We start from the raw sequence: 45216 nt of genomic DNA, 5'->3' as shown, positions 1-45216 counted from the left end.
CATCTGAATGGTGACAAGACCGTTCGCCTGCCGATTCTTACTTCATGCTGCCCGGGTTGGGTTAACTTCTTTGAATCGCAGTTTATTGATATGCTTGAAATCCCTTCAACTGCCCGTTCACCGCAGCAGATGTTCGGATCGATTGCAAAAACATACTTTGCTGATAAGATTGGCGTGAAACGCGAGGATATGGTTGTGGTTTCCATTATGCCCTGCCTTGCCAAGAAATACGAATGTACACGTGATGAATTCAAGGTGAACGGAAATCCTGATGTGGATTATTCTGTTTCCACCAGAGAGCTGGCACACCTTATCAAACTCGCCAATATTGATTTTCACAGTCTGCCTGATGAGGATTTTGACAACCCGCTGGGTGAATCAACCGGTGCCGGTGTCATTTTCGGTGCAACAGGAGGTGTTATTGAAGCTGCCGTAAGAACAGCCTATGAAGTATTCACCAAGAAAACTCTTCAGAAAGTTGACTTCCAGGAACTCAGAGGTATGGACGGAATTCGTGAGGCAACAATCGATTTCGACGGACTTCCCATTAAGATCGGCATTGCTCATGGACTTGGCAACGCCCGTAAACTGCTCGAAGACATCCGCAGTGGTAAGAGTTCTTACCATGCCATTGAAATCATGGCCTGCCCGGGTGGTTGCATAGGCGGTGGCGGACAGCCCTTACACCATGGCAACTTTGATATACTCAAGAAAAGGATGGCTGCCCTCTATCGCGAGGATGCAGGCAAGGCAATCCGGAAGTCACATGAAAACCCGTATATCATTAAGCTGTACGAGGAGTTCCTGGGTAAGCCCATGAGTGAAAAATCACATAAGCTGCTTCATACACATTATGTAGATAAAAGCAAGAAAATCATTTACATTTAATGTTTTTAATTTTAAGTGAAGAAATAACATGTCCAGAATAAAAGTTGAACTGAAAAAGAAAGATGTGGATACCATTAAGGAAATCTGCAAATCTTTCAATAATGAGCCCGGAGAACTGATCAACGTGCTTCATAAAACTCAGCATACATTCGGTTACCTGCCTGCAGAAGTTCAGGAAGTGGTGGCCAAGGAGCTCAGCGTTCCTGTAGCCAAGGTTTATGGCGTGGTTACCTTTTACAGTTTCTTCTCGATGATCCCGAAAGGAAAGCACCCGATTTCAATTTGCACGGGTACTGCCTGTTATGTAAGAGGTGCCGAGAATGTGCTGGCTGAATTCAAAAAGAATCTCAAGATCGAGGTTGGAGAAACCACGGCTGATGGAAAGTTTTCAATAAGCTGCCTTCGTTGCGTAGGTGCCTGCGGACTGGCACCGGTTGTAATGGTGGGCGATAAGACCTACGGCCGTGTTTCACCTGAAATGGTAAAGGATATTCTGAAGGAATACGAGGAATAAGGTGGTAATTGTAATGAAACTAAGGGCTGTCTTAATAGGCAGCCTTTTTTATTATATGTGATGTTTGGTATTTTAGTCTGTAGTCTGTAAGTCTGTTAGAAAAACTTCTTAAATCAAAAATCGGTGTTCATTGTTCGGTGTTCGTTTACTGAGACCAATATGACTAATGGGACGAATGGGACCGCAGGCATCCAGTATCCAGTATCCGCTTCGGCAAGCTCAGCGACCGGGTTTTATATTATCGAACGGCATGACTTCGATACTTCGGCAAGCTCAGTAACCACAAACTCAGTCATGCTATTTTTATCCAGTATCCAGCATCCAGTATCAAGTATCCAGTATTCAGTATCCAGTATCAAATAATCAAATCACCTGCACAATAATTATAACTTCTCTTTAGTTAATTGCTAATGGACAATTTTTTCTGTAACTCTGCCTGTAATTTTCCGTACTAGAAGTTGTTATTAAAACTGACAGTCAAAAATTTTTGTTTTGTAAAACGTGACACCATGACAATCAAGAAAATCCTCATTTCGCTCGTTCTCGTTGCAATCCTTGCAATCACAGCTATATCCTGCAACGGTACAAAAAACATTTGCCCGGCTTATTCTGATGCAACAACCGAAATGCAGCAGGATAAATCCAACAGTTAAAAAGATATTTTTAACCTGGCATCAATATTGTTATAATTTCCTTGCGCTTTTCATCGTATATTTGCATCTGATTTAACCACATAGTGAATTGAAAAGTTATATTCTAATTTTTCTTTTGATTTCGCTATGCCAGATTGTTGTTGGACAAGGAGATCTCGATAACCAGGAAAAACTGATCTTTCAAAACGAAAGAAGCGTTTCACTCTCACTCAATTCCAACGGATTTGGCGCAGGATATCGTTTTGGGAAACGCAAAACATATCTTACCAAAAAATTGTATGATATAGAAATCGCCTATATCAAACATCCCAAAGAAGCCAAAGTAGCTCCCGATGTGATTGGTTATTCCACCAGCAGGAGGTATGTTCCGGGCAAGCTGAATCTTTTTGTGAATCTGCGACCTTCGATCGGTTTCCAGCGTGAAATTTTCTCCAAGGAAGATCGCGGTAGCATAGCCATAAAATATTATTATGGCATCGGGCCCAGCCTCGGAATCACAAAACCCATTTATCTCACCTATATTATCGGTGACGCGACAAGTTATTATACTATCGAACAAAAATACTCACCAAACCAACAGCAGCAATATGGTTATGGTATAGCCGGAAGGGCATCATTCTGGAAAGGATTCAATGAACTTGCAATCTATCCCGGTGCACACGCCAACCTGGGCTTCAGCTTTGAATACAGCCCTTTAAACCGCCTGCTAAATGCCATTGATGTAAGCGCCACATTTGATGCTTTCTATAAAAAAATTCCCATCATGGCATCGAAATACAACAGCCAGTTTTTTCTCACTCTTTCAGTGGCATACCGATTCGGATGGGTGGTAGACGCCAAATATAAACCTGCCAAAATAACAAAAGAAGGCAAACGCCAAAAGAAGGAATAACCCCCCTTAATTTTTGTCAAAAAGCAAGATTTTTAATACCTTCGCCAAGTAAGAAGTTTCTTTTCATAACCAATAAATTAACGTACAAAATGGCTAAAATAAAAGTAGGTATTAACGGTTTCGGAAGAATCGGAAGGCTCGCTTTCAGGGCTACTTTCCTCCGTGACGACATTGAAGTTGTTGGTATAAATGATCTTATAGATGTTGAATACATGGCTTATATGCTGCGGTATGATACCATTCATGGTGGTTTTAAAGGTTCCGTGGCTGTTAAGGACGGTAAGCTCGTTGTAAATGGAAATGCCATTCGTGTCACTGCAGAAAAGGATCCGGCTAATTTGAAGTGGAATGAGATTGGTGCTGAATATGTAATTGAATCAACCGGTTTATTCCTTTCCCGCGACAAGGCCGAGGCTCACCTTAAAGCCGGAGCAAAACGGGTAATTTTATCCGCTCCTTCCAAAGACGATACGCCTATGTTCGTTTTTGGTGTAAACCACAATACCTATAAGAAAGAAATGGATATCATTTCTAACGCTTCATGTACTACAAACTGTCTGGCTCCCGTAACAAAGGTGCTGCATGACAATTTCGGTATTGTTGAAGGTCTTATGACAACAGTTCACTCAACCACAGCTACCCAGAAAACCGTTGACGGTCCGTCAGCAAAGGACTGGAGAGGCGGCCGTGCAGCTGCAGGTAACATCATACCTTCATCAACAGGTGCTGCAAAGGCTGTTACCAAAGTTATTCCCGAACTGAAAGGAAAACTTACCGGTATGTCTTTCCGCGTTCCTACGCTCAATGTTTCTGTTGTTGATCTAACCTGCCGTCTTGAAAAAGCTACCGATTATGAAGCTATCAAGGCAGCTATGAAGAAAGCCGCTGAAAACGAACTTAAAGGTGTTCTTGGCTATACCGAAGACGAAGTGGTTAGCAGCGATTTCATCGGTGATTCCCGCACATCCGTGTTCGATGCAAAAGCCGGCATCATGCTGAATTCTAATTTTGTTAAGATCGTTGCATGGTATGACAATGAGTGGGGTTATTCATGCAAACTGCTGGATATGATCGTTCATATGAACTCAGTTAAATAATTGTAACCGATTTGTTACCATCCAAATCCGGCAGAAACCTGCCGGATTTTTTATTTTTGCATGAAATATATAAATTTGAACAACGTTCATTTTGTATTGTTTGTTTAATTGACTAAGGGTTTATACTTACAAAACGTTTCACATGAAAATCAAATTTGTTGATTTATACCCCTTTACCATCCCCGTTTTCCTGCCGATCCTTTTGTTTTCCTGTACGCATGATCCTGTTACTGTAGCCGATCTGGATACAGTTTGTTTTCAGACACAGGTTTTGCCAATCATCCAAACATCATGCGGAATGTCGGGATGCCATGACGGAAGCCAGGAAGGTTTTTTGGCAACAGACTATTCCTCCATTATGGAAGCTGTTAAACCCGGTGATCCAAGAGGAAGTAAGCTTTACAAGGTAATAACAAACGTGAACGGTGAGAACTTTATGCCTCCTGACCAACCATTGACTCGCCTGCAAAGAAGTCTTATAGAGGTTTGGATTCAGCAGGGTGCTAAAAATACAACATGTAAATCACCGACAGATACAACCACACCTCCCCCGGTTGCCGACGAGGTATGTTTTGTACAGGACATTCTGCCAATGATGCTTTCAAGCTGCGGTGTTACAGGGTGTCATGATGCTGCAACCCACGAAGAAGGTAAAATATATATCGATTATACTTCAATCAGAAAAGGTGTAGTGGCCAATAACCCTCAAAGCAGCCAGATTTACCAGGTGATGAATGCTTCGGGTGAAGACAGGATGCCTCCTTCGCCCAGGCCTGCCATGACAGCTGCCCAAAAAGACGCTCTCCGGAAATGGATACTGGCCGGTGCTGAGAACACGGATTGCCCGCCAGCAGTATGCGATACAGCAGGAACCATGAGCTTCACGGCTGATGTAACCCCTGTTTTGAAAGCCAATTGCACCGGTTGCCACAATTCTTCTCTTGCAAGCGGAAATGTAAACCTCTCTACGTATGCCGGTGTGGATGCCGTAGTGAAAAGCCAGAGGAACGGCACATCGGTACTTCAGGGATCCATTAAAAGACTTAATGGTTTTACCGCCATGCCACCCACTTTTTCACTTGATGACTGCAGTGTGGCCACTATTGATAAATGGATCGCACAGGGCGGTTTAAACAATTAGCATCAACAACGCTCAATGGAATACTATGAAACCAGTTGCCATTTTCCTTTTCCTTATCTCAGTCGTTCTGCTTTCAAGATGTTATTATGACAGCGAGGAGTTCCTTTACCCCGACACAGGGAATGCCTGTGATACTGCCAATGTTACTTATGCACAATCGGTTGTACCTATTCTTCAATCGTACTGCCTTTCATGCCACAGCAATTCAGCAGCTCCGGCGCTTGGCGGAAATGTGAAACTGCAGGATTATGCCGACGTGAAAGCACGCGCTGATGACGGAAAACTGGTTGGAACCATGGCCCATTCACAGGGCTATGTTCCGATGCCCCAGGGCGCTGCCAAGCTCGATGATTGCACCATTTCAACCATAAAGATTTGGGTGAGGAACGGAGCGGCGAATAACTGATACTGGATGCTGGATGCTGGATACTGGATGCTGGATGCTGGATACTGGATGCTGGATACTGGATAAAAACAGCATGACTGAGCTTGTCGAAGTCATGCCATTCGATAATATAAGACCCCGGTCGCTGAGCTTGCCGAAGCGGATACTGGATACTGGATGCCTGCGGTCGCATAGGTCTCATAGGTCACATTGGTCCCAATAAACAACACCGAACACCGAATACCGATTTACCATGAAAATACTCACACTTTTCCTAGCTCTTCTTCCCCTGTCCCTCTTCGCCCAGGATATCGACCAACTGCTTAATGAGGCCACCGGCGGAGGTACAGAGTATGCTACTGCTACATTTAAATCAACACGAATTATCAACGGCCATTCGATCGAGCGCATGCCCGCCGGGCAACTTGATTTCAGGATCAATCACCGGTTCGGACAACTGAACACCGGTGCCTATAACCTGTGGGGCCTTGACCAGGCAAACATTCATTTCAGCCTTGAATATGGTATTACCAACTGGATCATGGTTGGCATAGGAAGAGGTACCTATGAGAAGACCTATGACGGATTCCTGAAATTCTCCCTTCTCCGCCAGTCGAAAGGAGACAGGAATATGCCCGTATCCGTTTCGTGGTTCAGCAGCATAGCCATGAATACATTAAAATGGACAGGCGAAGGAAAACTTAACGACTGGGACAGGGTGAGTTATGTCCACCAGTTGCTTGTAGCCCGGAAATTCGGCGAGCGGTTTTCATTGGAACTAAATCCTACCCTGGTTCACCGGAATATGGTAGGCACCGAACTCGACCCGAATGACACCTATGCTATGGGTGCAGGGGCACGATTTAAACTTACCAAGCGGTTTTCATTGAATGCTGAGTATTATTACATTCTACCGCCATTTCATGATTACAGGACTGAAAAAACTTATAATCCGCTTTCTATCGGTGTTGACATCGAGACCGGAGGTCATGTTTTCACCATCATGTTTACCAATTCTCTGGCCATGATTGAAAAAGGATTTATCGGCGAAACTACCGGTGACTGGCGAAATGCCGGAGTCCATCTTGGATTCAATATATCACGCGTTTTTGCTTTAAAATAATCTGTAAAACTTTAGTGTATGAAAAAATCATTCATTCTATTGATGTTGCTGGCGTCATTCCAGATGGGGTTCAGCCAGAAACTTATATCGAAAAACAGCCATATCTGGTTCAGCGCCACTACTCCCCTGGAGAATATTGAAGCTCATAATAAACAGGCTGTCAGTATTCTGGATCCAACAGCAGGAACTTTGGCATTCAATGTGCTGATTAAAGGCTTTGAATTCAAAGTAGCCCTTATGCAGGAACACTTTAATGAAAACTACCTTGAGTCGGATAAATACCCGAAATCGAGCTTCAACGGAAAAATCAACAATAACAGCGAGATCAATTATAAGAAAGACGGTACCTATACGGCAGATGTTTCAGGAGATCTTACCATTCACAACGTGACAAAGCCCGTTTCAACCAAAGGTACCATAGAAGTAAAAAACGGCACTGTTACAGCAAAAGCTCAGTTTACTGTAAAACCTGCTGATTATAATATCATCATTCCTGCCCTTGTTGAAAATAAAATAGCAAAGGAAGTCACTGTCAATGTTGAAGCACCTTATCAATCCAATTAAATACTTACTCCCATGAAACCGAAAATCCGTCTTCTTGTTATTGGAGTTGTTTTAGCTTTTATTGCAGCCGCCCTTGTTTGGAATTATACATTTAAAAAAGCTGACACCAATGTATCGGCAAGGAAGGCGGATTTTGAACTTAAGGCATCTGAACTAATCGCCGCATTCGACAGCAATGAAGCCGCTGCCAATACACAGTATCTGAATAAAGTTATCAGCGTAAACGGGATGGTGGAGTCCATATCAGAGGACAGCCTGGGTATTTCGGTTTACCTGAAAGAGCCGGATGCCATCGGGGGCGTCATATGCGGCTTTGATTTGAAATCGAATGATGTTTCCCTTATACGAAAAGGAAGCAGTATTACAATTAAAGGTATCTGCACGGGATACCTTCTGGATGTGGTGATGAATAAGTGTTCGGTTGAAAAGTAAGACCCGGCTGTTAAATATACTCGATCAGCTTGAAAGGTACTTTTACAGTGTTGCGGTAATGTTCGCCAAGGCTGAAAATGGCTTCATCATCCTCTTCATAATACCAGTTGATTGAAACAAGCTTACCTTCGTCATGCTTCTTTTTTAATATCCTGAAAATGCCCAGCAGGTATTTTGATGACCCGCTGTTTACATATTCAAGGCTCATTTCAAAATTTGTCGTTTCAACCGGATTCTTAAAATATTCTTCGAGCCATTCAATAATAGGATCATAGAAATCTCCCGGATTTTCGGGAATCGACCGGCCCTCCAGCTTCATAACACCGGTTTCGGGATTGAAGGTTACGCTGGGAGTATTGGGCGTTTTCTTAATGATCAGCTCTTTCATATATAACATTTTAAATTTTATTTATACCGTAAACAAAATTCCAACGGTATTAAAAGTCATATTTGACGACTAAAGATACAATATTTCCAATGAGAATTCCTAGTGCAGTTTTTAAATTAAGGGGAGAGTTATAAACAGCGAACTACAGCCGTCATTGCGAGGAGCTTGGAATATAACTGATTATAGTTAATAATTAATGCGACGAAGTAATCTGCCTGAACAGGAAGACCATTGCCAAGAAAGAGAGGCACCGGTGTAGCACTCTTTGTTGCGCTCTGCCTGTGCGGGCAGATTGCTTCGTCGACTTTAAAATATCGGTATAATCAGAGTTTTGTCACGCTCCTCGCAATGACGGCCTTGATCACTGATTCATAAACCCCTGTTTCCTTATCACCTCCAGGTACTTGTTGGAAAACGTCACATTGTCCTTTTTTGTATACCGCCTGTGGGCGAATATCTGTGCAAGGGTTTCCATGTTGTTTTCCTGCAGAAGCTTTGCGGTTAAGGGCAGGGCCTCCTTTTCAGTGTAAAGCCTGTCAATATCATCATTTGAATAATCACTGTACTTCTCAAAGTGTACTACTGCTTCCACCGGCAATCGGTCGGTGAGTCCCGGTAACTCATCGGGGTAGCCCATAACTACGGTTGTAACTGGAACTACGGCCTCAGGAAGATCAAGTATTTCAATAATTTTATCTGCATTGTAAGTCGTGGTACCCAGGTAACATATACCCAGTCCGTTTTCCTCAGCGGCCAGGCAACAATTTTGCGCAGCCAGAAGGGCGTCAATTACAGCCGTCATAAAAGACAGAAAATTGTCATACCCTGGCTCTGCTTTCCTGTGGCGGCACCATTTATTGAACCGGTTGAAATCGGCACAAAAAGTTAGAACAACAGGTGCCTGCTTTACCATGTTCTGTTTAAAATGCACCTCCCACAGCTTTTCCTTCAGCTCCTGGCCTGTTGTAACAATAATACTGTAAACCTGCATGTTCCCGGTTGTGGACGCGCGTGTTCCTGCTGTCAGCACTGTATTCAGCAGCTCATCACTTATTGGGTCCGCTTTGTATTTGCGAATGCTGCGGTGTGATTCTATGGCTTTAATCATATATGTGGTATCTGTTTGAAGGATTTCGCCCCCGTTCGGTCGAGGTTCTACCTCGGTCGTATATATCTTTTCAGGCTGTGCCTGAAAGTAATTAATTCAATCAGGCGGAGCCTGATTAGATAAGTCGACTAAGGCAGAGCCTTAGCCGAACGAACCACCAGTTACCAGTCACCAGTTACCAGTCACTAATCACTGATTTCAAACGGTACCCCGAGCTCAATTGCAATTTCCTTCATCTCACACGCAATGGCATTGAGAACGGATATGCCTTCGGCTTTGATTTTCTGCTCTTTTTCACGCTCCGGGTCACCGGGAATAATCACTTTATCGTGACCTTTTGCCGGCTTTGCATTTCTGAATGTGGTTATCCACTCATCCATAGAGGACTTGAACGATTCGGCATCCTGGAATGCATCAATGCGCATGGCTCCGAAAAAGTGACCGGTTCCCTCCCCTACTTTTTTCTCGAGTACAGGGAGATAGGCAACTGAAGGAGGTACAAAGGGACCAAAATTGGCACCCGAGAAGACCGCTGAGAAAATATCCACGATGGCACTCAGGCAAAATCCCTTATGACTGCCATGAACATAATCACCACCGAGGGTAAGCATGGAACCGCCCGATTTTAATATGGCGGGATCATCAGTGGGCGACCCTTCCTTATCCTGTACAAAACCCAGCGGAACTTTTTCCCCTTTCTTTTCAGCAACAGCCAGTTTCCCCCGTGCGATGGGCGTAGTGGCAAAATCAGCCACAAAAGGAGGCTGTTTTCCCGCCGGAATAGCTACTGCAATGGGATTGGTTCCAAGCATCGGACTTACTGAGAAAGTGGGTGCTACAAGTGGGTTTGCATTGGTCATCGACATTCCTGTCATATCGTGTTTCAACGCCATCATGGCATAATAGCCGGCTATTCCGTAATGATTTGAATTCCGGGTTGAAACCCAGCCGCTGCCTGATTTCTGTGCCTTTTCTATGGCAATTTCCATTGACCTTGTGGCAGCAACCATCCCGACAGCCCCGTCTCCGTCGACAACTGCGGTGGACGGCGTTTCATGAACAATCCGTACGTTTGGCTTTACATTGATCCGGTTGGCTTTCCAGAGCTGGAAATAATCCTTGATCCGGATCATACCGTGAGACGGAAGCCCCCTCAATTCTGCTGCAAGAAACACATCGGCAATCTTTACCGAATCTTCCCTGCTGCATCCCATTTTCATGAATACATGGGCTGTGAAATCATGTAGATACTGAACACTGTACATTGCTGTAATTTTTAGGGCAGCTAAAATACTAAATAAGGTTGTAAAGGTTTTCTCATTTAATAGACTATTTTTGTTGCTTACCCGTTTATAACCTGAACACTATATAAAGAACATTTGAAACGGACATTCTTTTTCATTGCCTTTTCTGTTATTCTTCTTCAGGCTCAAGCGCAAAAAGAGGTTGTGCTGCGCAGTCCAAATCATGATGACGACTGGCTCCATTTCGGGTTTTCACTCGGAGTAAACACGATGGATTTCAATATAAAGCATAGTCAGATGGCCGTTGATTCGGGAATTTACACCGAAGTCAGCACACTCCGTCCCGGTTTTCACGTGCATGCCATTTCAAACCTCAGACTTGCAAAAAACTTCGACCTGCGGTTTACACCCGGAATTGCTTTCGGCGGTGTAAGAGAAATCAATTTTGTAACTAAAAACACTTCCATCGATCCGCGGGATATCCCTTTAAAAATCGAATCGAATTTCCTTGAGTTTCCCCTTCTTGTGAAATATAAATCAAAACGCTTCAGCAATTTCAGGCCATACCTCATTTCAGGAGCTAACATGCGGGTTGACCTTGCTGCAACTAAGAAAACATGGGGAAGATCGAGGAAAGAAAACAACCTGGTTCTACTGAAACCTTTCGATTTGTATTATGAATTAGGGACTGGATTTGACTTTTACCTAGACTTCACCTTAAAAATCTCCATTGAATTGAAATATTCGGTAGGAGTGACAAATGTTTTGAAAACGAATGTACCTGAAGGACCGGATGCGATTTATACACACGTTATCGACAAGCTTAATTCAAGGATGTTTATGGTAAGTCTGCATTTTGAGTAATTTTGCAGCTTATTTTAAACCTCATTCATTGAAAAAAGAACTGTCCCTTATATTATCGCCTTACGAATCTTCCTCGGAAGAATTATACAAACCTGCAGTTGCCCGGGCTCTGGAAATAAGCGAAGACGAGATCAGCTTCATCCGTATTATCCGTAAATCAATTGATGCCCGCGGCAGAAATATTAAGATGGATTTGACCTTCCAGGTATTTATAGGTGAAGAACCTTCTTCACCGGTTGAAAATACTTTTAACTATCAGAACGTATCCTCAAAACCCGAAGTGGTTGTAGTTGGAACCGGTCCTGCCGGGTTGTTTGCTTCCTTAAGGCTTATTGAACTGGGGTTTAAACCTGTGATTCTCGAAAGGGGAAAACAGGCGCACGAGCGGAAACAGGATATCGACATGCTCGAAAGCAACCATATCCTCGACGAGAACTCCAATTATTGTTTTGGCGAAGGCGGAGCCGGGACTTTTTCCGACGGCAAGCTTTACACCCGTTCAAAGAAAAGAGGTGATATCAACCGTATACTAGAAATTTTTTATCTGCACGGTGCTGATGAAAGTGTGCTTTATGAAGCCCATCCTCATATAGGCTCGGATGTGCTCCCTACTGTTATCGCCAATATGCGGAAAACAATACTAAATGCAGGTGGCATTCTGAATTTCAATACACGGGTAACGGACATAGGTGTTTCGGGCGACAAAATTACTCATGTGCTTACCGATAAGAACGAAAAGGTAACTGGTAAGGCTTATATTTTAGCAACAGGGCATTCTGCCAGGGATGTGTATTATCTTTTTCAGTCGAGAGGAATTCAGATCGAATCCAAAGCCTTTGCCATGGGCGTAAGGGTTGAACACCCGCAGGAACTGATTGATAATATACAGTATCACTGCCGCAAGGATAAATACCTGCCGCCGGCGAGTTACAGCCAGGTTGAACAGGTGAATGGCCGCGGTGTGTATTCATTCTGCATGTGTCCCGGTGGGCAAATTGTTCCCTCAGCTACAGCTAATTATGAGATTGTTGTAAACGGCATGTCGCTTTCAAAGCGGAACTCCCCTTTTGCCAACTCTGGTATCGTTGTGCAGGTAAATCCTGAAGATTTCCGGTCGTACCAGAATATGCAGGGATTGGCAGGTGTCCATCTCCAGGAATTGCTTGAACAGAAGGCATATAAACAGACGCATAAAGGGCAATCCGCCCCGGCCCAGCGACTTACTGATTTTGTATCAGGCCGGCCCTCGCAAAATTTGCCGGTTTGTTCCTATCTGCCAGGAACCATAGCTTCGCCAATGCACGAATGGCTTCCTGATTTCATGAAAAGAAACCTGCAGGAAGGGTTCAGGATGTTCGACAGGAAAATGAAAGGATTTCTCACCCGCGATGCGGTTATTGTAGGGGTGGAATCAAGGACTTCATCACCAGTACGAATTCCGCGTGATCCGGACAACGGGAATCATGTTAAAATCAAAAACCTTTTCACAGCGGGTGAAGGAGCAGGATATGCAGGAGGAATTGTTTCGTCGGCGGTGGATGGGGAGAATATGGCTGTGATGTGTGGCAGGAGCCTTGTTTGATAGGGTTTGATAGGGTTTGAGGATGAAGTTTAAAAAAAGTTTGAAGAAATTATTCAAAGGGCTAAGCCTTGCAAGAATGCTAGGCGAAGTCTCCGACTTCGTCTGAACGGTACAATTCTTTTAAATATTTGTCGGAGACTTCGCCTAGCATTGAGTTCAAACAGCGAAGCGTTCAAACTGATTTTTTCAAACCTGCTTTTTGGTAAACCACCCTCACCGGTTCAATGGTCACCAGCACACCTTTCTTCGTTTCTTCAAGCAGGGGCGTAAGAAAAGTACAAAAATCTTCCAATACTTTGGTTACATCAATCATCTCAATTACAACCGGAAGCTTTTCAGTGAGTTCCCAGTACCGCGAGGTGCTTATATGACTGCTGCTGGCCCCGTACCCCATGATACCCCGGTAAACCGTAACACCAGTGATACCTTTGTTTTTCGCTTGATGTACAATGTATTCATACAAAAGCTTTGAACCCATTTTATCGGTTGAACTGATATGGATTTTCAACGCACTACGGTCTGTGGTTTCCATAGTTATAAAGAATTAGTGGTTGCATATCCCAGGTATACGGCGGCAAATCCCAGGATAACGCTCAGGCATGTATAAAGCAAAACTGCAGCGTATTGTCCGTTGTGCATCAGCATCAGGTTCTCGTTGCTGAAACTCGAAAATGTTGTAAATCCCCCGCAGATACCGACCATCAGGAAAAGTCGCCATTCTGTAGAAAGCAGGTTGCTTTTTACTGAAATGCCTGTCAGAAACCCGATGATAAAGCTTCCTACCACATTAACAGTAAGGGTGCCAACCGGTATAGATAATATATCATAACGCAGGTTAAGCCTTGATACGAAGAACCTTGCGACACTGCCGATAAAGCCGCCAAAACCAACAAGAAATACCTGTTTAAGCATAGGCATAAATATAGTGAATTTGCTTTTATGTCTATAAAATACATGAGTTTGTATAATATTTTTGTACCGGTTGGTTTGCAAATCTACCTTTAACCCGAACTTCAACTAATACTATTTGTATGGCTAAAGATCGATTATCTTTTTTTACCCTTTTATTTAAAAAAACATTCTTTTTTCTCTCTTTTGGTCTTATCGGAATCGGCACAGTTTCAGCCCAATCCTATAAAGTAAGCGGCAAAATCATTGACAAAACCGACAATCAACCGGTTATCGGCGCTTTTGTATTCCTCACCGATGTTAAGGATACAACCAATCGTGTAGCAGGGACTACCGATGTGGACGGGAAATTTCTGCTTACAGGCCTTAAAAAGAAAGCCTATCATCTGACTATTCAGAGCATCAATTATGAAAAAATCAGGCAGGAAATAACCCTGACAAAACAGGTGACCGACCTCGGAACCTTTACACTTGAAATGGCCAGCAAAATGCTGAAGGAAGTCGTTGTTGTAGGCCAGGGAACAGCAGTTCAGAAAGGTGACACAACGGTTATGACTGCCGAATCATTCAAAGTAACGCAGGATGCCAACGCTGAAGATCTTGTGAAAAAGATGCCGGGGATTACCGTTGAAAACGGAACAGTGAGTGCCCGTGGTGAAAAAGTGGAAAAAGTACTTGTTGACGGGAAACCTTTCTTCGGCGATGATCCTTCAGTTGCACTTCGAAACCTGCCTGCAGAGGTTATTGACAGGGTGCAGGTATTCAATAAGCTGAGCGACCAGGCCGAACTGACAGGGTTTGATGATGGACAATCATCACGGACAATCAATATTATAACCAAAAAAAGCAGCAAATTCAGTTCATTCGGTAAGTTTACCGGAGGTACCAATTTCGATGATAAATACCTGGCTGGAGGAAGTTTTAACCTTTTCAGGGGACAACAACGGTTTACTTTCAGCGGTATGACCAATAACATAAATCAGTCGAATTTTGCCATGCAGGACCTTATTGGTGCCACTTCAGGAGGATCCATGCGGACCGGCTGGGGCGGAAGAAGCTTCGGTGACTGGGGTGGTATCAGTAAAAACAGTTCATTAGGTTTCAATTATATAGATAATTGGGGTAAAAAAATATCGGTTTCAGGAAGCTATTTTTACAACACATCTTCTACAACCCGGATCACCAATAAGGATATTGAATACCTGTTAATTGACCAGGGAAACTTCGAACAGGATTCGGCTTATACCACTTCGAAAAACCAGAACCACCGACTGAATATGAGAATCGAGTACAATATCGACTCCATGAATTCAATGGTGATTGTTCCAAGGTTCAGTCTGCAGGATAATTCGAACAATTCATTTTCACAAAGCCTGATCTCAGGAGGTGATATTAATTCTCAAAGTATTGAACAGACTTTTTCAGATAACCTGGGATATAACCTTGGTAATGACCTTACCTGGAGGCATAAGTTTGTGAAGAAAGGAAGGACCCTCTCGATACGGTCATCGGTTTCTTACGATAAGAGAAATAATGACATCACTGACCTCGCAACAGTTGACACTATTCCGGATAACCAGTTAATTGACGGGCTTACCAATAATCTAAACTTAAATACCAATTTCAACTACACTGAACCCCTTGGAAAATTCAGCCAGTTACAGTTTAACTACAACAATAATTTCAGGGGCAGCGATAACAGTCGAAAAGTTTTTGCCCTTGATCCCGAGAATCATAAATCAAATTCCATGGATTCCCTTTCCAATGTTTACAACAATAACCTGTATGCTAACCGCGTGGGATTATCCTGGCTGTATAATAAAAAGGACCTGAATCTTATGGTGGGATTGAACTATGAGCGTTCAGACCTGAAAGGCCAGCAGGATTTTCCGAAACAGGCCAAAGTGAACGAAACTTTTCAGAGCTTTCTTCCTAACCTTATGCTGAATTATAAGTTTTCGGCAATCAGTAACCTCAGGGTGTTCTATCGTACAGAAACCGACGTGCCTTCAATAACTGAGTTACAAAATGCAATTGATAATTCCGACAGGAGAAAGATCAGAACAGGTAATCCTTTCCTGAAGCAGGAATACTCACACAATTTGATGTCAAATTTCTCCTATGCCAATCCGACTTCAGGTTTTAATGCTTTCGTATTTGTGAGAGGACAGTATGCAAAGAACATTATTTCAAATAAGACCATTTATGCCCAGAACGATACGCTCCTGAGGCCTGATGGCATTGACGTAACTCTTTACCCCGGAAGCCAGCTTTCATATCCTGTAAACCTGGATCATTCGTACCAGCTGAATTCAATGATTAACCTGAGTTACTTTGTGAAGCCGATTAAAAGTAACGTCAGCCTTGTAAATGGTTTTAATTATAACCAGACACCAGAGTTTGCACAGACTCTGATCAATCGCTCCAACAATTATTCATTGATGAACAGCCTCATCATCACAAGCAACATCAGCTCAAATGTTGATTTTACTGTATCATATACCTCCAATTACAGCATCACCAAATATTCTCTTGATTTCATGGATAGGAAAATATACTGGTATCAGTCAGCCAGTGCCAAACTTAACCTGATCCTGTGGAAAGGTATAGTGTTTAATACGGATGTCGTTGGACAGTATAACAAGGGATCACAAATGAACGATGATTACACCGAACAGTACTTTGTATGGAATGCCAGTATAGGGAAGAAGTTTCTGAAAAGTAAGGCGGCTGAAGTGCGGTTAGGTGCCTATGACATTCTTAACCAGAATCAGAGTATTTCGAGATCTGTAACGGCTACCAGCATGACCGATACCAGGATCAACGCCTATAAACGTTATTTCCTTGTATTGTTTACTTATAATTTACGGTCAAGTCGTGGTGCTCCCCAGGAAAAACAGGAACCGGGCAGGACATTCCCCGGCGGACCTCCTCCGGGCATGCCTCCGGGAGGTTTCAGGCCGGGTGGTGGACCTCCGGCCGGCGGACCTCAGGGTGGTTATCATGATCACGGACCGGGTGGATTCTGATAAAACAAAAAACCGTCTTGAGAGACGGTTTTTTATTTTAGGGACGATAGGGACGATAGAGACTATAGGGAGCTAAATCGCAGCCTACTGGATCTTGGTTAGCGCCTCCTCTGCTGCATCAAGCATTGGCTGTGCGGAGAGTTTGGAACCTACGGCACCCTGCATCCATTGCTGCGGAATCAGTTTGCCCTGGCGATAAATGCGTTCAATTTCATTCGCATAGTTCTTACCTTTCAGGTAACCGGCCAGCTGGAATTCAATGATATGTCCATACGCATAATTCGGCAAATACAGCGGGGCATTGATCATATGTGAATAAATGCCCAGGATCGGCTGATCCTTAATGCCGAATACCGGTGCATAGTACTTGTTCCAGACATCTTTTGCTATTGTATTTACAGCATCCTTCAACTGAACTGCGGTTGCATCCGGGTTTTCATACAACCACTTCCAGGTGCCGATATCCACCATCGATACACCCATGATCTCGTACAGGGCCCAGAAGTTATCCAGATCATTGTAATACTCCTGAAGCGGATTGCTATCCTTCATGTCAAGCAACATCAGGTCATTTTTCTGAAATGAAAAAGCAAGAGCTTCTGTAAAAGCTGTGTTCGGAACGCCTTTCAGAAAATAATAATCGATATCCTGCAGGTCAATCGTCTGTTCCACATTGTGCCCGAATTCATGCACCGCAATGTTATAGCCCTTATAATCCATACCGTTGCTGAAAATCCTTGTCCTTAGCAGCGATTTCTGATCCTTTGATTCAGCACCCCAGGCATGTCCCGAACCTCTTGCCGGCTCTACTTTTACCTTTGATGTAATTTGTTCTGCACGTGATTTTGTATATCCAAGCTTCACAAGAATATTCGGCAGGTCGTTCTGAACAGCCTCCGTATTCGGATATTTTGCCCTTGTTATCTTATCCAGGGTTTCTGCCGGAATTGAAGTTCTTGTTTTAAACCCGTCGTACCAGATATCAAATGGTTCCAGGTTCCTGCCCAGACGTTTCTTTATCACATCAGCCACTTTCTGAACCTGCGGTGATGTCATGTAACCGGTGAACAAAGCCTCAACGTCAGCAAGCGGAATCTCCATATCGCCTTCAAAATTCCTGAGAATATAGGTATTCTGATGAGGATAGTATTTATCAACCTGTTGCTGTGCATGAAAGAATTCAAGAAGCACATCATACCGTGTTGACGGTTCAGCTTCCGCTTTAACTTCGCTGGTTCCTTCCATTACCTTATTAGTGTAAGGATTCCATGTATACTTATCGGAATTGATAACAACCTTGGGAATTTCCTGTGAAACAATCCTCTTCATTACCTCATACAACATCTGCTGTTTGGCAAGTCCTGCGGGATCTCCGTAGTTTGTTTTAATTTCATCCCTGATATTCCAGTGACTCAGGAGTTTCATATCGGCAGGAAGAAGAGTTTTACCCTCGTTATTCACCAGTTTTCCGGCGTAAATATTGTAATCGGCGATATACACTTCCGAACGAGTATTGGCATTCACAACCAATTGATTGACTTCTGCAGGCACCCGTGAATCAAATACATCTCCCAACCGTGAATAGGCCCACTGCTTCCTTGACCACTGCGGACCAAGAGTTGTCTTTTCCTCAAGCGAGTAATAGGGGAAATTCAAGGCAATCGTAAAAGCGATTTTGTTTCCGAAAAAATCATCAGTAAAATGAGTTGAAGGATTATAGGTGCCGAATGCTTCATCCACAGGCAATACTTCACCGATATCCAGGTGAAGGGGACGCATCAGTCCAAGTGTAATTGTATTGAAACTGCCGGAGATTGTCTCGAAATTGGCAGAAATCCTGTCAAATAATTTAGCCAGTTCCACCGTATCACCCACAAAATTCTTTTTGCAGTAATCGGAAAATGCCTGGTTGTCACCATCACTTTCTTTCCAGAAAGAAGCCGCATTTCTGACGCCTTTTTCAATACGCATCTTACTGGCATCGCCAAAAACCTGAACCAACGAATCGATGGTTTGCGAGATTGTACTTTCCATTACATAAGGTTTGTTATTTGTTGTTGTGCTGGTTTGTTGCCGGTTTTGGCATGCAGTAAGCAAAACCAACAGTGGGAGAACAATTTTTTTAATCATATATAAAATGGTTAATGTGGATATTTTATATAAAAGTAAGCAGAAAATCAATCGTATAAACAGGATATAAATCAGAGAAACAGCATTTCATGCAACAGATTTTAACATTTACTCGTATATGAACCTGTATTTTTTCTTTCACCAATAACTAAAATAAACATGAAAAAAAGTTTGTTGTTAATCTCACTGGTTTCTGTTACTTTCTTTTTCGCCTGTAAAAAAGATGAAGTAAAAAGTCCCTATGACGCAAAGTACACAACCGAAACACCTGAAGAAAGCAAAGCAAAAGTTGAAGACAATGCTGTCGCTTTTGTTGATCAGTTGGATGCTATGACATCCTCAACCGGTATGCAAGTTTTACAGAATTTCAGTAATCTTCAGTCCGGTGGCAGTTATGCTATGAATCCTGTACTGACTCCCCTGTCAGCCGTAAGTAAACTTAAAGATAAATCAGCTGCACCGGCAGTATTCCAGAGTCTGAAAGCAACTGAAGAATTGTTTTACGAAGACCCTGTAAATTTCAGTGATTTATTCGATTCCATTGCCGGAAGGTACACCTATAATTTTGAAACAGAGGAATTCGACAGGACTGACCTGGCCGACCAGGTTGTATTCGAATTTCCGGGTAAGGAAACCGATATCACAAATACAGCTACTTTAACCATTAACAATTTCAAAGTTGTTGATATCACTGATCCGGTTTCTGACTGGCCTGAAGGTCTTGATCCCCAGCTTCCTGCAAGCATAAAAGTTGACCTCAAATACAATGATGCATCAGTTGCCGGAATGAGTTTTGCTGCTTCCTACCAGAGCAATGGTATGCCTACCAAAGTAACTGTAAGTGTTTTTGTTGATGATTTCAGCTTTACAACAACAGCCGTTCACAGTCCCTATACAAGCGCATCATGGACCAACACGCTGAAACTTAAATCCGATATCCTTTTTGAAACGTACATTGCTGCTAAAGGTAACTGGAGCGAAGAAAACATTGATAACAATACCACCGAAGAGACCTACTCCAATGATTACGACACATGGACTGAAACAACAGTACATTTTGAAGAAATCGTTAAAAACGCTAATGCCCACCTGATTTTGATGAATCTGAACGTTACCGGCCAGGTTGATATAAAAGGACTGGGCGATGCCATCTGGGCTCTCGATGAAAACGAAACACTGGGCGATGAAGAACGTGCACAGGCCGAAGTAGATGCTATCAACCAATTCGCCAAGCTGGTTGTCATTTACCGGGATTCCAACACCAAAATAGCAGAAGCCGAAGCATATGTAGAATCAGAATATGATGAATATTATGAAACTACAGAATATTACCCTGCACTCAGATTCGTTTATTCCGATGGTTCAACAGTAGATATGGAAACCTATGTTAACTCGGAACTCGATAATTTCTATGTTTCAATGAACGATTTTATCGATAACCTGAATGCTGAATATGATCTAAATCTTGGCCATGTAGGTCCACAGACACCTGTAAAATAAATAAACCTGACCAATGAATCTTCAATCCGGGCCTCTCGGGGTCCGGATTTTTTTATTTCACGATAACAAGGTAATAGGTGGCTCCGTAACCGGTCCACATTCCCAAACCACCCTTAATATTTGATTTCAGAAGATTATTGCTTGTGGCCAGGGGATTGGCTGATGCAATAACTTTGCTCTGGTATACATTCCAGAAATCAAACTGCTCCTTATCAATAGTGCAAAACTTAATACTCACTGTATCGCCTTTTTCAAAGTAATTTTCTTTCTCCACATCAGCGAGACTGGAATAACCCCGCAGAAATCCCATTTCAGCGGTTTTTCCGTTGATCATCACATCGTTGAATGTTGAAATATTGGTTGCTACATAGCGGCTGTCTTTGCCCTTTCGCTTATACAATAGCCTGTAGTAATTTGCCTTTGAACCGTCATCACTGAGCCTGATCCAAATCCTGCCTTTTGTTTCCATCCCCGGATCGGTTTCAAACCACACAGAATCGAGTTCAACCGGTTCAGGTATGGTAGTGGATGCTGTTATGGTGTCGTATTGCCGTGTGATTGTATCAAATTTTATAATCTCCAGCGTGTATGATTGATTGTACGTACCTTTAATACGGGAACTCTTATACAGGTAAGGTGGAAAATAGCTCTGATTCGGCTTCAGCGTCAAAATTTCATGATCTGAACCGGAATACAACGTAACCTTGGCATGGGTTTCACTAAAATCAATGATATTGTTTGAATCGATGGCTGAAAAATATGGCGCTGAATGCGAAAGAATTACCTGGGCCGGCATTCCGTTTTCAATCCAGCCCTCGATTACCATTTGTGAGGGAGTAACAGGAAATGAAAGATCCAGCTCCTTCTCACAGGACAGAACCAGTGATAAAACAGTAACAAAACAGCTTAATTTTATAATGGTTTTCATGTTCTTCAGAATTTAAAATTCCAGGAAACGGAAGGCATGACGGGGAGAATGGAAATCTGTTTAGGCTTGACCGATAAACTGTGTTCATTTACGATATCACCTTGTATATCAAAATAAACAAGAAACGGGTTCGCGCGATTATAAACGTTAAGCACAGATATATTCATCGAAGATTCAAATTTTTCCGTTCTTTTTATCAGGAAATTTGCCGACACATCGAGCCGGTGATAGGGTGGCATGCGATAGCCGTTTGTAGCGCTGTATTGGGTGTTGATATTGTTGTCGAAAATATACATCTGCACAGGTACTGTTATAGCATTTCCGGTAGCGTAAATAAAGGCCATGGATAAATCCCACTTTTGATTCAGCCTGTATGAAGCCGTGAAATTGGCCTCATGCCTTCTGTCATACTTGGCTGGAAAAGGATTTCCATAGTTAATCTCATCAAATTGCCTTCGTGAATATGCGAGTGAATAAGCAACTGTTCCTGTTAATTTACCTGCCGGCTTCTGGAAAAAGAACTCAATTCCTGTTGCATAGCCCTTGCCGGTTGTGAGACTGTTTTCAAATGAGACATCCTGCAATGAGGCACCCAGTCCATACAATAATTCCACCTGGTTACACAGGTTTTTATAATATGCCTCTACTGATGTGATAATTGTATTCCTGAATATATTCCGGTAGTAACCCAGTGTTAACTGATCACCGAATTGAGGTTTCGTATGCGAGGTGCTTGGAATCCAGATATCAGAGGGCATTGTAACCGATGACGCCGATGCCACATGTATATATTGGTAATTACGTGTATAAGAAGCTTTTACAGATGAAGCATCAGAAGTGCGGATCCTTATGGACAGCCGGGGTTCAGGATTGGAATATGATTTCACAGTTTTAAAGTTTCCGTAAACTACCGTATCCTGTATCTGTCCCTCGTTCAGATTATACTGGTTGTAAGGTCCCAGTTGCCTGTAATGGTTTAACCGGATGCCGGCCATTATCCTGATTAGTGGATTAATATCCTTTTCCCATGAAAAAAAGGCAGCACCTTCAAATGCCATAAGGTCCTGGTATGTGCTGTAATTCAGGTCAACCTGGTTGATTGTAAGCATGAACCGGTTAGGTACAAACGTGTAGTATTTTGCTTCAAAGCCTGCCCTTAAAGTTCCCAGGTTTTTCGTCTGCCTGTTATACTCAAGCCTGTAATTCCAGTTGCTCACAGATGAATACAAATCCATTGAAATGATAAACTGTTCGGCACTGTAACTGAAATCATACTTGCTGTAACTGAGCGTGTTCTGCCAATAAGTACTGTCATTGCTGATGTGATTCCAGTTCAGTGACAGGAGAGTGTTCCCCCAACCGATCCTGGTTTTATAGCGAATGTCTTCCCGGTTCAGGTTAAAATTATCCCTTCCTTTGTAAAAGTTAAGTCCGATCCGGTCTTTAGAAGTTAGTTTGCCGTTTACTTTGGCATTAAAGTCATACATTCCATAGGTGCTTCCGTTCAGTATTCCGCCTGAATCGGGCTTGATCAACATTTCGGCAAGAGGCTTCAATACTTCATTCACATAACTTTTTCTGAATGAAACAACATATGAAAGTTTGTTTTTTATAAGAGGGCCCTGAATGGAGGCTTTTGAATAAATGAGTCCCAGTGTACCTTGTGCATGATGCTTTTCATAATCACCTTCAATTGTTTTTACAGCAAGCACCGATGAAATTCTGCCACCATAATTGGGAGGGATCCCGGATTTGATTAGAGTGGCATTACTGATGATATCCGAATTGAAAACGGAAAAGAAACCCAGCACATGCGAGGGATTATATACAAGGGCATTATCAAGAAGGATCAGGTTCTGGTCTACATTTCCGCCCCGAACGTAAAATCCGGTATTTCCGTCGCCTGAACTTTGGATACCCGGTGAATAATGCAGCGCCCTGATCAGGTCAGCTTCGCCCATAAACGACGGGAGGCTTTTAATATCTTTCGCAGTCAGTTCCAGCATCCCCGTCTTTGTGTTGCTTGCTGAGGCAGATGTATTTTTTGCTGAAATAACTACATCTCCTGACCGGATGATAGCCTGACTTAGCCTGACATCGAGCCGGCTATCCGTCGTAATAAAAGTATCTATTCGAATGGTACGGTAACCAATGTACGAGAAAGTAAGGGCTATTCTGCCTTTTGCAGCGTCAAGGCTGAAATAGCCCTCTGTATTTGTGACTGTTCCTGTTGAAGCGTCCTGTAAATAAACGGTGGCGCCTATCAAAGGCTCCAATGAAGCTGAATCACTTACAATACCTGTAATTTTCAGGTTCTGTGAAATCAGCAAACCTGCATTCAGAAGAAGCAGTGCCGTGAGAATGAAAAGTCGCTTCAACGCCAAAAACGGTGAATATATTTCTATTTCGAAGGAACCACGCTTACAATGTTCAATTCAGTATCCTGTGACAGCCATTCCTTGGTTTTGGGTCCAAAAGCTTTGAAATAGCTCATTGAAAAATGATTATCAACAGCACCCTGGTTTTTCCATACTTCAACAAAAATAAGCTTGGTTGAATCGTAAGGGTTTTGATACAGCATATAACTTTCGCATCCCGGTTCCATATTAGAACTGTCGATTATAAACCTGGCTTCATTAATGAATTGGTTTACAAATCCGGGTTTAAGGTAAATTTTAGCGGTGATCATTTTTTTAACCGAATCGGCCGGCGGCTGGTTGTCGGCAACACCCGCCTTTTTATTTGTGCAACCGATGGTCATCACAAGCATAAATGCTACAAGGGCAGTAAGAATTGATGTTTTCATGTTGAAATGTTTTTGTTCAGCAAATATAACAAGTGCTGTTTGATTTACCGATTTACGATTTACGATTTACGATTTACGATTAAGCGATTATCGAATAGTGACTGGTGACTGGTGACTGGTGACTGGTGACTGGATATTGGATACTGGATACTGGATGCCTCCCGTCCTATAGGTCTCATAGGTCGCATTGGTCCCATGAATGAACACTGAACACTGAATACCGAATACCGACTACTGATCACCGTTTTATTTATGAACAAGCCGGGAGCAGATTATAGCAACTGCCGAAGCTACATTGAGTGATTCAACATGCGATTCAGAATCATTTACTGCCGGTATTGTAATTTTTTTTGTAACAAACCTGTCTATTCCCGGTGAAAGCCCGCGGCTCTCATTACCGAAAAGCAATATGCCTTTTTTAATGCCTTGAATTTCATTTACGGGTATTCCTTCCATAAACGTCCCGTAAATCATGAAATCTTCTTTTGAGAATTTCTGAAGTACTGATTCAAGAGGCACATAGTGGATCTTTTCATTCATAACCGCACCCATTGAAGCCTGGATGACCTTAGGATTATAGCAGTCGGCACATTGCTCGCTGCACAGAATATTTTTTATACCGAACCAATTTGCTGTTCGGATAATGGTTCCCAGGTTACCCGGATCCTGTATGGTATCCAGTCCTAAAGAAACCGTGCTTTGAATTTCATCCCAATCAGGCTGGTACTGCGGAATGTTCATAAGGGCCAGAACAGGAGGCGCGGTTTCAAATGATGATATTCGCGAAAGTTCTTCCGCACCGGCTTCGTTTACTTCTTTTACGCGGTCTGACAGGATATCACGGTTAATACAAAGCCATTCGGAAGTAGCACAAAGCCATTCAACCTGCAGATCCGAGCGGTGAAGAAGATCCCTTACAATTTTATCGCCCTCAATGACAAACTGCCCGCTGCTTTCCCTGAATTTTTTGATTTTCAGGGAATTCAAATGTCTCATTCGGTTTTTACTCAGCATGAAACCGTTTAATTTGGGATTAAAGGTATCAAATTCAAAGGGAATTTACGATTTACGATTTACGATTCTACAGGATTGGGGATTTCGATTTGAGACTAATAAATTGTTAAACACTTTTTATTGAATACAGTTATATTTGTCATACCGGTAAAAACATCCGGGCAAAGCGGAATTTTCCGATGTTTCAAAAACGAATTGCATTTTTGCTTCACCGTGTTTTCAGTGCAGGATTGCCTGTCCTGTCTGTCATTGTTTTAACCGGATGTTCACAGGCCAGGTATGTTCCGAAAGGCGATTACCTTCTGAGCCGAAACAGGATAGAAACCCGTCAGAAGTCGGATATAACCCAGGAAGAATTACAGGGTTATGTTCTGCAGAATCCAAATAAAAGGATGTTGGGAATACGGCTTTATCTCTTTCTTTATAATCTTTCCAATCCGGCAAAAGAAAAATGGCCTCATAACTGGCTCAGAAAAATCGGCGAAGAACCTGTCATCTTTGATTCCACCCTCACAAAAACCAGTGTTGACCAGTTGAAACAGTTTCTGTCCAATAAGGGATATAACAATTCTTTGGTAAAAGATACCGTTCGCTTTCACCGTAAAAATGCTTCAGTGCTTTACCGGATTGAATACGGAAAACCATACAGGATCCGAACGATCAGGTATGTTTTTGAAGATACCGCACTGGCACCGATCATTCTGGCCGATACGGTCAATTCGATTCTCCATAAAAATATAGTTTTTAATAAGGACAAGCTGGGACTCGAGCGCACAAGAATTGAATCGTTGCTGAAAGAAAAAGGCTATTTTAATTTTTCAAAAGAATATATCTTTTATGAGGCCGTCACCAATTCACTCACTGACAGTGTCGGACTGACAATGCATGTAAAGGAATACATCGCAGGCGAACCAGATCCGCATACAAAAATAAGGCCCCATCCAAAGTACAGGATCCGCGAAGTGCAGGTATTTCCGGATTTTGCCGACAATTTTGGAAACAACAAAAAAATAAACGATACGGCATTTGTAAAGAATGTTTATTTTCTGACACCGGGCCGACCGAATCTCAAGCCAAACGCCATAATGAGCAGGAATTACATTCTGCCCGGTGAATATTACAAGCTGAGTGATGTGAACAGGACTTACAGGAATCTTTCAAACCTGAGCATTGTGCGATTTACAAACATTACGTTCAAGGAAGCTGACAGTATCTCAGGTTTCGGAAATGACAGGTACCTGGATTGCAGGATTGAGCTTACGCAGAAGAAACTGCAATCTCTGCAGTTTGAAATTGCCGGTACCAATTCCTCCGGCGACCTCGGGGCCAGGGGAAGTCTTGTGTATTCCAATTTTAATTTATTCAGGGGTGCTGAAGTGCTGAATATGAGGTTTACCGGTGCACTTGAATCGCTTAAGAACCAGACGAACGGACAATACAAGAGCATGAGGGAGTTTGGTATCTCATCAAATATTGTCTTCCCGAAGTTCTTTGCCCCATTCCGTTTTGAGGGATTTGTAAAACGATATGCTCCCAAAACGTCCATTGCGGCCTCCATCAATTACCAATCTCGCCCCGACTATACCCGTTCGATAGCCAACGCATCATTCTATTATAAATGGAACTCAACACCCTACCTGAGTCATACCTTTTATCCGATAGAACTGAATTATATAAGGATATACAAAATTAATTTCAGCAAAGAACTACAGGACTTTATCACCAATTCACCACTTGCTTACAGTTTCGAGAACCATGTCATCAACGATATACGGTATACCCTTGAATTAAATAATCAAACTCTTGGCAAAAGCAGGAATTTTGTGTTTACCAGGGTAAACCTTGAATCGGCTGCTTTTTTCCTGCACCTGGCAAACAACGGTTTCAACCATCAGAATGACAGCAGCACCTACCGGTTGTTTAATGTTCCTTATTTTCAGTATATCCTTGGAGATGTTGATCTCAGGTATTACAATGTAATCGACAGGCAAAACAGAGTTGTGATGCGTGTTTTTGCAGGGGCCGGGGTTCCATATGGAAATTCAAACGCTCTGCCATATGAAAAGAAGTATTTCTCGGGCGGGCCAAACAGCATGAGAGCTTGGGGCACAAGGGACCTGGGACCGGGTTCTTACGTGGATAAAACTTCTGACTCATTGTTTTATTTCCCGAACAGGAATGGGGATATAAAACTGGAAGGCAATATTGAATACCGGTTTAAGCTTATATGGAAGATAGAAAGCGCCTTATTTTTAGACGCCGGGAACGTATGGAATATGAAAAAGGATCCTGAGAAGCCAAACGCAGAATTCAGCTGGAACCGCTTTTATAAAGAGATAGCCGTTGCTTCAGGGTTGGGATTCCGTTTTGACTTTTCTTTTTTCCTGTTACGGGTGGATATTGGTTTAAGGTTGAGAGATCCTTCATTTACCGACGGAGAGAGATGGACTAATCCGTTTCACAACTTCGATTTCGGCGATCTGCATTTCAAATTCGGCATCGGATATCCGTTCTGACGAAATATGAAAGAAAAATTGCGTAACCTGCTCTCGCTGTCCTCCGGCGAAAGAAAAGGAGTGTTTGTCCTTTTTATAGTTATTTTCATTATCCTGGCTGTCCAGGCCTGGTTTACTTTTCGGGTTCCCCGTCAAAAACAGGTGACAGACACTGCGTTTCTGAGGCAACTTGACTTGTTTGAACAAGGCCTTACCCAGAAACGTGACACTAATAAAAAAACTACAGGGATAGAAAACGCTGATTATCCTGAAACCGTTTATGATGAAGGAGAAAATGCTGAATTATTTCCCTTTGATCCGAATACTGTGACAGCAGTAGAAATGAAACGACTGGGTTTCGAAACCAGGGTCATCCGGACTGTCGAACATTACAGGCAGAAGGGCGGCCGTTTCAGAACGCCTGAGGACTTGAATAAAATATATGGTATCTCGCCGTTTATGGTGAACCGGCTTAAACCTTATATAATAATAAGTAATACCGGACAAAATATAAAACCGGAACCACTATTGTCAGCGGACATCAACAGGGCAGATTCTATTTCGCTTTTGAAAGTGAAGGGAATAGGCCCCGTCCTGGCCGGCCGGATCATAAAATACAGGCTTTTGCTAGGAGGTTTCTGCAATGTGGAACAGTTAAAAGAAGTGTACGGGATGCCCGACAGCGTGCCTGAGATAGCAGGGAAGAATTTTTATGCCGATACCTCATTAATTAAGCGATTAATTTTGAACACGGCCACCGAAAAAGATCTTGCCCGGCATCCTTACATTAAGTCCTATGCGGCAAAAGGCATTATCAGGTACAGGGAACAGGTAAAAGAAATAAAATCGGGTGAAGAGCTTGTGAAGAACGGATTGCTGACCAGGGAGCAATATGAAAAAGTGAAGTATTATATAAAACCTTGAAAAAGAATTTAACGCAAAGGAGTTATCAAGCTTTGAACAAGGTTGAAGGTTATTAAATCGTGGCAATTATCGTTACGCCGTCCGTAAGAAACCTACGGTTTTCACAGAGTACGCAAAGTGCCAAAACCTTCGGTTTTGGTTTTCTCAAACCGTAGGTTTGAGCCTTTGCGTTCTTTGCGTCAAACCGTAGGTTTCTTATAATGAATTTAATTTTGAAACGGAATATTACAGAAACTATATTCAGGTTAACTAAACCTTTGCGGTTATTTTTTTTCTAATCCAGCATGTATGATTTGTTAAAAAACTCCCTGATTTTTAATTTCTTTTAACATCAAAGGCATTCTGGTTGTTTTAATTTTTAGTAAATTTAATCAGAAACAATAGCTGGCTGATCAAAGGTTATTATTTTGGATTCCTGTTAGTTAATTTTTTAGTATCAAAATTTGGTAGATAAGACGCAAAATCATAAATTTGCGGCTCAATTAAAAAAAACAAGTATGATCATTGTACCTATTAAGGAAGGCGAAAACATTGAAAGAGCACTTAAAAAATTCAAACGTAAATTTGAAAAAACCGGTGTTGTAAAGGAGTTAAGGTCAAGACAGGCATTTGTAAAGCCGTCCATGCGCAAGCGTGAAATCGTAAAAAAAGCAATTTACGTGCAGCATTTGCAGCAGGCAGAAGAATAGGTTTCTTTTTCCGGGATAATCCAAAGTATCCTTATCAGCCACTAATTATCCCGTATCATGAGGCATTTCGGAGATTTTTTACAGTATATCCAGTACATACGACAATATTCTCCACACACTGTTCAGTCTTATAAAAAAGATCTGGAACAGTTTTGTGTTTTCTGTAATTATACGCATGATCAACATGAGTCGGTGATAGATCACCGGCAAATCCGGAACTGGATCATAGAATTGATGGAAACGGGTCACTCGGCCCGTTCTGTGAACCGGAAGATATCAGCATTAAAAACATATTTCAGATACCTTATGAAAGAAGGGATTGTTACAAACAATCCGGTGAATAAGGTATTGTCGCCCAAATCGGAAAAGAAGCTTCCCGCTTTTGTTAAGGAAAATGAAATGGATCATTTGCTTGATGACACCGGTTTTGAGGGCGGTTATACGGGTTTGCGTAACCGTACTATAATTGAAACTTTTTATAATACGGGAATGCGTATATCGGAACTGATCAACCTGAAAGTATCCGACATCGATTTTTCCAAGGAAACAATTAAGGTTCTCGGCAAGAGAAACAAAGAACGGATCATACCCTTCAGCCGGTTGTTTTCGGATGTTCTTCAGCAGTATTCGGAAGCCAGGTCAACAATGGCCCCGGAAGGTGAATGGTTTTTTGTCACCGCTAAGGGCGTAAAAATGTATCCGCGGCTGGTATACCGGGTTGTAAGGAATTATCTTACCCTGGTGACTACATCCGATAAAAAGAGTCCTCATGTGCTGCGGCACACATTTGCCACACACATGTTGAATCACGGGGCCGATCTGAATGCCATCAAAGAATTGCTGGGGCATGCGAATTTGTCGGCCACCGAGGTGTACACTCATAATACTTTTGAGAAGTTAAAATCAGTATATAAACAAGCTCATCCCAGAGCATAAACCATTTAGGAGGAACAGTCATGAATATCAGAATTAACGCAGTACGTTTTGATGCCGATTCAAAACTTGAAGAATTCATTGAGAAGAAAGTAAGCAAACTGGCCCGTTACTTCGATGATATTATTAATGCCGAAGTGTACCTGAAACTGGAAAACACACCGGATCTGGAGAATAAAATCACTGAAATCAAATTATATATTCCCGGCGGAGAACTTTTCGCAGAAAAAAAGACCAAATCATTTGAGGAATCCACCGATATTGCAGTTGATGCGTTGAAGCAGCAAATCCTTAAACATAAGGAAAAACTGCGCGGGATATAAAAAGAAAAATAATTTTTGTGATATTAATAAATTGTTATACATTTGCGAACCGATTTTGGAGGGTATTGCCGATGTAGCTCAGTTGGCCAGAGCAGCTGATTTGTAATCAGCTGGTCGGGGGTTCGAATCCCTCCATCGGCTCGCAAAAAAATTGCTTTGTTCTTTTTTTAGGTTTTTAATTTCAACATAGACCGGGTGACCGGTTTATTTGTGAAGGGGGAGATACCAAAGTGGCCAACTGGGGCAGACTGTAAATCTGCTGGCTGATGCCTTCGTAGGTTCGAATCCTGCTCTCCCCACAAAAGGATTTTTGATTTAGAGATTTACGATTTCAGATTGTGTTCCCTCCAGGTCAATCGGAAATCAACAATCGAAAATCGGAAATTTTTTATGCGGGAGTAGCTCAGTTGGTAGAGCATAACCCTTCCAAGGTTAGGGCCGCGGGTTCGAGTCTCGTCTCCCGCTCTCACCCGTCCGAAGCTTTAGCGAAGGCGGGTCGGAAGAACCGGAGGATTGGCAAAGTGGAAACGTCCGCCTTCGCCAAGGCTTCGGCGGATAAAAGCCGATGTAGCTCAGATGGTAGAGCGTTTCCTTGGTAAGGAAGAGGTCACGGGTTCAATTCCCGTCATTGGCTCAAAAGTGTATGAATTTTAATATCGAACAATAACTATCAAATATTCAAATCATGGCTAAGGAAAAATTCGAAAGGTCGAAACCACACGTTAACATTGGAACGATTGGTCACGTTGACCATGGAAAAACCACTTTAACTGCAGCAATCACTAAAGTTCTTGAAAAACAAGGATTTGCTAGTTTCCGTTCCTTTGATTCGATTGATAATGCTCCCGAAGAAAAAGAAAGGGGTATTACTATCAATACGGCTCACATCGAGTATCAAACAGTAAACCGGCACTATGCACACGTTGACTGCCCCGGCCACGCTGACTATATTAAGAATATGGTTACCGGTGCTGCCCAGATGGACGGTGCTATCCTTGTTGTGGCTGCGACCGACGGTCCTATGCCTCAGACACGTGAGCACGTTCTGCTGGCCCGCCAGGTAAACGTACCTAAGATTGTTGTTTTCATCAACAAGGTTGACATGGTTGAAGATCCTGAGATCATCGAACTGGTTGATATGGAAATCAGGGACCTGCTTACCTTCTACAAATTCGACGGTGACAACGCTCCTATTATCCACGGATCAGCCCTCGGTGCATTGAATGGCGAACCCAAGTGGGAAGAAAAAGTTACCGAGCTGATGAAAGCTGTTGATGAGTATATTCCTCTGCCTCCGCGTGATAAAGATAAACCTTTCCTGATGCCTGTTGAAGACGTATTTTCCATCACAGGTCGTGGTACTGTAGCAACAGGAAGAATCGAAACCGGTGTTGTTCATACCAATGATGAGGTTGAACTCGTTGGTCTCGGCGCTGAAAAGAGAAAATCAGTTGTTACCGGAGTTGAAATGTTCCGTAAGATTCTTGATGACGGTGAAGCCGGTGATAACGTTGGTCTTCTTCTGCGTGGTGTTGACAAGAAAGAAATCAAGAGGGGAATGGTACTTGCCAAACCGGGTTCCATCACTCCGCACACTAAATTCGAAGCCAGTGTGTATATCCTGAAGAAAGAAGAAGGTGGCCGTCATACACCGTTCCATAATCAGTACAGGCCGCAGTTCTATCTGCGCACACTGGATATTACCGGTGAAATTACGCTTCCTGAAGGAACTGAAATGATCATGCCCGGTGATAATGTTCACATTGTTGTAGATCTGATCTACCCGGTTGCTCTTAACGTAGGTTTGCAGTTTGCAATCCGCGAAGGTGGCCGTACAGTAGGTGCCGGTCAGGTAACAAAGATTATTTCTTAATTAAATAATTAACAAACTGAACGGATGAATTCGCCATCTGAAGAGGATGACGGATTTATCTGTTTATGGCCTACGGGTGTAGCTCAGTTGGTAGAGCACTGGTCTCCAAAACCAGGTGTCGGGCGTTCGAGTCGCTCCTCCCGTGCCAAATGAAAAGATTATGAAAAGTATAACAAATTATATTCAGGATTGCTATAACGAATTGATGCACAAAGTAACCTGGCCTTCATGGAAGGAATTACAGGGTAGCGCGATTCTTGTTATGGTATCATCGATAATTATCGCCCTGGTTGTAGCCTCTATGGATCTTATCTTTAAGAACATGATGAGCGCTATTTATAATCTTTTCACCTAATAATTAAAACACGAAAGCCGGCGATATGGAAGAACACGATAAAAAATGGTATGTTCTCCGTGCCATTGGTGGTAAGGAAAAGAAAGTCAAGGAATACATCGAAAGTGAAATAACCCGGTTGAATCTGCAGGAATTTGTTTCACAGGTGTTAATCCCGCAGGAAAAGGTTTACCAGATCAGGAACGGTAAAAAAATCAGCAAGGAAAGAAGTTACTTCCCGGGGTATGTGCTCATTGAAGCCGCCCTTATCGGTGAAATACCTCATATCCTTAAAAATATTACTCACGTGATCGGCTTCCTCGGGTCAAAAGGTGATGAGCTTCCGATTCCACTCAGAACTTCAGAGGTGAACCGTATCCTAGGCAAAGTGGATGAACTGGCTGAAACTGATGAAGAACTGAACGTACCCTTTTATGTGGGCGAATCAGTGAAGGTAATTGACGGACCCTTTAACAGCTTTACCGGTGTTATTGAAGAAGTTAATGAAGAAAAGAAGAAACTCAAGGTAATGGTGAAGATATTCGGAAGAAAAACACCGCTCGAATTGAGTTTTATGCAGGTAGAAAAAGAATAAACGGAATTATAAAATACGTGGAGGATGATTATGAATTTCTTAATGCTTCCTGATTAATCATCCCGGCGTGTATTTCAACTATATTAATCAGAAACAAGTAAATTATGGCAAAAGAGGTTGCTGGATTAATTAAACTGCAGATCAAGGGAGGTGCTGCAAATCCATCACCGCCAGTAGGACCGGCTCTGGGTTCAAAAGGTGTGAACATTATGGAATTCTGTAAACAGTTCAACGCCCGCACCCAGGATAAAGCTGGAAAACTGCTTCCGGTTGTGATTACAGTGTACAGCGATAAGTCATTTGAATTTATCGTTAAGACTCCCCCGGTGGCCGTACAGCTCCTGGAAGTCTCCAAAACAAAAAGTGGTTCGGCTGAGCCTAACCGCAATAAGGTGGCTTCTGTTACCTGGGAACAGGTTAGAGCTATTGCTGAAGACAAAATGAGTGATCTTAACTGTTTCACTGTCGATTCAGCAATGTCAATGGTTGCCGGTACAGCCCGCAGTATGGGTATCACAGTAAAAGGCGATGCCCCATTTAAAAAGTAATTTTATTTCCGGATAAACATGGCAAATTTAACTAAGAACAGAAAACTGGCTTTAGCAAAAATTGAGCCTGCCAAACAATATAAACTGTCGGAAGCAACATCACTGGTGAAAGAAGTCACTACTGTGAAATTCGATGCTTCGGTGGATATAGACGTTCGGCTGGGTATCGATCCTAAAAAAGCCAATCAGATGGTTAGGGGCGTGGTTACGCTACCCCATGGAACCGGTAAGCAAATCAGGGTACTTGTGCTTTGCACTCCTGATAAGGAAGAAGAAGCAAAGGCAGCAGGTGCTGATTTCATTGGCCTTGATAATTATGTCGAAAAGATCCAGGGTGGCTGGACAGACGTTGACGTCATTATCACCATGCCTGCTGTAATGGGAAAAATCGGTAAATTAGGTAAGATCCTCGGACCCCGCGGACTTATGCCGAACCCCAAGAGCGGTACTGTAACTATGGAAGTTGGTAAAGCTGTTAAGGAAGTAAAGATGGGTAAAATCGATTTCAAGGTTGACAAAGCCGGAATCGTTCATACATCCATCGGAAAAGCCTCTTTCTCGGCCGATCAGATTGCTGAAAATGCAAGGGAGTTTTTACACACTCTCGTTAAACTGAAACCGGCTGCTGCAAAGGGTTCTTATATCCGCAGCATTTATCTTTCCACTACGATGAGCCCCGGAATTAAAGTCGATGCCAAAGCATTCGACGAATAATTTAAAGACCAAAATTCGATGAATAGGGACGAAAAAAACAGGATAATCAACGACCTGACTGATTCCATCAGTAATGCAAAGCATTTCTATGTTGCTGACATTTCGGATCTGAATGCCGAAACCACAAGCAAACTGAGAAGAGCCTGCTTCGAAAGGGATATCAAACTGGTTGTGGTTAAAAATACCCTGCTTAAAAAAGCTTTGGAGAAATTTGACGGCAAATATGAAGGTCTGTACTCTTCACTGGAGAATTCAAGCTCCATCATGATAACAGACAAGAATAACGGCCCGGCAAAACTGATTAAGGAGTTTCGTAAAACAAACAAGAAACCCGTTCTCAAAGCTGCTTATGTAGAGGAATCCATTTACGTTGGCGATGATCAGCTCGATGCATTGTCAAGTATTAAGTCTAAGGAGGAACTTGTTGGCGATATCATACTGCTTCTGCAGTCGCCCGCACGCAACGTCATCTCCGGTTTACAGTCAGGCGGAAATAAACTGGCTGGAATAGTAAAAACACTTAGTGAAAAAGAATAATTATAACAAATAAACAACAAATTAAAATGGCAGATTTGAAAGCTTTCGCAGAACAATTGGTTAACTTGACTGTTAAAGAGGTTAACGAATTAGCCAAGATATTAAAAGATGAGTATGGTATTGAACCCGCAGCTACAGCAGTTGCAGTTGCAGGTCCTGCCGCCGGCAGTGCTGAAGGCGCTAAGGCTGAAGAGAAATCAACCTATAACGTTTTCATGAACCATCCGGGTGGAGCCAAACTTCAGATTGTAAAATTGGTTAAGGACATTACCAACCTGGGACTTAAGGAAGCAAAAGAACTTGTTGACAAAGCCCCGGTTGCAATAAAGGAAAATGTTTCGAAAGAAGAAGCTGAATCGATAAAAGCTCAATTAGTAGAAGCCGGAGCCGACGTTGAACTTAAATAAAGTTAACACACGTAATGATATCATTTAGGTTTAATCCCGATACGTCGGGATTAGACCTTTTTGTCATTCTCACAACTTTAGTTCAACATTTTTTATCTACAACATAATGACCAAATTAAATACAGAAAGAATCAGTTTTGCCAGGACCAAAAACCAACTGTCCTATCCTGATTTTCTCGAGATCCAGTTGAAGTCCTTCCGTGACTTCTTCCAGCTTGAGACCACTCCTGAAAACAGGAAAAATGAAGGGCTCTTTAAGGTTTTCCAGGAAAACTTCCCGATAACTGATACCAGGAACAACTTTGTCCTGGAGTTTATGGATTACTTTGTTGATCCGCCACGTTATTCGATAGAAGAATGTATTGAACGAGGTTTGACCTACAGCGTACCGCTGAAGGCAAAACTCAAGTTATACTGCACCGATCCGGAGCACGAGGACTTTGATACGGTGATCCAGGACGTTTACCTGGGTACCATTCCGTATATGACCGAGCGCGGGTTATTCGTTATCAACGGTGCCGAACGTGTTGTTGTTTCACAGCTGCACCGTTCCCCCGGTGTGTTCTTCGGACAGAGCATCCATGCTAACGGAACAAAGCTTTATTCAGCCAGGATCATTCCTTTTAAAGGATCATGGATTGAGTTTGCAACCGATATAAACAACGTAATGTATGCTTATATCGACCGTAAGAAAAAGCTTCCCGTTACCACTCTGCTTAGAGCCATTGGATTCGAAAGTGATAAAGATATCCTTGAAATCTTCGATCTCGCTGATGAGATTAAGGTTTCTAAAACTGCTTTGAAAAAACTGGTCGGAAGAAAACTGGCCGCCCGTGTTCTTAAATCCTGGGTTGAAGACTTCGTGGATGAGGATACCGGTGAAGTGGTTTCAATCGAACGTAATGAAATCATTATCGATCGTGAAACCGTGCTGCTCGATGAGCATATTGATGCCATTATTGATTCAGGCACAAAGGCCATCCTGCTGCATAAAGAAGGACAGAACCTTACCGACTTCGAGATAATTTACAACACATTACAAAAAGACCCTTGTAACTCGGAAAAAGAAGCTGTTCTCCATATTTATCGCCAGTTGCGTAACAGTGAGCCGCCCGACGAAGCCACTGCCCGCGACGTGATCGATAAGCTTTTCTTCTCCGATAAGAGATATGATCTTGGTGAAGTTGGCCGCTACAGGATTAACAAAAAGCTTAACCTGGAAACTGCCATGGATACCAAGGTGCTTACCAAGGAAGACATTATTCGCATTATCAAATATCTTATTGAGCTGATTAACTCAAAGGCTGATGTGGACGATATCGACCATTTAAGCAACCGTAGAGTACGCACTGTTGGCGAACAACTTGCATCACAGTTTGGTGTAGGTCTTGCCCGTATGGCACGAACCATCCGTGAAAGAATGAATGTACGCGATAACGAAGTATTCACACCAATCGACCTGATCAATTCCAAGACGCTGTCGTCGGTGATTAACTCGTTCTTCGGTACCAACCAGCTTTCGCAGTTCATGGACCAGACGAACCCGCTTGCTGAAATTACCCACAAACGCAGGCTTTCAGCACTCGGACCCGGTGGTCTCTCAAGAGAACGCGCCGGATTCGAAGTCCGTGACGTTCATTACACGCATTACGGCCGCCTCTGCCCTATTGAAACACCCGAAGGTCCGAATATCGGTCTTATATCATCCCTCTGCGTATATGCCAAGATTAACTCGCTCGGTTTCATCGAAACCCCTTACCGCAAGGTTAATGAGGGTACAGTGGATCTGAGTGACGAAGGCATTATCTGGCTTAGCGCGGAAGAAGAGGAAGCCAAGGTTATCGCTCAGGCCAATGCGCCAATCAAGACTTCAGGTGAATTCGAAAATCCGAAGGTGAAAGCTCGCTACAATGCCGACTATCCGCTTTCAGACGCTCATGAAATCAACCTGATGGACGTAGCTCCCAACCAGATTGCATCAATTGCGGCTTCATTAATCCCGTTCCTCGAACATGATGATGCCAACCGTGCACTGATGGGATCAAACATGATGCGCCAGGCTGTTCCGCTTATCAATCCCGAAGCTCCTGTTGTAGGAACCGGAATTGAGCACGGAGTGGTCCGCGATTCACGTTTCCTCCTCGTTGCCGAAGCTGACGGCGTGGTGGAATATGTTGATTCAAACGAAGTGGTGATCCGCTACGTAATGACCGAAGATGAGAAATTTGTGAATTTCGACGGGGACACCCGCAGATATAAACTGTTGAAATACAGGAAAACCAATCAGAATACCTGTATAAATCTTAAACCGATCGTTCAGAAAGGTGATAAGATTACAAAAGGCCAGATCCTTACCGAAGGATATTCAACCAGCCAGGGCGAGCTTGCTCTCGGAAGAAACCTGATGGTTGCCTTCATGCCCTGGAAAGGATACAACTTTGAGGATGCTATCGTGATCTCCGAAAGAGTGGTTCGCGAAGACCTTTTCACATCCATCCATATCGATGAATACATGCTCGAAGTTCGCGACACCAAACGCGGTCTTGAAGAACTTACAGCTGATATTCCCAATGTGAGCGAAGAGGCTACAAAGAACCTCGATGAAAACGGTCTGATCCGCATCGGTGCTGAAGTTAACCCGGGCGATATCCTGATTGGCAAGATTACACCTAAGGGTGAATCCGATCCTTCACCTGAAGAAAAACTCCTCAGGGCCATCTTCGGCGATAAGGCCGGCGATGTGAAGGACGCTTCGCTTAAGGCACCCCCTTCATTACAGGGTGTTGTTATTGATAAGAAATTGTTCTCACGTTCAGTGAAGGACAAGAAGCTGAAGACTTCTACAAAGCCGATCCTCGACAAGATCGAAGAAGAATTCGAAAGGAATTCGAACGAGCTGAAGGCCAAGCTGATCGATAAGCTCTTTATTGTTGTGAACGGAAAGACATCGCAGGGTGTTAAAGACTACTATAATGTAGATGTGATCCCCCGCGGTGCCAAGTTTACCCTGAAAGTGCTTCAGGATATCGATTTCCAGAACATCAATCCGAATAAATGGACAACGGATAAAGATAAGAATGAAATTATCAAGACCCTCATCCATAACTATATTATCAAATTCAAGGAAGTAGATGCCATTTACAAGCGCAAGAAGTACAGCATCACAATCGGTGATGAGCTTCCTGCAGGTATTGTTCAGCTTGCCAAAGTTTACGTTGCACAGAAACGTAAGGTAAAGGTGGGTGATAAAATGGCAGGTCGCCACGGAAATAAGGGTATCATCTCCCGTATTGTACGTGCTGAAGACATGCCGTTCCTTGAAGACGGAACCCCGGTTGACATCGTGTTGAACCCGCTTGGTGTGCCTTCACGTATGAACCTGGGCCAGATTTACGAAACTGTTCTGGGATGGGCCGGTAAGAGAATGGGTGTGAAGTTTGCTTCCCCTATCTTCGACGGTGCTTCGATAGAACAGATTGCACAGTATACTGAAAAAGCCGGAATCCCGCGTTTCGGTAAAACCTACCTCTTTGACGGCGGCACAGGTGACCGTTTTGACCAGCCTGCCACAGTGGGTATCATTTATATGATCAAACTGGGACATATGGTTGACGACAAGATGCACGCCCGTTCAATAGGACCTTACTCGCTGATCACTCAGCAGCCGTTAGGCGGTAAGGCTCAGTTCGGAGGTCAGCGTTTCGGAGAAATGGAAGTTTGGGCACTCGAGGCATTCGGTGCAGCCAATATCCTCCAGGAAATCCTGACCATCAAATCGGATGATGTGGTAGGAAGAGCCAAGGCTTATGAATCGCTTGTAAAGGGCGAACCTCTGCCTGTACCGGGTATTCCAGAATCACTGAACGTTCTGCTTCACGAGCTCAGAGGACTTGGTTTAAGCATAAACCTTGTTTAAATAAAGCTTTGAAGTTTTTCAGATTGTTTTTAACTGTAAATAAGGAAATTATATATGTCATTCAGAAGGGACACAAAAGTAAAATCGAGTTTCTCCAAAATATCCATCAGTCTTGCTTCCCCCGAGGAAATCCTTGAGCGTTCAAGCGGTGAGGTACTGAAACCCGAAACAATCAACTACAGGACTTACAAGCCCGAGCGTGACGGTTTGTTCTGTGAACGAATATTCGGCCCTGTTAAGGATTATGAATGTCACTGTGGAAAATATAAGAGAATACGTTATAAGGGTATCGTATGCGACCGTTGCGGTGTTGAGGTTACTGAAAAGAAGGTGCGCCGCGAAAGAATGGGCCATATCTCACTTGTTGTTCCCGTGGCTCATATCTGGTATTTCCGCACTCTGCCCAATAAGATAGGATACCTGCTCGGACTGCCGTCGAAGAAACTCGACAGCATCATTTATTACGAGCGTTACGTGGTGATTAACCCGGGTATTAAAGCCAATGACGGCGTTCAGTATCTCGATTTCCTTACTGAAGAGGAATACCTTGATATAATGGAGTCTCTTCCTAAGGAAAATCAGTTGCTCGATGACGGACATCCGGATAAATTCATTGCCAATATGGGTGCCGACGCGCTGTATGCTCTGCTTCAGCGTCTCGATCTTGACACTCTTTCCTATGACCTGCGCCATAAAGCCAACACCGAAACGTCACAACAGCGTAAGAACGAAGCGCTGAAGAGACTCCAGGTTGTTGAAGCGTTCCGCGCATCAAAAGGAATCAATCACCCCGAGTGGATGATCCTGAAAGTTATTCCGGTTATACCGCCTGAATTAAGGCCTCTTGTTCCCCTGGATGGCGGCCGTTTTGCTACCTCCGACCTGAATGACCTTTACAGGAGGGTGATCATCCGCAATAACCGTCTGAAAAGGCTTATCGAAATCAAGGCTCCTGAAGTCATTCTTCGCAATGAAAAGCGTATGCTCCAGGAAGCAGTGGATTCACTCTTTGATAATTCAAGGAAATCCAATGCGGTAAAGACTGATGCAAACCGTCCGCTGAAATCTTTGAGCGACAGCTTAAAAGGTAAACAGGGTCGTTTCCGTCAGAACCTGCTCGGTAAACGTGTTGACTATTCTGCCCGTTCGGTTATCGTTGTTGGTCCCGAACTGCAGCTTCATGAAACCGGTCTGCCCAAGGAAATGGCGGCTGAATTATACAAGCCGTTCATCATCCGCAAACTGATCGAAAGAGGTATTGTTAAGACTGTAAAATCAGCAAAGAAAATAGTGGATCGCAAGGATCCCGTTGTATGGGATATCCTTGAAAACGTGCTGAAGGGCCACCCGGTTCTGCTGAATCGTGCTCCTACGCTGCACAGGCTCGGTATCCAGGCTTTCCAGCCTAAACTTATCGAAGGTAAAGCTATTCAGCTCCACCCGCTTGTATGTACGGCTTTCAACGCCGACTTCGACGGTGACCAGATGGCTGTTCACCTTCCCCTGGGTAATGCTGCAGTGCTTGAAGCTCAGATCCTGATGCTTGCATCACACAATATTCTGAACCCCGCTAACGGTGCGCCTATCAATGTTCCTTCGCAGGACATGGTTCTTGGTTTGTATTATATGACCAAATCAAGAAAGAGCACGGCTGACGAGAAGGTTCGCGGCGAAGGAAGTGCGTTTTACTCACCCGAAGAGGTGATCATTGCTTATAATGAAAAACGTGTTGACCTTCATGCCAACATTAAGGTCAGGATCATGGATCATTCCAATGGTATTCCCGAAAAGAAGATCATAGAAACCACTGTTGGACGCGTACTTTTCAATGAAGTGGTTCCCAAAGAAGTAGGTTATATCAATGAAATTCTTACCAAGAAATCATTGCGCGACATCATCAGCAATGTGCTGAAGAAAACCGGAACTGCACAGACAGCACACTTCCTCGATTCTATCAAGGAACTGGGCTTCCAGATGGCATTCCGCGGTGGTCTTTCATTCAACCTCGACGACGTGATTGTTCCGCAGGAAAAGGAAGAACTCATGAACGAAGGTTATGAGCAGGTTGATGAAGTGCTGAATAACTATAACATGGGATTCATCACAAACAACGAACGCTACAACCAGATCATCGACATTTGGACACATACCAATGCCAAGCTTACACAGACTTTGATGAAACGTCTGTCGACTGACAAGCAGGGATTCAACCCGGTTTACATGATGCTTGACTCAGGCGCCCGTGGATCTAAAGAGCAGATCCGCCAGCTTTCAGGTATGAGGGGTCTTATGGCTAAACCACAGAAATCAGGTTCAACCGGATCAGAAATTATCGAAAACCCGATTCTTGCCAACTTTAAAGAAGGCCTTTCGGTTCTTGAATACTTCATATCCACCCACGGTGCCCGTAAGGGTTTGGCCGATACGGCTCTTAAGACAGCTGACGCCGGTTATCTGACCCGACGCCTTGTTGACGTTTCACAGGACGTGATCATCAGCGAAGAGGATTGCGGAACACTGCGCGGACTGGTTGCTACAGCAATCAAGAATAACGAAGAAGTTGTTGAATCACTGTATGAAAGAATACTTGGACGTACTGCGGTTCACGATGTATATCATCCTCTTACAGGAGAACTCATCGTTTCTTCAGGTGATGAAATCAATGAAGAAATTGCCCGCACTATTGATGATTCTCCCATCGAACAGATGGAAATCAGGTCAGTGCTTACCTGCGAATCACGCAAAGGGGTTTGTGCAAAATGTTATGGCCGTAACCTCGCTACAAGCCGTATGGTTCAGAACGGTGAGGCAGTGGGCGTAATTGCAGCACAGTCAATCGGTGAGCCGGGTACACAGCTTACGCTGCGTACATTCCACGTTGGAGGTACCGCTATGAGTATAGCAACCGAATCAAGGATTGTGGCAAGGTATAACGGACTTGTAGAAATTGACGAACTCAGGATTGTTGAGCGCACTGAAGCTGACGGAAGCAAATCGGATATCGTAATCGGCCGTCTGGCTGAAATCCGCATTGTGGATAAGAAAACCGGCATAGCGCTGACGACAAATAATATTCCTTACGGTGCCAAACTGTTTGTAAAAGCAGGTGCCGAGGTAAATAAGGGCGATCTCCTTTGCGAATGGGACCCCTATAATGCAGTAATTATCTCTGAAGTACCCGGTGTTGTAGCTTTCGAAAGCGTAATCGAAGGGATTACCTATAAGGAAGAATCCGACGAAGTAACCGGATACCGTGAAAAGGTTATCACTGAAACCAGGGACCGTACCAAGAACCCCGGTATCGAAATCAGGGATAAGAACGACAAGATGCTGAAGACCTATAACCTGCCTGTCGGATCACACCTTAGCATTGAAGAAGGTGCGACAGTTAAAGCAGGCGAAATCCTGGTGAAAATCCCGAGAGCCATTGGTAAGTCGGGTGACATCACAGGTGGTCTGCCCCGCGTAACCGAATTGTTTGAAGCACGTAATCCTTCGAATCCTGCTGTTGTTTCTGAAATCGACGGTGAAGTGTCATTCGGTAAGGTAAAACGTGGTAACCGTGAAATAACGATCACAACAAGGGCCGGACAACAGAAAAAGTACCTGGTACCGCTTTCAAAGCAGATCCTCGTACAGGAGAATGACTATGTGAAAGCCGGTATTCCGCTCTCAGACGGAGCCACAACTCCTTCGGACATTCTTGCAATTAAGGGACCCACAAAGGTTCAGGAATATATTGTAAATGAAGTTCAGGAAGTTTATCGTCTCCAGGGTGTGAAGATCAATGATAAGCACTTTGAAGTAATCGTCCGCCAGATGATGCGCAAGGTCGAAATCATCGATCCGGGTGACACAAAATTCCTTGAAAAACAACTTGTTGACAAATGGGAATTCTTTGAAGAAAACGATTGGATCTATGGCAAGAAGGTGATTGAAGACGGCGGAGATTCCGCTACTTTGAAAGCCGGCCAGATAGTAACCGCACGTAAACTCAGAGATGAAAACTCCATGCTGAAACGTAAGGATCAGAAGCCTATTAAAGCCAGGGATGCTGTTCCGGCTACTTCGCAGCAGATCCTGCAGGGTATTACAAGGGCCGCTCTTCAAACACAGAGCTTCATGTCAGCCGCTTCCTTCCAGGAAACCACGAAGGTTCTGAATGAGGCCGCTGTATTTGGTAAGGTTGATTACCTCGAAGGACTGAAAGAAAACGTAATTGTTGGGCACCTGATTCCTGCCGGTACCGGTAATCGCAGGTTCTCCAACCTCATCGTCGGTTCTAAAGAGGATTATGAAAAACTTACCGAAGAACGGAAGTATCACGAAACGGTAAAAGAAGAACGCTAATTCATGGAAGATAAAAAGAATCAGCAGCAGATCAGCATCGAACTGAAAGAGGATATCGCCCAGGGCATATATTCAAACCTGGCCATTATAACCCATTCACCTTCGGAATTCATTGTTGATTTTATCAGGGTTATGCCTGGTATTCCTAAGGCTGAAGTAAAATCGAGGATTATTCTCACACCGGAACATGCCAAAAGGCTGCTGCAGGCGTTGAAGGATAACATCTCGAAATTCGAATCGATCCATGGCCCCATCAAACAGGGCGAAGGCCAGGGTAATATTCCGATGCACTTTGGCGGACCTTCGGCGCAGGCATAATGAGTAAGGAATGAAAAAATGAAAGAATGAAAAAATGAAGCTGATTAAGCTGATTAAGCTGTAAAATAATAAAAGGGTGTTTCGGTTGAAACGCCCTTTTTTATTTTCCGGAATCCAGTATCCAGTAGCAGACTCTGTCAGTTCCTTCATCCATCTCCCACTCTCCCCGTGTCCCTACTCCCTACTCCCTACTTCTTCAAACCGGCAGTCCACAAAACCGCCCCCAGCAAATGCTGCTGAACCAGCGGCTCATCATAGTTATCATCCCGATGGCCTACGCCTGTATAAAAAGCCCTTCCGCCTTCAAATTCATGGCACCAGATAAACGGATGCTTTTCACCGTTTGCTCCACCGGTATATGAAGATTCATCAAGCCAGGCAAGCACTTTAATATCGGAGGAAATATTTTTGAAATTATACCATTCATCGGTTCTTGTCCATTTATCCGGAAGCATGGAAGTAGCCGGGTTATTTTTATCAGTTACATTAATAGTGGCTTTCTGTTGGGCCGGATGGGATAAAAACCACGCACCGGCAAGCTGGTTGTACCAAGGCCAGTCATACTCGGTATCCAAAGCGGCATGAATGCCTAGGTATCCGCCGCCTGAATGGATATAATTGATAAATGCCTTCTGTTGTTCTTCATTCAGAACATCCCCGGAAGTATTCAGGAACACTACGGCCTTATACTTTTTTAGGTTGCTTTCAGTGAATAAGGACGCATCTTTGGTTGTATCCACTTGAATCCCTTCTTTGGCACACGCTTCAGTTATACATTTTATGCCTGCAGGGATCGATTCATGGTAATATCCTTTTGTTTTAGAAAAAATCAGAATTGCCGGTTTGTTTTGGCTGCATGAAGGCAATGTGATCAATACTGCCAGTAAAATAGAGAGTATTTGTTTCATGGTGGATTATTTTTTAGTGAATTTAAGTAAAATTTTCTGTTAAGCGATAAGCCACGTTAGTGGCGATATCTTTGTAGTAATAACATTTCCTGTAAACACAGAGCCACTTTAGTGGCGAAATCTTAAGATATCGCCACTAGCGTGGCTCTTGCGCTTTTATA

General features: G+C 43.3%; 40 protein-coding genes and 5 tRNA genes. 34 read left to right on the top strand and 11 right to left on the bottom strand.

What is annotated here, in order from left to right; translation table 11 throughout:
- From VK179_08710 to VK179_08665, 10 genes are all read left to right on the top strand, one after another.
- The coding region (locus VK179_08710; protein ID HLO58806.1) for a [Fe-Fe] hydrogenase large subunit C-terminal domain-containing protein at nt 1–888 on the top strand (888 nt) is incomplete at its 5' end.
- A 28-nt stretch (nt 889–916) separates the two neighbouring features.
- Nucleotides 917–1402, top strand: coding sequence for an NADH-quinone oxidoreductase subunit NuoE (gene nuoE / locus VK179_08705; protein ID HLO58805.1), 486 nt, complete (start codon nt 917–919; stop codon nt 1400–1402).
- Between the two features lie 509 nt (nt 1403–1911).
- The gene (locus VK179_08700) at nt 1912–2055 is read left to right on the top strand and encodes a hypothetical protein (protein ID HLO58804.1); all 144 of its coding nucleotides are present in this window, start codon (nt 1912–1914) and stop codon (nt 2053–2055) included.
- A gap of 88 nt (nt 2056–2143) precedes the next feature.
- On the top strand, nt 2144–2947 hold the full coding sequence (locus tag VK179_08695) for a hypothetical protein (GenBank protein ID HLO58803.1): 804 nt from the start codon (nt 2144–2146) through the stop codon (nt 2945–2947).
- A gap of 89 nt (nt 2948–3036) precedes the next feature.
- Entirely contained in the window at nt 3037–4044 is a 1008-nt protein-coding gene (gap, locus tag VK179_08690; GenBank protein HLO58802.1) for a type I glyceraldehyde-3-phosphate dehydrogenase, read from the top strand.
- A gap of 142 nt (nt 4045–4186) precedes the next feature.
- Nucleotides 4187–5185: a hypothetical protein gene (locus tag VK179_08685; protein HLO58801.1), complete on the top strand. Its 999-nt coding sequence runs from the start codon at nt 4187–4189 to the stop codon at nt 5183–5185.
- Between the two features lie 25 nt (nt 5186–5210).
- The gene (locus tag VK179_08680; protein ID HLO58800.1) at nt 5211–5591 is read left to right on the top strand and encodes a hypothetical protein; all 381 of its coding nucleotides are present in this window, start codon (nt 5211–5213) and stop codon (nt 5589–5591) included.
- A 232-nt stretch (nt 5592–5823) separates the two neighbouring features.
- A complete protein-coding gene (locus VK179_08675) occupies nt 5824–6693 on the top strand; it encodes a DUF5777 family beta-barrel protein (protein ID HLO58799.1) in 870 nt (289 codons plus the stop codon).
- An 18-nt stretch (nt 6694–6711) separates the two neighbouring features.
- Nucleotides 6712–7257, top strand: coding sequence for a YceI family protein (locus tag VK179_08670; GenBank protein ID HLO58798.1), 546 nt, complete (start codon nt 6712–6714; stop codon nt 7255–7257).
- A gap of 12 nt (nt 7258–7269) precedes the next feature.
- Entirely contained in the window at nt 7270–7689 is a 420-nt protein-coding gene (locus VK179_08665; GenBank protein ID HLO58797.1) for a hypothetical protein, read from the top strand.
- Nucleotides 7690–7699: 10 nt separating this feature from the next.
- Here VK179_08665 and VK179_08660 read toward each other — a convergent pair whose 3' ends face one another.
- From VK179_08660 to VK179_08650, 3 genes are all read right to left on the bottom strand, one after another.
- Nucleotides 7700–8077, bottom strand: coding sequence for a DUF1987 domain-containing protein (locus VK179_08660; GenBank protein HLO58796.1), 378 nt, complete (start codon nt 8075–8077; stop codon nt 7700–7702).
- A 361-nt stretch (nt 8078–8438) separates the two neighbouring features.
- The gene (locus tag VK179_08655) at nt 8439–9185 is read right to left on the bottom strand and encodes an NADPH-dependent oxidoreductase (GenBank protein ID HLO58795.1); all 747 of its coding nucleotides are present in this window, start codon (nt 9183–9185) and stop codon (nt 8439–8441) included.
- Nucleotides 9186–9370: 185 nt separating this feature from the next.
- Nucleotides 9371–10450 (bottom strand): Ldh family oxidoreductase, encoded by a 1080-nt coding sequence (locus VK179_08650; GenBank protein ID HLO58794.1) that lies wholly within the window; start codon nt 10448–10450, stop codon nt 9371–9373.
- A 114-nt stretch (nt 10451–10564) separates the two neighbouring features.
- Here VK179_08650 and VK179_08645 point away from each other — a divergent pair, with 114 nt between their 5' ends.
- Both VK179_08645 and VK179_08640 read left to right on the top strand, forming a co-directional pair.
- On the top strand, nt 10565–11293 hold the full coding sequence (locus VK179_08645; protein ID HLO58793.1) for a porin family protein: 729 nt from the start codon (nt 10565–10567) through the stop codon (nt 11291–11293).
- A gap of 28 nt (nt 11294–11321) precedes the next feature.
- Nucleotides 11322–12875, top strand: coding sequence for a hypothetical protein (locus tag VK179_08640; GenBank protein HLO58792.1), 1554 nt, complete (start codon nt 11322–11324; stop codon nt 12873–12875).
- A gap of 172 nt (nt 12876–13047) precedes the next feature.
- Here VK179_08640 and VK179_08635 read toward each other — a convergent pair whose 3' ends face one another.
- On the bottom strand, nt 13048–13407 hold the full coding sequence (locus tag VK179_08635) for a DUF190 domain-containing protein (GenBank protein ID HLO58791.1): 360 nt from the start codon (nt 13405–13407) through the stop codon (nt 13048–13050).
- Nucleotides 13408–13409: 2 nt separating this feature from the next.
- Complete coding sequence (gene crcB / locus VK179_08630; GenBank protein ID HLO58790.1) at nt 13410–13787, bottom strand: fluoride efflux transporter CrcB; 378 nt, start codon at nt 13785–13787, stop codon at nt 13410–13412.
- Between the two features lie 119 nt (nt 13788–13906).
- Between crcB and VK179_08625 the strand changes: the two genes are divergently transcribed.
- Nucleotides 13907–16813 (top strand): TonB-dependent receptor, encoded by a 2907-nt coding sequence (locus tag VK179_08625; protein ID HLO58789.1) that lies wholly within the window; start codon nt 13907–13909, stop codon nt 16811–16813.
- 84 nt (nt 16814–16897) lie between these two features.
- Here VK179_08625 and VK179_08620 read toward each other — a convergent pair whose 3' ends face one another.
- Nucleotides 16898–18847, bottom strand: a complete 1950-nt coding sequence (locus VK179_08620) for a hypothetical protein (GenBank protein ID HLO58788.1) — start codon at nt 18845–18847, stop codon at nt 16898–16900.
- A gap of 255 nt (nt 18848–19102) precedes the next feature.
- Between VK179_08620 and VK179_08615 the strand changes: the two genes are divergently transcribed.
- Entirely contained in the window at nt 19103–20443 is a 1341-nt protein-coding gene (locus VK179_08615; GenBank protein ID HLO58787.1) for a hypothetical protein, read from the top strand.
- A 52-nt stretch (nt 20444–20495) separates the two neighbouring features.
- On the opposite strand, the gene VK179_08610 is transcribed toward VK179_08615, so the two are convergent.
- The 4 genes from VK179_08610 to VK179_08595 form a co-directional block, all read right to left on the bottom strand.
- Nucleotides 20496–21371, bottom strand: a complete 876-nt coding sequence (locus VK179_08610) for a DUF4249 domain-containing protein (GenBank protein ID HLO58786.1) — start codon at nt 21369–21371, stop codon at nt 20496–20498.
- A gap of 5 nt (nt 21372–21376) precedes the next feature.
- On the bottom strand, nt 21377–23755 hold the full coding sequence (locus tag VK179_08605; GenBank protein HLO58785.1) for a TonB-dependent receptor: 2379 nt from the start codon (nt 23753–23755) through the stop codon (nt 21377–21379).
- 17 nt (nt 23756–23772) lie between these two features.
- Nucleotides 23773–24177 carry a putative quinol monooxygenase gene (locus VK179_08600; GenBank protein ID HLO58784.1) on the bottom strand — a complete coding sequence of 135 codons (405 nt, stop codon included), beginning with the start codon at nt 24175–24177 and terminating at the stop codon, nt 23773–23775.
- Between the two features lie 246 nt (nt 24178–24423).
- Nucleotides 24424–25173 carry an RNA methyltransferase gene (locus tag VK179_08595; protein ID HLO58783.1) on the bottom strand — a complete coding sequence of 250 codons (750 nt, stop codon included), beginning with the start codon at nt 25171–25173 and terminating at the stop codon, nt 24424–24426.
- Between the two features lie 197 nt (nt 25174–25370).
- Between VK179_08595 and VK179_08590 the strand changes: the two genes are divergently transcribed.
- From VK179_08590 to VK179_08495, 20 genes are all read left to right on the top strand, one after another.
- Nucleotides 25371–27707, top strand: a complete 2337-nt coding sequence (locus tag VK179_08590) for a BamA/TamA family outer membrane protein (protein HLO58782.1) — start codon at nt 25371–25373, stop codon at nt 27705–27707.
- A 6-nt stretch (nt 27708–27713) separates the two neighbouring features.
- Entirely contained in the window at nt 27714–28610 is an 897-nt protein-coding gene (locus tag VK179_08585; protein HLO58781.1) for a helix-hairpin-helix domain-containing protein, read from the top strand.
- A gap of 497 nt (nt 28611–29107) precedes the next feature.
- Nucleotides 29108–29299 (top strand): 30S ribosomal protein S21, encoded by a 192-nt coding sequence (gene rpsU, locus VK179_08580; protein HLO58780.1) that lies wholly within the window; start codon nt 29108–29110, stop codon nt 29297–29299.
- Between the two features lie 57 nt (nt 29300–29356).
- Nucleotides 29357–30235, top strand: a complete 879-nt coding sequence (xerA, locus tag VK179_08575) for a site-specific tyrosine recombinase/integron integrase (GenBank protein ID HLO58779.1) — start codon at nt 29357–29359, stop codon at nt 30233–30235.
- 20 nt (nt 30236–30255) lie between these two features.
- The gene (raiA, locus tag VK179_08570; GenBank protein ID HLO58778.1) at nt 30256–30555 is read left to right on the top strand and encodes a ribosome-associated translation inhibitor RaiA; all 300 of its coding nucleotides are present in this window, start codon (nt 30256–30258) and stop codon (nt 30553–30555) included.
- A 67-nt stretch (nt 30556–30622) separates the two neighbouring features.
- Nucleotides 30623–30696: transfer RNA gene (locus VK179_08565), tRNA-Thr, on the top strand.
- 75 nt (nt 30697–30771) lie between these two features.
- Nucleotides 30772–30854 (top strand) — tRNA-Tyr (locus VK179_08560).
- A gap of 93 nt (nt 30855–30947) precedes the next feature.
- A tRNA-Gly gene (locus tag VK179_08555) sits at nt 30948–31020 on the top strand.
- 96 nt (nt 31021–31116) lie between these two features.
- Nucleotides 31117–31189: transfer RNA gene (locus tag VK179_08550), tRNA-Thr, on the top strand.
- A gap of 51 nt (nt 31190–31240) precedes the next feature.
- On the top strand, nt 31241–32428 hold the full coding sequence (gene tuf / locus VK179_08545; protein ID HLO58777.1) for an elongation factor Tu: 1188 nt from the start codon (nt 31241–31243) through the stop codon (nt 32426–32428).
- A 72-nt stretch (nt 32429–32500) separates the two neighbouring features.
- A tRNA-Trp gene (locus VK179_08540) sits at nt 32501–32576 on the top strand.
- Between the two features lie 12 nt (nt 32577–32588).
- Nucleotides 32589–32783, top strand: a complete 195-nt coding sequence (secE, locus tag VK179_08535) for a preprotein translocase subunit SecE (protein ID HLO58776.1) — start codon at nt 32589–32591, stop codon at nt 32781–32783.
- A gap of 25 nt (nt 32784–32808) precedes the next feature.
- Nucleotides 32809–33357 carry a transcription termination/antitermination protein NusG gene (gene nusG / locus VK179_08530; GenBank protein HLO58775.1) on the top strand — a complete coding sequence of 183 codons (549 nt, stop codon included), beginning with the start codon at nt 32809–32811 and terminating at the stop codon, nt 33355–33357.
- 104 nt (nt 33358–33461) lie between these two features.
- Complete coding sequence (rplK, locus tag VK179_08525; GenBank protein ID HLO58774.1) at nt 33462–33905, top strand: 50S ribosomal protein L11; 444 nt, start codon at nt 33462–33464, stop codon at nt 33903–33905.
- 18 nt (nt 33906–33923) lie between these two features.
- A complete protein-coding gene (gene rplA / locus VK179_08520) occupies nt 33924–34619 on the top strand; it encodes a 50S ribosomal protein L1 (GenBank protein ID HLO58773.1) in 696 nt (231 codons plus the stop codon).
- Between the two features lie 18 nt (nt 34620–34637).
- Nucleotides 34638–35156, top strand: coding sequence for a 50S ribosomal protein L10 (gene rplJ, locus VK179_08515; protein HLO58772.1), 519 nt, complete (start codon nt 34638–34640; stop codon nt 35154–35156).
- 26 nt (nt 35157–35182) lie between these two features.
- Nucleotides 35183–35563 carry a 50S ribosomal protein L7/L12 gene (gene rplL, locus VK179_08510; protein HLO58771.1) on the top strand — a complete coding sequence of 127 codons (381 nt, stop codon included), beginning with the start codon at nt 35183–35185 and terminating at the stop codon, nt 35561–35563.
- A gap of 106 nt (nt 35564–35669) precedes the next feature.
- Complete coding sequence (gene rpoB, locus VK179_08505; protein ID HLO58770.1) at nt 35670–39479, top strand: DNA-directed RNA polymerase subunit beta; 3810 nt, start codon at nt 35670–35672, stop codon at nt 39477–39479.
- 54 nt (nt 39480–39533) lie between these two features.
- Nucleotides 39534–43829 carry a DNA-directed RNA polymerase subunit beta' gene (gene rpoC, locus VK179_08500; GenBank protein ID HLO58769.1) on the top strand — a complete coding sequence of 1432 codons (4296 nt, stop codon included), beginning with the start codon at nt 39534–39536 and terminating at the stop codon, nt 43827–43829.
- 3 nt (nt 43830–43832) lie between these two features.
- Nucleotides 43833–44147, top strand: coding sequence for a DUF3467 domain-containing protein (locus tag VK179_08495; protein HLO58768.1), 315 nt, complete (start codon nt 43833–43835; stop codon nt 44145–44147).
- 188 nt (nt 44148–44335) lie between these two features.
- Here VK179_08495 and VK179_08490 read toward each other — a convergent pair whose 3' ends face one another.
- Nucleotides 44336–45055, bottom strand: coding sequence for a ThuA domain-containing protein (locus VK179_08490; protein HLO58767.1), 720 nt, complete (start codon nt 45053–45055; stop codon nt 44336–44338).
- Nucleotides 45056–45216 lie beyond the last annotated feature (161 nt).

The organism is Bacteroidales bacterium (assembly GCA_035299085.1).
In the GTDB taxonomy this organism is placed as follows: domain Bacteria; phylum Bacteroidota; class Bacteroidia; order Bacteroidales; family UBA10428; genus UBA5072.
Note: the sequence above shows the minus strand (reverse complement) of the source record. Positions and strands in the feature narration are given on the sequence as shown.

Coding starts and splice junctions, on each gene's coding strand:
- nuoE (HLO58805.1), top strand. CDS start 917: ATGTCCAGAATAAAAGTTGAACTGAAAAAGAAAGATGTGGATACCATT.
- VK179_08700 (HLO58804.1), top strand. CDS start 1,912: ATGACAATCAAGAAAATCCTCATTTCGCTCGTTCTCGTTGCAATCCTT.
- gap (HLO58802.1), top strand. CDS start 3,037: ATGGCTAAAATAAAAGTAGGTATTAACGGTTTCGGAAGAATCGGAAGG.
- VK179_08685 (HLO58801.1), top strand. CDS start 4,187: ATGAAAATCAAATTTGTTGATTTATACCCCTTTACCATCCCCGTTTTC.
- VK179_08680 (HLO58800.1), top strand. CDS start 5,211: ATGAAACCAGTTGCCATTTTCCTTTTCCTTATCTCAGTCGTTCTGCTT.
- VK179_08675 (HLO58799.1), top strand. CDS start 5,824: ATGAAAATACTCACACTTTTCCTAGCTCTTCTTCCCCTGTCCCTCTTC.
- VK179_08670 (HLO58798.1), top strand. CDS start 6,712: ATGAAAAAATCATTCATTCTATTGATGTTGCTGGCGTCATTCCAGATG.
- VK179_08665 (HLO58797.1), top strand. CDS start 7,270: ATGAAACCGAAAATCCGTCTTCTTGTTATTGGAGTTGTTTTAGCTTTT.
- VK179_08660 (HLO58796.1), bottom strand. CDS start 8,077: ATGAAAGAGCTGATCATTAAGAAAACGCCCAATACTCCCAGCGTAACC.
- VK179_08655 (HLO58795.1), bottom strand. CDS start 9,185: ATGATTAAAGCCATAGAATCACACCGCAGCATTCGCAAATACAAAGCG.
- VK179_08650 (HLO58794.1), bottom strand. CDS start 10,450: ATGTACAGTGTTCAGTATCTACATGATTTCACAGCCCATGTATTCATG.
- VK179_08635 (HLO58791.1), bottom strand. CDS start 13,407: ATGGAAACCACAGACCGTAGTGCGTTGAAAATCCATATCAGTTCAACC.
- crcB (HLO58790.1), bottom strand. CDS start 13,787: ATGCTTAAACAGGTATTTCTTGTTGGTTTTGGCGGCTTTATCGGCAGT.
- VK179_08625 (HLO58789.1), top strand. CDS start 13,907: ATGGCTAAAGATCGATTATCTTTTTTTACCCTTTTATTTAAAAAAACA.
- VK179_08620 (HLO58788.1), bottom strand. CDS start 18,847: ATGGAAAGTACAATCTCGCAAACCATCGATTCGTTGGTTCAGGTTTTT.
- VK179_08615 (HLO58787.1), top strand. CDS start 19,103: ATGAAAAAAAGTTTGTTGTTAATCTCACTGGTTTCTGTTACTTTCTTT.
- VK179_08610 (HLO58786.1), bottom strand. CDS start 21,371: ATGAAAACCATTATAAAATTAAGCTGTTTTGTTACTGTTTTATCACTG.
- VK179_08600 (HLO58784.1), bottom strand. CDS start 24,177: ATGAAAACATCAATTCTTACTGCCCTTGTAGCATTTATGCTTGTGATG.
- VK179_08595 (HLO58783.1), bottom strand. CDS start 25,173: ATGAGACATTTGAATTCCCTGAAAATCAAAAAATTCAGGGAAAGCAGC.
- VK179_08590 (HLO58782.1), top strand. CDS start 25,371: ATGTTTCAAAAACGAATTGCATTTTTGCTTCACCGTGTTTTCAGTGCA.
- VK179_08585 (HLO58781.1), top strand. CDS start 27,714: ATGAAAGAAAAATTGCGTAACCTGCTCTCGCTGTCCTCCGGCGAAAGA.
- rpsU (HLO58780.1), top strand. CDS start 29,108: ATGATCATTGTACCTATTAAGGAAGGCGAAAACATTGAAAGAGCACTT.
- xerA (HLO58779.1), top strand. CDS start 29,357: ATGAGGCATTTCGGAGATTTTTTACAGTATATCCAGTACATACGACAA.
- raiA (HLO58778.1), top strand. CDS start 30,256: ATGAATATCAGAATTAACGCAGTACGTTTTGATGCCGATTCAAAACTT.
- tuf (HLO58777.1), top strand. CDS start 31,241: ATGGCTAAGGAAAAATTCGAAAGGTCGAAACCACACGTTAACATTGGA.
- secE (HLO58776.1), top strand. CDS start 32,589: ATGAAAAGTATAACAAATTATATTCAGGATTGCTATAACGAATTGATG.
- nusG (HLO58775.1), top strand. CDS start 32,809: ATGGAAGAACACGATAAAAAATGGTATGTTCTCCGTGCCATTGGTGGT.
- rplK (HLO58774.1), top strand. CDS start 33,462: ATGGCAAAAGAGGTTGCTGGATTAATTAAACTGCAGATCAAGGGAGGT.
- rplA (HLO58773.1), top strand. CDS start 33,924: ATGGCAAATTTAACTAAGAACAGAAAACTGGCTTTAGCAAAAATTGAG.
- rplJ (HLO58772.1), top strand. CDS start 34,638: ATGAATAGGGACGAAAAAAACAGGATAATCAACGACCTGACTGATTCC.
- rplL (HLO58771.1), top strand. CDS start 35,183: ATGGCAGATTTGAAAGCTTTCGCAGAACAATTGGTTAACTTGACTGTT.
- rpoB (HLO58770.1), top strand. CDS start 35,670: ATGACCAAATTAAATACAGAAAGAATCAGTTTTGCCAGGACCAAAAAC.
- rpoC (HLO58769.1), top strand. CDS start 39,534: ATGTCATTCAGAAGGGACACAAAAGTAAAATCGAGTTTCTCCAAAATA.
- VK179_08495 (HLO58768.1), top strand. CDS start 43,833: ATGGAAGATAAAAAGAATCAGCAGCAGATCAGCATCGAACTGAAAGAG.
- VK179_08490 (HLO58767.1), bottom strand. CDS start 45,055: ATGAAACAAATACTCTCTATTTTACTGGCAGTATTGATCACATTGCCT.